The organism is Comamonas sp. CAH-2, from assembly GCF_009668305.1.
GTDB lineage: Bacteria > Pseudomonadota > Gammaproteobacteria > Burkholderiales > Burkholderiaceae_C > Comamonas > Comamonas aquatica.
Genome location: NZ_VSWF01000017.1, coordinates 1 through 57015 on the forward strand (window position 1 = coordinate 1; position 57015 = coordinate 57015).

A 57015-nucleotide genomic window follows, 5' to 3' on the forward strand; every position below is an offset into this window, starting at 1 on the left:
CCCTGGCGGCGCCCCCCGTCACGCCCCCCGGCGCCAGCACAGGCGGTGCGGGCTTTGGTGCGGTAGCGGCCGCCCAGGGCTTGTCGCCACCGGCCAGCACCGACACGCCGGCGACCCCAGCGCCGCCGACGACCACAGCCACCACAGCCACCACAGCCACCAGCAGTGTCACGGCACCGGCCCGTGCCGCCCAGGTGGCACCGGTGGTGGCCGCCGTGCAGGCGGCCCTGGCCCAGACCGTCAACCTGTCACCCCAGGCGCAGCTGGCCGTCAAGCTCGATGCCTTCCACCAGCTGGTGGCCAATCTGGTCACCCAGATTCCGGCGGGCAGCGCCACCCTGCCCGGCAACTGGCCGGCCGCTGGCGTCAGCCCACAGCTGCAGGCCTTCGTGACCGCCCTGCTGCAGAACGCCACCGCCGGCCAGCCGCTGCCGCAGCAGCTGGTCAGCCTGCAGGCCTGGCCCACGGCCCTGGCCAATGCCGTGCTGCAACTGGCCGGGCAGGCCGCTGCGGCTGAGGGCGCACCGCCCGCCCTGGCCGCCCCCCCACAGGCCGCCCAGGCGGCTGCGACGGCCACGGCCGACATCCGCCTGCCCAGCCTGCAGAACTGGCTGGTGCAACAAGGGGTGGTGCAGGGCACAGATGGCGAACGCGCTTTCACGCTGTCGCTGCGCGTGCCGGTGGCCTGGGCCCAGGCCCAGGCGGCCCTGGGGGCCGCCTTGCCGCGAGCGGCCGAAGGCCCGGGCGCGGCCCCCACCGGGGCTGCGCTGCCCATCGCCTGGGCGGGGCCGTCCACCCCGGCAGGCGTGCCCAGCCTGGCGGGCCTGCTGCAGCTGCCGTTTGCCGGCAGCGTGCAGCAGCTGAGCAGCGGCAGCATGGGCCTGGTGATGCAGCCGCAGGTGCTGCCCGGCACACCGGCCGCGGCCGCCGCCCAGGCCATGCGCACCAGCGCCATCCTGCAGCTGGAGTTTCAGCCCCTGGCCCAGGCCGTGCAGAGCGCGCAGGCGGCCTCGGTCTATCTGCCCGCCCACCTGGTGCCGCAGGAGGTGCAGGCCATGCTGCAGAACAAGGCCACCGACCCCTGGCTGCTGATGGCCCAGGCGCAGGCCGAAGGCCAGGGCCGCAAGCAGCAGAAAAACGCCAACGAGCAATCGCTGTTCTGCAACCGCGCCGGCTGCCAGTACCAGGGCCGCGCCCTGTGCGCCCAGCCCTTTTGCGCCGAAATGAACTACCTGTGGTCCGTGGACCGCGCCCAGCGCCGCTGACTCAGGCGGGCGGGACTGCGTGGTGGCGCTGCACGGCGGCCATCAGTTCCTGCACATGGCTGGCCGGCGCCACGCCTTCGCGCACCAGCATGTAGCGCGGGCGCACCGCCCAGGCGTCGCTCAGCGCGATGCGGCACAGCTGGCCATCGGCAGTGCTGCGCAGGGCCGCGCTTTCTGGCACCACCGCCACGCCCACCCCGGCCGCGACCATGCGGCACATGGCATCGAAGTTCGACACCTGGATGCGCAGCTTGAGCGTCTGCCCCAGCTGCTGGGCGATCTGGCTCAGGAAGGTCTGCAGCGTGCTGCTGCGGTGCATGCCCACGAAGCGCTCGTGCAGCACCTCGGCAAAGGCCACTGCGGCCACGCCCTGCCAGCGCGCATCGTTGGGCGCCACCAGCACCAGGCGGTCGGTGCTGAAGTGCAGGCTGCGCAGGCCGTGCGTGTCGACCTCGCCGGCGATGATGCCCAGGTCCGCGCGGCCTTCGCGGATGTCGCTGGCGATCGCGGCATTCGGGCGCTCCTGCAGGTCCACGCTGATGTGCGGGTGCGCCATCAGGTAGGCGGCCAGGATGTCGGGCATGAACTCCGTCACCGCCGTGGTGTTGGCAAAGACCCGCACATGGCCGCGCAGGCCGGCGCCGTACTCCTGCAACTCGGACTGCAGCTGCTGGGCCTGCTGCAGCATGGCCCGGGCGTGGAACAGGAAGGCCTCGCCCGGCGGCGTCAGGCGCACGCCGCGAGCCTCTCGAATCAGCAAAGGCATGCCGACCTCTTCCTCCATCGCCTTGATGCGCGCGCTGGTGGCCGCCAGTGACAGGTGGAATTGCTCCGATGCCTTGGTGAGGCTGCCGCTTTTGGCCACCTGCAGGAACAGCTGAAAGTCTTTCAATTCAAGGCGCATGGTGATTCCGGGTTAGTACCAGGGCGCGCCTGGCTTTTGAAAAACCGAAGGCTTGCTCCCAAAAGCTGTGATTGTAGAAAGCCTGGCGGCGCCAGAAGATGGCGGCAACACCCCTGCTCCAGGCCACGTGCCTGATGGAGAGAACGCCGCATGAACCACGCTGTGACACCCCAGATCGACCCCACCCTGCTGGCCCATCTGCAATCCTGGCAAGGCAAGTCCGAGACCACGCCCGACACCGTCACCGCCGCGCCGCTGCGTGCGCTGTCGGCCACGCTGGACCGTGACGACCCCGCCCCCCACGCCGGCACGGCCGTGCCGCCCCTGTGGCACTGGCTGTACTTTCTGCCGCACGCCCGCCAAAGCGAGATCGGCACCGACGGCCACCCGCAACGCGGCGGCTTTCTGCCGCCCGTGCCCCTGCCACGCCGCATGTGGGCCGGCGGGCGCCTGCGCTGGAACACGGCCAACCCGCTGCAGGTCGGGCAGGCGGTGGAGCGCGTGTCCACCATCCGCTCGGTGACGCACAAGGCCGGGCGCTCGGGCGAGCTGCTGTTCGTGCTGGTGGAGCACCAGTTCCGCAACGCCCAGGGCGTGTCCCTGACGGAGGAGCACGACATCGTCTACCGCGCCGCCGCGCAGCCCGGGGATGCGGCCCCCGTGCCCGTGCGCCCGCCGCTGGACGGCCAGCCAAGCTGGTCGCGCGTGATCACGCCGGACGACGTGCTGCTGTTCCGCTACTCGGCGCTGACCTTCAACGGCCACCGCATCCACTACGACCGCAAGTACGTGACCGAGGTGGAAGGCTACCCCGGGCTGATCGTGCACGGCCCGCTGATCGCCACGCTGCTGATCGACCTGCTGCGCCGCAGCCTGCCCCAGGCCCAGGTGCAGAGCTTCGCCTTCAAGGCCGTGCGCCCCACCTTCGACCTGCACGCCTTCAGCGTGCATGGCAAGCCCTCGGCCGACGGCAAGACCATCGAGCTGTGGGCCCAGGACCACGAAGGCTGGCTGACCATGCAGGCCACCGCCACCCTGGCCTGACACATCGAAAACAGGAGCTGCCAGCGCTTTCCAAACAAGCGCTGCAGGCCCAAAACGCTTGAAACCGCCATGATCGAAAAAACCCTCTCCCACAACCACCACGAGATCCGCGACGCCATCCGCGACCTGTGCCAGGCCTTCCCCGACGAGTACTTCCGCCAGGTGGACGAGGCACGCGCCTACCCCGAGCAGTTCGTCCACGCACTGACCGAGGCCGGCTGGCTGGCCGCGCTGATCCCGCAGGAGTACGGCGGCTCCGGCCTGGGCCTGACCGAGGCCAGCGTGATCATGGAAGAGATCAACCGCTGTGGCGGCAACTCCGGCGCCTGCCACGGCCAGATGTACAACATGGGCACGCTGCTGCGCCACGGCTCCGAGGCGCAAAAGCAGAAGTACCTGCCCAAGATCGCCTCCGGCGCATGGCGCCTGCAGTCCATGGGCGTGACCGAACCCACCACCGGCACCGACACCACCAAGATCAAGACCAGCGCCGTGAAGAAGGGCGACCGCTACGTCATCAACGGCCAGAAGGTCTGGATCAGCCGCATCCAGCACAGCGACTTCATGATCCTGCTGGCGCGCACCACGCCGCTGGCCGAGGTGACCAAGAAGAGCGAAGGCATGTCCATCTTCATGGTCGACCTGCGCGAAGCGGAAAAGAAGGGCATGACCGTGCGCCCCATTCCCAACATGGTCAACCACGAGACCAACGAGCTGTTCTTCGAGGACCTGGAGATCCCCGCAGAGAACCTCATCGGCCAGGAGGGCCAAGGCTTCAAGTACATCCTCGACGGCCTGAATGCCGAGCGCACGCTGATCGCCGCCGAGTGCATCGGCGACGGCTACTGGTTCATGGACCGCGTGACCAACTACGTCAAGGACCGCAACGTGTTCGGCCGCCCGATTGGCCAGAACCAGGGCGTGCAGTTCCCCATCGCCGAGAGCTTCATCGAGCTGGAAGCCGCCAACCTGATGCGCTGGAAGGCCTGCGAGCTGTTCGACCGGCACGAAGCCATGGGCGCCCAGGCCAACATGGCCAAGTACCTGGCGGCCAAGGCCAGCTGGGAAGCGGCCAACGTCTGCCTGCAGTTCCACGGCGGCTTCGGCTTTGCCTGCGAATACGACGTGGAGCGCAAGTTCCGCGAGACGCGCCTGTACCAGGTGGCGCCGATCTCCACCAACCTGATCTATTCCTACGTGGCCGAGCACCTGTTGGGCCTGCCCCGTTCTTTCTGACATGAACACTCCCCTGAGTCGCTGCGCGCCTTCCCCCCGCTCTCGCATCGCCGTGCGCTGCGGGCAGGGGGACGACAGCCTCGCTGCGGGGCGGCCCTGGCTCGCTGTCTCTGAGCTGGGCCGTGCCGCCAGTAAATGCCATGGATAAACAAGATGACCAAGCAAGCCATCCGACCTCTTGACGGCATCACCGTCGTCTCTTTGGAACACGCGGTGGCAGCACCGTTTTGCACGCGCCAGCTGGCCGATTTGGGAGCGCGCGTCATCAAGGTGGAGCGGCCCGGCAGCGGCGACTTTGCGCGCGGCTATGACCAGCGGGTGCAGGGCCAGTCCTCGCACTTCACCTGGATCAACCGCAGCAAGGAAAGCCTGGCGCTGGACGTGAAGCGGCCCCAGGCCAAGCAGGCGCTGATGGAACTGCTGAAGACCGCCGACGTGCTGGTGCAGAACCTGGCGCCCGGCGCAGCTGCGCGCATGGGCCTGTCGTACGCGGCCTTGAAGGCGCACAACCCCAAGCTCATCGTCTGCGACATCAGCGGCTATGGCGCCGATGGCCCCTACCGCGACAAGAAAGCCTACGACCTGCTGATCCAGAGCGAGGCCGGGTTCCTGTCGGTCACCGGCACGCCGGAGACGCCCAGCAAATCCGGCATCTCGGTGGCCGATATCGCCGCGGGCATGTACGCCTACACCAACATCCTCTCGGCCCTGCTGCTACGCGGCAAGACGGGCGAGGGCAGCCACATCGACGTGTCCATGCTCGAAGCCATGGGTGAGTGGATGGGCTACCCGCTGTACTACGCCTACGACGGCGCGCCACCGCCGCCGCGCACCGGTGCCAGCCACGCCAGCATTTACCCCTACGGCCCCTTCGTCGCCGGGGACGGCAAGACCGTGATGCTGGGCCTGCAGAACGAGCGCGAATGGAAGGCCTTTTGCGACGCCGTGCTGCAGCAGCCCGCAGTGGCCACCGACGCCCGCTTTGACAGCAATGCCCAGCGCAACGCCCACCGCGAAGCCTTGCAGGCGCTGATCCTGCAGACCTTTGCCGCGCTGACGGCCGCGCAGGTGGTGGAGCGGCTGGAGGCCGCCGGCATTGCCAACGCCCGCGTCAACGACATGGCCGACCTGTGGCAGCACCCGCAGCTGCAGGCGCGCCAGCGCTGGCGCACCGTGGACACGCCCGCAGGCGAGGTGCCGGCCCTGCTGCCACCCGGCGTGAACAGCGCCTTCGACTACCGCATGGACCCGATTCCCGCCGTGGGCCAGCACAACGCCAGCATCCTGGCCGAGCTGGGCTGGAGCGCCGAGCAGATCGCCGCGCTGGCCGCCGCCTGATGCACCAAACATAGCAGTCAGCGCAAGCCCTGCCTGCACTGGAGACCTTATGAAGCAAGAAACTGCCATCCAGATCCATCCCCTGGCCACCTTTGCCGCCCAGCTGCGCTGGGACGATGTGCCCGAGCCTGTGCAGCGCAAGGCCGAGGACCTGTGGGTGGACTGGTTTGGCTCCGTGCTGGCCGGGCAGAACGCCCGCCCGGTGCACAGCATTGCGCGCTTTGCGCTGTCGCAGGGCCCGGCATCGGGGCCATGTGAAGTCATTGGCCAAAGCACCACGACCTCGCCCATGATGGCCGCGCTGGCCAATGCCGCCGCCACGCACGTGGCCGAGCAGGACGATGTGCACAACGGCTCGGTGTTCCACCCCGCGGCCGTGGTCTTCCCACCGGCGCTGGCCGTGGCCCAGAGCCTGGGCGCCAGCGGCGCGCAGCTGATGGCCGCCTGCGTGGCGGGCTATGAAGTCGGCATCCGCGTGGGCGAGTTCCTGGGGCGCAGCCACTACCGCATCTTCCACACCACGGCCACCGCCGGCACGCTGGCCGCGGCCGCCGCAGTCGGCCACCTGCTGGGCCTGACGCCGGCGCAGATGCAGCACGCCTTCGGCTCGGCCGGCACGCAGTCGGCGGGCTTGTGGGAGTTTCTGCGCACCGCCGCCGACAGCAAGCAGCTGCACACCGCGCACGCCGCCGCGGCCGGCCTGATGGCAGCCTACCTGGCCAAGGACGGCTTTACCGGCGCGCAGGACATCTTCACCGGGCCACAGGGCCTGGCCGCCGGCATGAGCACCGATGCCCATCCCGCGAGGCTGAGCGACGGCCTGGGCACACGCTGGGCCACGGCCGAGACCAGCTTCAAGTGGCATGCCTCCTGCCGCCACACCCACCCGGCCGCCGATGCGCTGCTGCAGGTGATGCAGCACAACCATTTGCAGCCCGCCGACCTTGCCCAGGTGACCTGCCATGTGCACCAGGGCGCCATCGACGTGCTGGGCCCCGTGGTGCAGCCCAGCACGGTGCACCAGAGCAAGTTCTCCATGGGCACCGTGCTGGCCCTGGCCGCGCGCTTTGGCCATGCGGGTTTGACCGAATTCGACAGCCACTTCCTGGCCCCGGACACTGTGGCGCTGCGCGAGAAGGTGCGGATGGTGCTGGACACCGAGGTGGACACCGCCTACCCGCAGCGCTGGATCGGCAAGGTCACGGTGCAGACCACCGATGGCCGCACGCTGCACGGCCGGGTGGACGAGCCCAAGGGCGACCCGGGCAACACCTTGAGCCGCCAGGAGATCACCGACAAGGCCTTGCGCCTGGCGGCCTATGGCAGCCAGGTGCCCGCCGAGCAGGCGCGCCAGGCCGTGGCCCGGCTGTGGCAGGTGGCCCTGTGGCCCCGTGTGCAGCGCCTGCTGGCCTGAGTAACCGTATGTGCATGCCAGTGGCGGGGGCCGCCGGCATGTGTTCCCCCCGGGCACAGAGGCGACACCGACAACGCCCGTCCCATGTTCAACCTAGGAGACCACCATGACCCACCCATCCACCTCTTCCTCGCGCCGCTGGGCACTGAAGGCCTGCGCCGCAGGGGCCGTGCTGGCCTGCAGTGTGGGCTCGGCCCTGGCCAACAACTGGCCCGACAAGCCCATCACCCTGGTGGTGCCCTACAGCGCCGGCGGTCCCACCGATGTGGTGGCCCGCCTGCTGGCCGTGCCCATGGGCCAGAGCCTGGGCCAGAGTGTGCTGGTGGAGAACACGGTGGGCGCCGGTGGCACCATCGCACCCACGCGCGTGGCCAAGTCCAAGAACGACGGCTACACCATCCTGATCCACCACATGGGCATGGCCACCGCGCCGGCGCTGTACAAGAAGCTGCCCTATGACCCGCTCAAGGACTTCGAGTACATCGGCCAGGTGCTGGACGTGCCCATGACGCTGCTGTCGCGCAAGGATTTCCCGGCCAACAACTTCCAGGAGCTGCAGGACTACGTCAAGAAGAACCAGGAAAAGGTGTCGCTGGCCAACGCCGGCATCGGTGCGGTGTCGCAGCTGTGCGGCATGCTGTTCATGCACCAGCTGGGCGTGAAGCTGACCACCATCCCGTACAAGGGCGCCGGCCCGGCCATGAACGACCTGATGGGCGGCCAGGTCGACCTGCTGTGCGACCAGACGACCCAGACTGTGCCCGTGATCAAGGATGGCAAGCGCGCCAAGGTGTTCGGCGTGACCACGTCCGAGCGCCTGTCTTCGCTGCCCGACATTCCGACCCTGAACGAGCAGGGCCTGAAGGGCTTTGACGTGAAGGTCTGGCACGGCATGTACGCCCCCAAGGGCACGCCCAACGAGGTGATCACCAAGATCAACCAGGCGCTGAATGTGGCCCTGAAGGACGCGACCGTGAAGGCCCGCATCGCGGACCTGAGCTCCGACCTGGTCTCGCCCGATAAGGCCACGCCGGAAGGCCTGCGCAAGCACCTGGAGGCCGAAGTGGCGCGCTGGGGCAAGGTGATCCGTGAAACCGGGGTCACGGCCGAGTAAGCCCCCGACAGGCGTGCGGCGGCCGGTGGCGGCCCCGCGCGCCGCCCACCTGGAGACTCCCCCCATGATTGACCACCTGGACCACCTGGTGCTGACGACCACCGACGAGGCCGCGTGCACGCACTTTTACTGCACCGTGCTCGGCATGCAGCTGGAAGTGTTCGGCGCGGGCCGCAAGGCCTTCGTCTTTGGCGCGCAGAAGATCAACCTGCACATCGCCGGCCGCGAGTTCGAACCCAAGGCCCAGCACCCCACGCCCGGCGCCCTGGACCTGTGCCTGATCACGCGGCTGCCGATGGACCAGGTCCAGGCCCGGCTGGCCGCGCATGGGGTGGCGGTCGAATGCGGCCCCGTGGCCCGCACCGGCGCGCAAGGCCCCATCACCTCGGTCTATGTGCGCGACCCCGACCAGAACCTGATCGAGCTTTCCCAATACCCGTGACCCCGTCGACCATGTCCCCCCTGCTGCGCAATGCCTGCTCTTTCCTCTTCGTTCCGGCCAGCCAGCCCGAGCGCCTGGCCAAAGCTCTGGCCAGCGGCGCCGACCTGGTGATTGCCGACTGGGAGGACGCCGTGGCCCCGGGCGCCAAGGCGGACGCCCGCCGCACGCTGGAGGCGGCCGTGCAGGCCCTGCCGGCCACGCAGCGCGCCCGGCTGCTGGTGCGCATCAACGCCACCGGCACGGCCTGGTTCACGGCGGACGTGCAGGCCCTGGCACGCCTGGTGCAGCTGGGCATGGCCGGCGCCGTGGTGCCCAAGGCCGACCACCCCGCCACCTTGCAGCAGCTGGCCCAGGTGGCCGGCCCCCACTGCGCCCTGGTGCCGCTGATCGAAAGCGTGGCCGGCCTGGATGCCGTGGATGCCCTGGCCCAGGTGCCGCAGGTGGTGCGCCTGGCGTTTGGCCACCTGGATTTCCAGGTCGATGCCGGCATGCAGTGCGGCCCCGACGAAAACGAGCTGCTGCCCACCCGCATGGCCCTGGTCATGGCCAGCCGCCGCGCGGCCCTGGCCGCACCGATTGACGGTGTGACCGTCGACACGCGCGATCCGGCCCGCACCGCCGCCGACAGCCAGCGGGCCTTGCGCATGGGCTTTGGCGGCAAGCTGTGCATCCACCCCGCGCAACTGGCAACCGTCCACCAAGTATTTGCCCCGAGCGCCGCCGCCGTGGCCCAGGCCCAGGCCGTCGTGCAGGCCATGGCCGACGCTGCCGGGGGCGTCTGCACGGTCGCCGGCAAGATGGTCGATGCCCCGGTGCTGCAGCTGGCGCAGCGCACGCTGCAGCGGCATGCCTGGGCACAGCAGCGCACGACCCCCACGGCATGAAAAAAAGCGGCCAGACGGCCGCTTTGTTGAGGGGTGCGCGCAGCGCACGATCAGGGGTACAGACCGCGCATTTCGCGGGCGTGCAGGATGCGCTTGCACGCCACGATGAAGGTGGCCGTGCGCAGGCTGACCTTGTTCTCCTGGGCCACCTGCCAGATGGAGGCAAAGGCCTCCTGCATGATGCGCACCAGGCGGGCGTTGATCTCGTCCTCGCTCCAGAAGAAGCTGGAGAAGTCCTGCACCCACTCGAAGTAGCTCACCGTCACGCCGCCAGCGTTGGCGATCACGTCGGGCAGCACCAGCACACCCTTGTCGTTCAGGATGTCGTCGGCCTCGGGGGTGGTCGGGCCGTTGGCGCCCTCGATCACCAGCTTGGCCTGGATGCGGTGGGCGTTGTCCTTAGTGATCTGGCCTTCCAGTGCGGCCGGAATCAGGATGTCGCAGCCCACGCCCCAGAAGTCGTCGTTCGCCATGGATTCGGCACCGGCGAAGCCGCCGACACCTCCCTGGGTGCGCACGTGCTCCAGCAAGGCCGCCACGTCCAGGCCGCTGGCGTTGTAGATGGTGCCCGTGTGGTCCTGCACCGCCACCACCTTGGCGCCCGCATCGGCAAACAGCTTGCCGGCGGTGCCGCCCACATTGCCGAAGCCCTGGACCGCCACGCGCGCCCCTTCCACGGGCAGGCCGGTCAGCTTGGCCGCTTCCACGCCCACGGTGAACACGCCGCGGCCCGTGGCCTCGACACGGCCCAGCGAACCGCCCAGGTCCACGGGCTTGCCCGTGACCACGCCGGTGGCGGTGGCGCCGGTGTTCATGGAGTAGGTGTCCATCATCCAGGCCATGATCTGGCCATTGGTGTTCACGTCCGGTGCGGGGATGTCCTTGGAGGGGCCGATCAGCAGGCCGATCTCGCTGGTGTAGCGGCGCGTCAGGCGCTCCAGCTCACCCTTGGACAGCTTGCGCGGATCGACGCGGATGCCGCCCTTGGCGCCGCCGTAGGGCACGTTCACGGCCGCGTTCTTCACCGACATCCAGGCCGACAGGGCCATCACTTCGGACAGCGTCACGTCCTGGTGGAAACGCACGCCGCCCTTGCCGGGGCCGCGGCTGAGGTTGTGCTGCACGCGGTAGCCCTCAAAGTGGGCGATCGAGCCGTCATCCATTTCGATCGGCACATCCACGATCAGGATGCGCTTGGGGCGCTTGAGCGTCTCCACCCAGCGAGCCAGCGATCCCAGATAGGGCGTCACGCGGTCCACCTGCTTCAGGTAAGTGCCCCAGGGGCCGACGTCGTCGGGGTTCAGGTAGGAGGGCAGCGCGTGCTGCATCAATTGCGCGGAATGGTCATGGACTGGCATGGAAACAACCTTTGAGAAATGGTGCGACAGACGCACAGCAAAAAGCAGCCAAGGCTCGCTTTTTTTTCAGCGTACGCACGGCCCTTCTTGCTGTCCAAAGCCTCTTGTTTGTCAATCTATGCATTTAATGCATATAGATGCTTTTCCACTCAAAAATCATCAACTCAGCATCAACGCCAAATTATCTACCTGCAATTGTGAAATGCCTACCTGCGATATTTTTTGCGGGCCACCGCCGCCCGGCGCAGGCACCAATCCCGCGTTTGCGGCAAGGGAATCCGCCTGCGCTGTGCGGGATCCTGCGCGCCCCCGCGCCACGCCGCGCCAGCTTTTGCCATGATGCCGAACCATGTCGACCGATTCCCCCCAAGATTGCACCACGGGCTTTTGTGCCCAGGGCCCGTCCCCCTTTGCCAACCAGCCGCCACTGGGCCTGAACCTGCTGGCCAAGGATGACCCCGAGGACATCCTGCCCGACTGGCCCCAGGTGGCGCCCGAGCTGCCTGCAGACGCCTATGCGATTGCCGACGCCCTGTGGTGGTCGCGCAAGCTGGGCGAGCGCTCGGCGCGCGCCGAGGACATGGCCTTCATGCTGCAGGATGCGGACGCAGCCCGCGCCGTGCAGCGCGCCCTGGCGCGCACCTGGCGCTGGTGGCCCGAGGGCAGCGTGCCCCGCTACTGGAAGTCGGGCGCCCCGCAGCGCAGTGCGCACCTGGTCCATGCGCCCCTGCCCGAGCCGGGCGTGCATGTCGGCGTGGACGTGGCCCCCGCACCGGGCACGGTGTTCAGCCTGCGCGGGGTGGAGGGCGAGATCGCCCTGCGCCTCGGCCAGGACGTGAGCGCCGTCGACGCGGCCGCACTCACCCCGGACACGGCCGCCGCCCTGGTGGATGCCTGCGCCGTGGCGATTGAATGGGTGGACAGCCGCTGGCGCGAAGGCCTGCAGGCACCGGCGCTGACGCTGCTGGCCGACGGCCAGTGCCACGGCGGCCTGGCCCTGGGGCCCTGGCAGGACTTTGCGCCCCTGCGCCAGCACGACTGGATGCGGCAGACCTGCACGCTGCAGATCAACGAGGGGCCGGCCCAGGCGTTCACCGGCACACACAGCCTGCAGGACCCCACCTGGCTGCTGGCCGGCTGGCTGCAGCACGTGACCCAGCACTACGGCACGGTGCCGGCCGGCACCGTGGTCACCACCGGCACCTGGACCGGTTGCCCCGCCGTGCAGGCCGGCGACCGGGTGCAACTGCAGTTTGAGGGCCTGGGCGCTGTGGCCTGGCAGTTCTAAACGCCGGTCTCTCAGCACTTTCATAGCATCCAGCGCTGGCTGGACGCGCGCTAGAGACCGATTCGACGTCATAAGGCATGGGCCACCATGCCGGGGGGCGGCCCGGATCCCCAAACAGGCCGGCAGCCGTCCAGCGAAAGACCAGGCGGCCGAGCCCCTCTGGCCCCCCCTCCCCGCCCAGTGCGGCGGGCGGCGCTCACTGGGGCAAGGCCAGCGACGACCGGTGGCGCTGGGCGAACGCGGCAAAGGCCTGCGGCTCCAGCGGCCGGCTGTACCAGTAACCCTGCATCTCGTCGCAGCCATAGGCCTGCAACAGCTGTGCCTGCTCGGCGGTTTCCACGCCTTCGGCGATGGTGCGCAGGCCCAGGCTCTGGGCCATGCGGATGATGGCCGTGACGATGGCCTGGTCGCTGCCCTGCTCCGCCAGGTCGCGCACGAAGGACTGGTCGATCTTCAGCTTGTCGATGGCATAGCGCTTCAGGTAGCTCATCGAGGAATAGCCGGTGCCGAAGTCGTCCAGCGCCACGCGGAAGCCTGCGGCATGCAGCTTGCGGATGGTGATCTCGGCCTGCTCGGGCTGCTTCAGCGCCACGGCCTCGGTCAGCTCCATCTCGATGCGCTGCGGCGCCACCCCGACCCGCTGCAGCGTGGCCAGCACCTCCTCCACGAACTGCGGGCGGCCGAACTGCGCCGCCGACACGTTGACCGCCACCACCAGCTCCGGCAGTCCCTGGGCGTCCCAGGCGCGCAGCTGCAGCGCCGCATGTTCCAGCACCCACAGATCGATGGCCACGATGGTGCCGCTCTGCTCGGCGATCGGGATGAATTCCGCCGGCGAGACCAGCCCCCACTGCGGATGGCGCCAGCGCAGCAAGGCCTCGGCCCCGGTCAGGGCGCCGCTGTCCAGTGCGCACTGCGGCTGGAAGACCAGGAACAGCTCGCCGTGCGCGGTGGCGTGCTTGAGGCCCGAGGCCAGCTCAAGCGAGCGGCGCGTGTGCGCCTGCATCTCGGGCGCGAAAAAGCGCAGCGTGTTGCCCCCGTCCTGCTTGGCGCGGTACATCGCCACCTCGGCCGCCGAGGCCAGGGTGCCCGCCGTCTGGGCATCGTCCGGGAATACCGCCACGCCGGCCGAGGCGCTGGTCATCAGCGTATGCCCCTGCAGGCGCACCGCCGTCTGCAGCAGGGTCAGCGCGGCCTGCACCATCAGCGCCACGGCCGCCTGGTCCGCGCGGGGCACGATGGCCACATACACGTCGCTGGAATAGCGCGCCAGTGGCACCTGCGTGCCCAGGCTGTGGCGCAGGCGGTTGGCCTGCTCCACCAGCAGCTCGTCGCCGGCCGCGTGGCCCAGGCTTTCGTTGATCAGCTTGAACTGGTCCAGGTTGAACCACAGCAGCGACAACCGCTCGTGCTGGGCCGTGCTGCGTTCGATGGCCTGGGCCAGCTGTTCCTCGAACGACTTCTTGTTGCTCAGCCCGGTCAGGGTGTCGAAGTTCGACAGCGCGCGGATGCGTTCCTCGGCCTCGCGGCGCCGGCTGATGTCCTCCTTGTGCGCCACGTAGTGCGTCACCTGGCCGAAGGCGTCGCGGATGGGGTAGAGCGAGGCGCTCTCGGTGTAGGTCTGGCCGTTCTTGCGGCGGTTGATCAGCTCGCCCTGCCAGGACTGGCCCTGGGGCAGCTTGTGCCACATCTCGGCATAGGTGCTGCGCGGCGTCAGCCCGGACTGCAGCAAGCGCGGGTTGCGGCCCAGCACCTCCTCGGCGCTGTAGCCGCTGACCTCGGTGAAGGCGCGGTTGACATACAGGATGCTGGCCTGGGTGTCGGTCATCATCACCGGCGAGGGGCTCTGGTCCAGCGCCTCGGACAGGCGGTGGATGATGGCCTCCTGGCGCCGCTGCATGATGCGCTGCCAGATGGTGTCGGCCAGGGCCTGCAGGGTCTGCACGTCCTGTTCGCTGTAGCCCTCGGGCTTGTTGCCCACCGCCAGCAGCATGCGCACCCGCCCGCCCTCCACCACCGGCAGGCAGGCACAGCGCTGCACCAGGGTGGTGTCGCCGCACTGGCAGGGCCACACCACGGCGCGGCGCTGGCGCAGCACCTCCTGCCAGGGCAGGGCCTGGGCCAGGGCCTGCTGGTCCAGGCCCTGCGGGATCAACGCCATGGCCAGGTCCGTCCCCTGCTCATCGGGCCGCGCAAACAGCAGCAGCGCCACGGGGCTGTGGCTCAGGCGCCGGGCATGCTCCACGCCGCGGCGCAGAAAATCGCTTTCCAGCTCGTAGCCATCGTGGTGCTGCAGGTCCAGCAAGGCGGCATTTAGAAAGGACTCGGCCATCAGGTGCTGCTCGTTGTGCACGGCATCCGTGACATCGCGCGACAGCACCAGGTAGGTGGATGGTTGCCCGGGGGGCGCCGCCTTCTTGGCCACGGCCAGCTCGAAGTAGCGCAGCCCGTCGGCCTGGGACAGGCAGATGCGCTGGCCGCGGGCCACGCCCTGGGACTCGGCCTGCTCCAGCGCCGCCAGGCAGGTGGCCGCGGCCTCGGGCGGCAGGACCTCGGTCACAGACCTGCCCAGCAGTTGCTGGTTCGAGGCCGCCAGCCGGTCGGGATCGTTGGCATGCACCTCCAGGTACACCCCGCTGCGGTCCATTTCGAACAGCAGGTCGGGCAGGGTTTCCAGCGTGGCGCGCTGGCGCGCTTCGGCCTGCTGCAGCCCCAGATAGGGCTGGCGCACGGTTTCGACGAACAGCCCGCGGTACAGGAAACCGTAGGCGATGATCTTGTACAGGTGCCCCGCCAGGTTGTAGACATCGGTCACGTTGGCGTACAGCGTGAAGAAGTACTCGCCAATCCCCAGGATGAACGCCGCCAGCGCCAGGTAGATGCGCCCGGGCTCGCGCGTGCCCTGGGCCACGAAGCCCAGCCCCGCCACGAGGTAGGCCAGCATCAGCGCATATTCCAGCTGGATCTTGAGGGGCGTCAGCCCGCTGCCGGGCACGAAGGTGCGCGGAATGATCTGTGGATGGACCAGCAGCAGGTAGTGCACAGCCCCGACGATGCCGCCCATGGCCAGCAGGCTGAGGTAACGCCCCCGCCGGTCCAGCCAGCCACTCCAGCCCTGGGGCCACAGCGCCGCCCACAGCAGCGCCGCTGCGGCCATGGCCCGCGCCGCCAGCCAGAAGTTGATGGCCTTTTCCGGGCCGCTGGGGGTGATGAAGTCCGGCATGCCGGCGTACGACAGGGCGTGCGACAGATCCAGCAGCGCCACGCCCAGCAGGCCGATGCCCAGCACCAGGGCGCGGCCGTTGAGGCGGTATTTCTGCGTGACCCAGGCAATGCTGAAGACCATGGCCGCCACGGCGATCGACAGCATCTCCATGATGGTGTGCAGCGGCAGGTAGCTGGCCAATCCGCGCGCCGCATCGGGCGCCGGCAGGATTCGCACCAGCAGCAGCCCGGCCAGCAGGGCCAACAGCCAGTACGCCGATTCGCGAAGCTCCCGGTGGTGGGTCATGGATGCAACTTCCTTCAGACATGCAGAAATGCCCCATGACGGTGCATCACGGGAATCTGAGCGGATTGTTGCATTCACTTACCCATTTGCGGCACGGCAAGATGCGTGCCACCGCGTGGTGATTCGAATTCACCACAGCGGCAGGGCGCATCAAAAAGCAGAGCGCCCTGCGCCCGCGCAGCCAGCGCGAACGGTCAATTTGACCTGCAATCGCCCGGCAAGGGCGCGGCAGGCCGTGGTGCGCGCCTCAGGCGTTGGCGGGGTAGAACAGCTTGCGGCCCTGGTCGGCCGACACGGCCTTGGCGATGGCACCAATGTGGTCGGGCGTGGTGCCGCAGCAGCCGCCCACAATGTTGACCAGGCCTTCGGCCGCGAACTCGTGCACCAGGCGGCTGGTCACGTCGGGCGTTTCGTCGAAGCCGGTGTCGCTCATGGGGTTGGGCAGGCCGGCATTCGGGTAGCAGCTGATGAAGGTGTCGGGCGCGGCCTTGGCCAGCTCCTGGATGTAGGGGCGCATCAGCGTCGCACCCAAGGCGCAGTTCAGGCCCACCGACAGCGGGTTGCTGTGGCGCACGCTGTGCCAGAAAGCGGTCACGGTCTGGCCCGACAGGATGCGGCCCGAGGCATCGGTCACGGTGCCGCTGATCATGATGGGCAGCAGCTCGCCCGTGGCTTCGAACGCTTCCTCGACGGCGAACAGCGCGGCCTTGGCGTTGAGCGTGTCAAAGATGGTCTCGACCAGGATCACGTCCGCGCCGCCTTCGATCAGCGCCACGGTCTGCTCGAAATAGGCCTTGCGCAAGGTCTCGAAGTCCACGTTGCGCGCACCGGGGTCATTCACATCGGGGCTGATGGACGCCGTCTTGGGCGTGGGGCCCAGGGCGCCGGCCACATAGCACTTGCGGCCGTTGACGCTGTACTTGTCGCAGGCGGCGCGCGCCAGCTGGGCGCTGCGCAGGTTCATCTCGCGCGCCAGATCGGCCATGTGGTAGTCCTCCTGCGCCACGGTGGTCGCGCCGAAGGTGTTGGTCTCGATCAGGTCGGCCCCGGCGGCCAGGTACTTTTCGTGGATGTCGCGGATCACATCGGGGCGGGTCAGCGACAGCAGCTCGTTGTTGCCCTTGACGTCGTACGGGAAGTCCACAAACCGCTGGCCGGCACCGTCGGCACCCGCATAGCCTTCGCCCCGGTACTGGGCCTCGCCCAGCTTGAAGCGTTGGATCATGGTGCCCATCGCGCCATCGAGGATGGCAATACGCTGTTGCAGCAAGGCGGGCAGTTCTTGGGCGCGGGTGTAGTGGGGCAGGCTCATGGGGCCCGATTGTAGGAAGCTGTGCATGCCCTGCGCCGCTGCCCGTGGATTCCCGGCCCCCGCATCTGGCGCACGCCCTCCCAGCCGATGGCGCAGCTCAGCCGCGGTAGGGGCGCTGCGCCATGCGGAAGGTCAGGTTCCAGCGCTCGGCCCCCAGCAGATGGTGCTGGCCCGCCGGCAGCGGCCGCACCCCGTGAAAGACCATGCGCGAGGCCCCGCCCCAGACCAGCACATCACCATGCTCCAGCCGCAGGCTGCGCACCGGGTCGCTGCGCTGCAGGCCGCCCCAGACAAAGCTGCAGGGCAGGCCCAGCGACACCGAGACGATGGGCGCGGTCTTGTCGCGCTCATCGGCATCGTGGTGCAGGCCCATCTTGGCGCCCACGGCATAACAATTGATCAGGCAGACATCCGGATCAAAGCCCGGATAGCCCGCTTGCGCAGCCAGCGCCTGGGCCTGTTGCTGCAAAAAAGTGGGCATGGCCGGCCACGGGCGGCCGCTCAGCGGGTCACTGCGCGTGTAGCCATAGCCCTGGTGCCCGGCGGCGGCCCAGCCCCATTCGCCGCAGTTGCTGGTGCGCACCGACATGGGCCGCCCGCCGGCCGTGAACGCGGCCTGCAGGGGCTGCTGCGCCAGCACCTGCTGCACGGCCGCGATCCAGGCCGCGTCCTGGCGTGCGGCCCAACCGCGCAGTAACACCGCGCCCTCGGCCAGCGGCTGGGCGGGCTGGGGCTCGGTGTCGAACAGCGGCAGGCTCATGCACTCATGCGCGGGCGAAGTCCAGCGCCGCCTGCAGCAGGCGCTGCAGCGTGGGCTGGATGCGCGCGGCGCGCTCGGGCAGGAAGTCGAACGGCATCTGCTCCTGCATGTAGCTGCACTGCGTCATCTCCAGCTGCACGGCATGGATGCCTTGCGCCGGTGCGCCGTAGTGGCGCGTGATGTGGCCGCCCTTGAAGCGGCCGTTGAGCACGGCCGTGTGGCCGGGCGCCGTCTGCGCGATCTGCAGCAGCTGCTGGGCCAGGCCCGCATCGCAGCTGGCCCCGTCGGCCGTGCCCAGGTTCAGGTCGGGCAGCTGGCCCTCGAAGAAGCGCGGCAGCACCGAGCGGATGCTGTGCGCATCCCACAGCACGACCCGGCGGTGCACGCGCTGCAGGCGGTCCAGCTCGGCGCGCAGCTGGTCGTGGTAGGGCTGCCAGTACAGGCGCTTGCGGCGCTCGATCTCGGCCGCATCGGGCGCCTGCGCCGCCGACGCATACAAGGCGGTACTGGCGAAGCTGTCGACCGGGCACAGGCCGGTCACGCTCTGGCCGGGGTAGAGGCTGGCGCCATCGGGCGCGCGGTTGAGGTCGATCACATAGCGCGAATGCGTGGCCACCAGGAGGGAGGCCCCCAGGGCCTGGGCGCAGGCGTACAGCTGGGGCATGTGCCAGTCGGTGTCGTGCACCTCGCGGGCCTCGGGCGTCAGCCGGGCGGCGATGTCGGCGGGCAGATGGGTGCCGGCATGCGGCATGGAAATCAGCAGCGGCGCCGTGCCTGGATGAAAAACAAAGGGCGAAGGTTCTTGGGACATACGCAATCAGCTATCAAAAAACATGCCATGGCCCCGGCGCCGCACAGCGCCGCGGGCCCGGGCCATCAGAACACCTTGCCGGGGTTCATCAACCCCAGCGGGTCCAGCGCGGCCTTGATGGCACGCATGGCGGCCAGTTCCTGGGGCGTGCGGCTCAGGGCCAGGAAGGGCTTCTTGTGCAGGCCGATGCCGTGCTCGGCGGACACGCTGCCGTGGAAGGCGCCCACCACGCGGTACAGCTCGGCCTCGACCGCCTCGCACGCGCCGCCCACCGTGGCGCCGTCGGTGGAGACGTGCAGGTTGCCGTCGCCCACATGGCCAAAGAACAGCGTGTGGTGGCCGGGCCAGCGCGCGTCAAACGCAGCCTGGATGGCGGCGGCGAAGCGCCCGATCTCGGCCTGCGGCAGGCTGACGTCGAAGTTCACCGGCGGGTGCATCTGGGTGTTCAGCTCGGCCGGGGCTTCGCGCAGCTTCCACAGCGACTTGGCCTGGGTCTGCGACTGGGCGATCACGGCATCCGCCACCTCGCCGGCCTCCATGGCGTCGCCCAGGGCGGCTTCCACGGCCTCGCGCAGGCTGGCCTCGTCCTTGCCGTCGACGTCGATCAGCGCCAGCAGCGGGTGGCGTTCCGCCAGCGGGGCCTGCAGCTGCTGCCACTGCACGGAGGCCTGCACGAAGTTGTCCCACATCAGCTCGAACGCAGCCACGCTATTGCCAAAGCGGCCCTGCATGCGCTGCAGCACGGCCAGCGCCTGGTCAAAACCCGGCAGGGCCACCAGGGCCGTGGCCTTGGCCTGTGGCAGCGGGCGCAGGCGCAACAGCACGCGGGTGATCACGCCCAGCGTGCCCTCGGCGCCGATGAAGAACTGCTTGAGGTCGTAGCCCGTGTTGTTCTTGAGCATGGGCCGCAGCATGGGCAGCACCGTGCCGTCGGCCAGCACCACTTCCAGGCCCAGCACCTGCTCGCGCATCATGCCGTGCTGCAGCACGCCATTGCCGCCGGCATTGGTGGCCACGTTGCCACCGATCTGGCAGCTGCCGCGCGCGCCCAGGTCCACGCCGAACGCCAGGCCCGCATCCACGGCGGCTTCCTGCACGGCCTGCAGCGTGGCCCCGGCCTGCACCGTCATGGTGGCGGAGCGGGCGTCGATGGCTTCGATCGCCGGCATGCGCTCCAGCGACAGCGCCACGCAGTCGGCGCTGGGCACGGCGGCGCCGGCCAGGCCGGTCAGGCCGCCCTGGGGCACCACGGGCACGCGGTGCTGGTGGCACAGGCGCAGGGTGGCGCTGACGTCTTCAGTGCTACGGGGGCGGACCAGGGCCAGCGGTGCGACGGGGGGCGTGCCGCTCCAGTCGGTGTGGTAGCGCGCGGGCACGGCATCGCCGGACAAGACCGCTTCGGCACCCAGGGTTTGGCGCAAGGCCTGCAGAAATTCTTGGGGGGACATGACTCAACCTTTCACAGCCCGCATTGTGCGGCGGCCAGCCATCCAGCGCCGGCAGCACCCGCCATCGCCAACCGGCAAGGCGGCGCTTGCATCATTCCTTGCACACATATAGTGATGCACCAAATGCATAGATTTACCGCATTCATGGATGGCATTTTTATGACGGCTCCCTAGAATGGCCGCCTGCTGCTGCAAAAAGCAGCAACCGGACCGTCAGAAAACGGTTGTGCCAGCCTCCGCCACGGGGCCTGGCATAACCGCTTTTAAACATCCTGGAGACTTCTGATGAACGCCCCCGCCCCCCAAGCCCTGCAAGTGCAGGCCCCGGCCTATGTGAAGAACCCCAAGCTGATCGCCTGGGTCAGCGAAATGGTGGCCCTGTGCAAGCCCGCCAAGGTGCACTGGTGCGATGGCTCGCAGGCCGAGTACGACGCACTGTGCGAGCAACTGGTTCAGGCGGGCACCTTCAAGAAGCTCAACCCCGCCAAGCGCCCCGGCAGCTACCTGGCCTGGTCCGATCCATCGGACGTGGCTCGCGTGGAAGACCGCACCTACATCTGTTCTGAAAAGAAGGAAGACGCCGGCCCGACCAACAACTGGATGGCCCCGGCCGAGATGCGCGCCACGCTGAACCCGCTGTTTGACGGTTGCATGGCCGGCCGCACCATGTACGTGGTGCCCTTCTCCATGGGCCCCCTGGGTTCGCCCATCGCCCACATCGGCATCGAGCTGTCCGACAGCGCCTATGTGGCCGTGAACATGAAGATCATGACCCGCATGGGCCAGGCCGTGTACGACGTGATCGGCACCGATGGCGAGTTCGTGCCCTGCGTGCACACCGTGGGCGCCCCGCTGAAGGACGGCGAGAAGGACAGCACCAGTTGGCCCTGCAACCCCACGACCAAGTACATCGTGCACTACCCCGAAACGCGCGAAATCTGGTCCTACGGCTCGGGCTACGGCGGCAACGCCCTGCTGGGCAAGAAGTGCTTTGCGCTGCGCATCGCCTCCACCATGGGCCGCGACCAGGGCTGGCTGGCCGAGCACATGCTGATCCTGGGCGTGACCAACCCCGAAGGCCAGAAGTACCACGTGGCCGCGGCCTTCCCCTCGGCCTGCGGCAAGACCAACTTCTCGATGCTGGTGCCCCCCGCCGGCTTCGCCGGCTGGAAGGTCACCACGATTGGTGACGACATCGCCTGGATCAAGCCCCAGGCCGACGGCAGCCTGCGCGCCATCAACCCCGAGGCGGGCTACTTCGGCGTGGCACCCGGCACCAACCTGCTGACCAACCCCAACTGCATGCGCAGCCTGGACAAGAACGTCATCTTCACCAACGTGGCGCTGACCGACGATGGCGACGTGTGGTGGGAAGGCCTGGAAAAGGACCAGGGCAAGCTGCCCGACCACCTGATCGACTGGAAGGGCCAGGACTGGACCCCCGCCATCGCCAAGGAAACCGGCGCCAAGGCCGCCCACCCCAACGCCCGCTTCACCGTGGCCGCGACCAACAACCCCGCGCTGGACGAAGCCTGGGATGACCCCAAGGGCGTGAAGATCGACGCCATCATCTTCGGCGGCCGCCGCTCCACCACCGTGCCCCTGGTGACCGAAGCCCGCAACTGGACCGAAGGCGTCTACATGGCTGCCACCATGGGTTCGGAAACCACCGCCGCCGCCTTTGGCGCCCAGGGCGTGGTGCGCCGCGACCCCTTCGCCATGCTGCCGTTCGCCGGCTACAACATGAGCGACTACTTCGCCCACTGGCTGAAGCTGGGCGCCCAGATCGAAGCGCAAGGCGCCGCCCTGCCCAAGATCTTCACCACCAACTGGTTCCGCAAGGACGCCGACGGCAAGTTCGTCTGGCCCGGCTACGGTGAAAACATGCGCGTGCTGAAGTGGATGATCGACCGCATCGAAGGCCAGGCGCAGGGCCAGGACACCGCCTTCGGCGTGGCGCCCCAGTACGGCGAGATCAACTGGACCGGCCTGAACTTCAGCGCTGAGCAGTTCGCCACCGTCACCGGCATCGACAAGGCCGCCTGGAACGAAGAGCTGAAGCTGCACACCGCCCACTTCGAACAGCTGGCCCAGGGCCTGCCCCAGGCCCTGCTGGACACCAAGGCCGCACTGGAAGCCCGTCTGTCCGCTTAAAAAGTGAGCTGCCTGCGCTGGTGTTTGAAGACGTTCAGACACCCAGCGCTGCCAAAAGCAAAAGGAGCATGCGCTGCATGCTCCTTTTTTTATGCGCCCACAAAAAAGCCGCTGACGGCGCAGCGGCGGTTTTGGGGGTGGGCCTGCAGGGGCCGGGGCGCCTTAGCGCTGGCCGGCGGTCGCCGACATGGCGCGCGACAGGTCGGCCATCACGCGGGCATCCTGTAGGGCCATGTTCCACGTCAGCTCATCGGCGCGCACGGCGCGGCGCGCGGCCTTCCAGGCCTTCCACTGCTGTGCAGCGATGGAGATCAGCCAAGGGAACAGGGCTTGGGGAGCCTGGCGGGGAGTGGGATGGGCGATGGTCGAGGTGGTCATGGTCAGGGCCTAAAACGTGCGCCTGGGTGGGGACTTGTGGTCCATCGGTCAGTGCACAGCCGCAATACTAGGGTTATCCCTAAAACCCTTCAAATTTATATTTTGAATCATCATCATTCACCACAGTGATGATTAAATCTTCCGCCATGACGCCCCACGACTTTCGCCTGCTGGACCTGAACTTGCTGCGCGTGTTCGATGCCGTCATGGCCGAAGGCAGCCTGACGCGCGCCGCCGACAAGTTAGCGCTCACACAACCTGCTGTCAGCAACGCCATGCGCCGCCTGCGCGACGCCCTGGGCGATGAGCTGCTGGTGCGCCGCGGCCACGGCGTGCAGCCCACGCCGCGCGCCCAGGCGCTGTGGCCCGTGGTGCGCGAGGCCCTGGACAACCTGCAGCACAGCCTGGCGCCGCAGCGCTTCGACCCGGCCAGCGCCACCACCACCCTGGTGCTGGCCATGGCCGATGCCACGGCCAGCACCCTGATCCCCAACCTGGTCGGCATCCTGGAGCGCGAGGCCCCACAGCTGGCCATCCGCATCGTGCCGCTGACCACCCGCGACCCGCGCGGCCTGCTGGATGCCGAGACCGCCGACATGGCCGTGGGCTACTTCCCCGCCGTGCTGGCCGACCTGACCGCCCGCGCCCAGGCCGGCACCCTGGTGGCGCACGAGCACCGGCGCCTCTACGACGGCGAATACGTGGCCGTGATGCGCAAGGACCACCCCCTGGCCTGGATGCCGTTGACGCTGGAGCACTACTGCGCCGCCCGCCACCTGCTGGTCAGCTTTTCCGGCCGCGCCTACGGTTTCATCGACGAGGCCTTGGCCGCCCTGGGCCGCGAGCGGCAGATCGTGATGACCGTGAACCAGTACACCACGGCCGCCCGGGTGGTGGCCCAGTCCGACCTGGTGACCGTGCTGCCGCGCCACTTCGTACCCATCACCGGGCTTGCGGCGCAGCTGCAGGTGCACCCGCTACCGCTGGAAGTGCCCGCCGTGCATGTCGATGCGCTGTGGCACAAGCGTGGCCCGCACCGCCCTGCCTACGACTGGCTGCTGCAGGCGCTGAACCGCGCCGCCCTCAAAGCCTTCAGCCCCTGAACACCCTGCGTCCCGCCGATGCCGGACAATGGCCGCCGAGCACCTTCCTGTCGCCATGAACCTGCAACTGCTGTCCGACCTCCACCTCGAAGTTCACCCCCACTTTCAGCCCACCCCGGCCGCCGATGCCCAGGTGCTGGTGCTGGCCGGCGACATCGGCTCCTACCAGGCCGGCAGCCTGCTGCAGGGCGAATATTTCGGGCTGGAGCGCTTTTCGCCCCTGCCGCAGTTCGCCGGCTGGCCCTGCCCGGTGGTGTTCGTGCCCGGCAACCACGAGTACGACGCCCAGGACTGGGACGCGGCCCACGACCGCCTGCGCCGCGTCTGCGATGCGCTGGGCCTCATCTGGCTGGAACGCGCCACCACGGTGCTGGACGGCGTGCGCTTTGTCGGCACCACGCTGTGGACCGACTACGACGCCATCGCCCTGCTGGACGATCAGGTGCAGGCCGGCGACGTCGGCCGCCTGCTGAAGCTGCGCGAGAAGTCCTTCCGCGCCGCCAACTTCTACCTCAGCAAAACCGGTGGCACCCGCCACGGCCAGCCTTTCCTGGCCGAGCCCATGCGCGCCCAGGCGCTGGAATGCCAGGCCTGGCTGCGCAACGCGCTGCAGCAACCCTGCGAAGGCCCCACCGTGGTCGTGACCCACTTCGCCCCCAGCCTGCGCAGCAGCGACCCGCGCTACGGCCTGGTGCCCGGCACGGCCGGCTTTTGCAATACGCTGGACGAGCTGCTGCCCCAAGCCCAGCTGTGGCTGCACGGCCACCTGCACGCCCCCAGCGACTACACCGCCCAGGGCCACCATGCCGATGGTCGCCCCTGGCAGTGCCGCGTGGTGGCCAACCCGCTGGGCTATGCGCGCAAGGGCGAGCAGGCGCATTTCCAGCCCGGCCGCTGCATCCGCTTATGATTTCTGGGCTTTCCAGCTGCGTCGCCCCAAAAACATGACGTAAGTCAAGACAACATTGGCGCCAGTGATTACGCTGTCCCTTGTCCTTTTGGAGATATTTGCCATGAAAATCCTGCTCGCTGTCGACGGAAGCCCCTTCACCAAGAAAATGCTGGCCTACCTGGCTGCGCACGAAGAGCTGATCACCGCAGGCCGCCATGAATACACCGCCCTGACCGTCCAGCCGTCCCTGCCTCCCCGCGCCCGCGCGGCCCTGAGCAAGGAGATGGTGGATGAGTACTACGCGGAAGAATCGGCCAAGGTGCTGGACCCCGTCACCAAGTTCCTGGCGCAAAGCGGCATCGCCGTGCACACCCGTGCCGAAATCGGCCCCGCAGGCACCACGATTGCCAAGATCGCCGAGGACGAGAAGTTCGACCTGATCATCATGGGCACCCACGGCCACGGCTCGCTGGGCAAGCTGGTGATGGGCTCGGTCTCCACCCAGGTGCTGGCCAACTGCTCCGTGCCCGTGATGCTGATCCGCTGATCCAGCGCACGCACACTGCAAAAAGGGCTGCCACTGGCAGCCCTTTTTTGTGGGTGAAATATTTCGCTGGCGGTCTCAGCCGGCCGCCTGCAGCGGCAGGCGCAGCACGAAGCTGGCGCCGGGGCGGCCATCGCGGCGGTCCTCGCAACGCACGCTGCCACCATGGCGCTGCGCAATGCTGCGCACCAGGGACAAGCCCAGGCCCACGCCCCCCGAGCGCTCGCTGGCCCCGGGCAGGCGGTAGAACTTTTCAAAGATGCGCTCGCGCTGCGCCGGCGGCACACCGGGGCCGATGTCCTCGACCCGGATCACGGCCATCGCCCCCTCGCGCGACAGCGTCAGGCTGACCTCGCCATGGCTGTAGCGGCGGGCATTCTCCAGCAGGTTGCGCAGGGCGCGGCGCACCAGCTTGGCAATCGCCGGCACCTCCAGGCCCTCGGTGGCCTCCACGTCCAGGTCGGCGTCCACGCGCGCGCATTCCTCGGCGGCCAGCCCGATCAGGTCCACCGCCTCGGTGCTGCCCACGTCCACCTCGGGCGACTCCAGCCGGCTGGCCAGCAGGATCTCGTCCACCAGCTGGTCCAGCTCGGCGATGTTGCGCTGGATCTCGGCCTTGGCCGCCGCCACCGAGGCGCTGTCGCCGCCCATCAGCTCCAGCCCCATGCGGATGCGCGCCAGCGGAGAGCGCAGCTCGTGCGAGGCATTCGCCAGCAGCGATTTGTGCGACTGCACCAGGGCCTCGATGCGGCCGGCCGCGGCATTGAACTGGCGCGCCAGGTCGGCCACCTCGTCGCGCCCCTCGGTGGGCACGCGCACGCTCAGGTCGCCTTCGCCGAAACGCTGCACGCCGCGCTGCAGGTTCTCCAACCGCTTGAGCAGGCGCCGGATGATGGGGAACACGCCCACCACCACCACCAGGCCGATCAGGCCCAGCAGCCACAGGAAGCCAAACGGCGGCCGCAGCCAGAAGGCCCAGTCCTGGCCGCCATGCCCTGGGGGCGGGCGGCCACCCCCGGCGCGTTCGCGCGGATTGCCGCCACCAGGCTGGGCCCGCGGGGCCATCTCCAGATGGTAGGTCTGACCGTCCGTGCCCTCGATGTTGAACACCACGCCGTCCGCGCCGGGGCGGCGGATGCGCTCGAACGGGCCCTGCAGCAGGATCTGCCCCTGCCCGTCCCGGATCACCAGTTCGCGCGCGTTGTTGGTCTGCTGGGCGTTGTTACTGGCGTTGTATTCCTCCGCCACGCGCCAGGCCCAGCCGACCACCAGGGTCAGCACGGCCACGCCGCCCACCACCGCCAGCCAGATGCGCAGGTACAGCCGTTGGGAAAAGACCTTGAACATGCGCGCCTCAGTCCTGCTGCTTGGCGAAGACATAGCCCACGCCGCGCACCGTCAGGATGCGCTTGGGGGCCTTGGGGTCGGCCTCGATGGCCGCGCGGATGCGGCCCATGTGCACGTCGATGGAGCGGTCGAAGGCCTCCAGCTCGCGGCCACGCACGGCCTCCATGATCTGGTCGCGCGTCAGCACGCGGCCAGCGCGCTCGGCCAGCGCCACCAGCAGGTCGAACTGGTAGCTGGTCAATTCCGCCGGCTGTCCGGCCACGGTCACGGTGCGGGCATCCCGGTCGATCTCCAGGCTGCCGAAACGCAGGGCCGGTGTGCTGCGCACCGCGCTGGCGGCGGGCGCATCGTCACCGCGGCGGCGCAGGATGGCGCGGATGCGCGCCAGCAGCTCGCGCGGCTCGAAGGGTTTGGGCAGGTAGTCGTCGGCACCGATCTCCAGGCCGATCACGCGGTCCATGGGGTCGCCCTTGGCCGTCAGCATCAGCACCGGCACCTTGGCGGCAGGCCCCTGCATGGCGCGCAGGCGGCGGCAGACTTCCAGCCCGTCCATGTCGGGCAGCATCAGGTCCAGGATGACGAGGTCCGGCAGCGCCCCCGCACCCTGCAGTTGGGCCAGGCCGCTGGTGGCATCGGCACAGTGTTGCACCGACAGGCTGTTCTGGCCCAGATAGGCGCTGACCATGTCGGCCAGGCGCACATCGTCCTCGATCATCAACAGGTTGTGTGTGCTCATGCCCGCCAGTGTAGGGGGCCTGTTTGTCTGTCACGTAAAGCCCGGGTAAAGCGCAGGCCGCCCAGGCGGCGCAGCGCAGCGGCCGGCCTGTGTGGGCCGAACCGCCAGCTCAAAGCCATAGCAGTCTGCGCAGGCGCATCAAGCATTGGCGGTCATTTTGATGCGTGAGGCCAAGGCCACCAGCAGCAGCACCGGCAGGCCCAGGCAGGCCGTGCCGACGAAGAACGTCACATAGCCATGGACGTCGACAAACGCGCCCGAAAAGCCGGCCAGCCACTTGGGCGCCAGCATCATCATGGAGCTGAACAACGCGTACTGCGTGGCCGAGTACTGCACGTTCGTCAGGCTGGACAGGTAGGCGATGAACGCCGCCGAGGCGATGCCACCGGCGAGGTTGTCGGCGCTGACCACCAGGGTCAGGCCGGTCAGGTCGTGGCCGCGCGTGCTCAGCCAGGCGAACAGCAGGTTGCTGGCGGCCGACAGCACGGCCCCCAGCATCAGCACGCGCATCACGCCGATGCGCATGGATATCACCCCGCCGATGAAGGCGCCCACCAGGGTCATGATGACGCCGAAGACCTTGCTGACCGTGGCCACCTCGCCCTCGCTGTAGCCCATGTCGACGTAGAAGGGGTTGGCCATGATGCCCATCACCACGTCGCTGATGCGGTAGATGCCGATCAGCGCCAGGATCAGGATGGCCTGCCAGCCGTAGCGGCGCACGAAATCAACAAACGGCGCCACCAGCGCCTCGCGCAGCCACTCGGTCAGGTTGCGCGCCGGGGTCTGCGCACGGCCCGCGGGCTCCGGCGACAGCAGCACGGTGCACACGCCGACCAGCATGCTGGCGGCCATCACGCCATAGGCCAGCTGCCAGGCGCCATGCACATAGGTGGTGGTGCCCTGCAGGGCCGCCGCCACCAGCCACAGCGCCCCGGCGCCGGCCCAGATCATGGCCAGCCGGTAGCCCGTCTGGTAGGTGGCCGCCAGCGCGGCCTGGCGCTCGGCGTTGGCCGATTCGATGCGGAAGGCATCCAGCGCAATGTCCTGCGTGGCCGAACCGAAGGCCACGGCCAGGGCGCACCAGACCATGCGGTTCAGGTCCTGCTGCGGATCGGTGAAGGCCATGCCCAGCAGCCCGCCGATGATCAGGCCCTGCGCCAGCAGCAGCCAGCTGCGCCGGCGCCCCAGCCAGCCGTGCAGCACCGGCAGCGGCAGGCGGTCCACCAGCGGCGACCAGACCCACTTGAAGGCATAGGCCAGGCCGACCCAGCTCATGTAGCCGATGGTGGAGCGGTCGATCCCGGCCTTGCGCAACCAAAATGAGAGCGTTCCCAGCACCAGCAGCAAGGGTAAACCGGCCGAAAAGCCCAACGCCAGCATGCGCAGGCTGGCGGGTTCGGCATAGACCTTGAGGGTGTCCGCCCAGGAGCGGCGGGGCGAAGCGGAAGCGGGGGCAGCAGGGCGAGAAGCGTCGGGCATGGTGTGGGCAACAAGCGTTGTGCCATTATCACCAGCGCCACCCCCTTCGCCCGCCACCATGTTGACGCCCTCACTGCCTGTTACCCTGGATTGCAGCCTGCGCCACTACGGCGGGGAGCATCCTGCGCACGCACACGCCACGCATGCCCAGCTGCTGTACGCGCTGTCGGGCCGCATGGAGCTGGAGGTGGACGGCCACAGCGCCTATGTCGACACGATCACCGGCCTGTGGATCCCGGCCGGCACGCGCCACGCCTACCTGGCGCCGCCCGGGGCGCAGATGCTGGTGATGGACGTGGTGGCCCCGCCCTGCACTGCGCTGGACAAGCTGCGACGCTTTCAGGTGCCGCGCGCGGCCAGTTGCCCGCCCCAGGCCCTGGCCGCGACCGAGCGCCTGCAGCTGCTGCTGGACGCCCCCACACTGCTGCCGCGCCGCGGCGTGGATGTGCAGGCCCTGGAGGCACACATCCGCCGCGCACTGCACACCCCCTGGCCCACGGCCCGCATGGCGGCGTGCTGCCACCTCAGCCCGCAGCGCTTCCACGCCCGCTGGCTGGAGTTGACCGGCCGCACGCCGCAGCAATGGCTGCGCCAGCTGCGCCTGGACCAGGCCGAGCACCTGCTGGCGCGCGGCCGCAGCCTGGAGGCCAGCGCTGCGGACTGCGGCTACGCCAGCGCCAGCGCCCTGGCCTATGCCCTGCGGCGCGACCGGGGCACCGGCGCGCGCGCCCTGCGCCGGCGCTGACCCGGCGCGCGCAGAATGCGCGTTGCTCGACATTTGCCGGCGCCGCCGCTGGCAGCATCGCCCCCCATGCAGTCCTCGAATTCTTCCGCCCACGGCATCCTGCTGGTGCTGGGTGCCGCCATGCTCTGGGGCACCACCGGCACCGCCCAGAGCTTCGCCCCGACCGACCTCTCCCCCTACTGGGTGGGCGCCCTGCGCCTGGTGGTGGCCGGCGCCTTCTTCGTCGCCCTGTGCGGGCTGGTGGGGCGCAGCGACCCGGCCCGCCGCCCGCTGGACCTGCCGCGCCTGCTGGTCTGCGCGCTGTGCATGGCCACCTACAACCTGACGTTCTTTGCCGGGCTGCAGCGCACCGGCGTGGGCTTTGGCACGGCCGTGGCCCTGGGCTCCAGCCCGATCTGGGCCGGCCTGCTGCAGGCGGTGCTGCTGCGGCGCTGGCCCGCGGGCCTGTGGTGGCTGGGCACGACCATCGGCGTGGTCGGCGGCTTTGTCATGGGGCTGGGCAAGCCCGGGGACTGGCAGGTCTCCTGGCTGGGCATCGGCCTGTGCCTGCTGGCTGGCCTGACCTATGGGGCCTATGCCGTGCTGAGCCAGACCCTGGTGCGCCAGGCCGGCGTGGCACGCGTCAATGCCTGGGTCTTTGGCAGCGCAGCCCTGCTGTCCCTGCCGCTGGCGGCAGTGCTGGGCGGTGAGCCCCAGCTCAGCCCCCGCGGGCTGGGCGTGGTGCTGTACCTGGGCCTGGTGGCCACCGGCGTCGCCTACCTGCTGTTTTCCAGCGGCCTGCGCACCGTGTCGGCCGCGACCAGCGTGGCCCTGAGCAAGTTCGAACCCATCACCGCCTTCGTGCTGTCCATCCTGATCGTGGGCGAGGCGCCCACCTGGCTGGCCGTGGCCGGCCTGGCCCTGGTGCTGTGCGGCCTGTGGCTGGTGGTGCACAGCGAAATGCGCCAAGACCGACACGGCTGAGGGCGCAGACGCTTCTACACTTGGGGCGGATTGAGGATGGACACCCCCTATGCACCCTGCACTGCCCCCCCACACCCCTTTTGATGACCACCCCGCCGGCTGCTGGTGCGGCCAGGATGGCGCCTGCGCCCCGGCCGGCACACCGCGCAGCCTGTGGCAGGCGCGCCGGGCCTTTCTGCTGCTGGGCGGCGCGGCCACGGCCAGTGCGACGCTGCCAGCCTGGGCCCAGGTGGATGTGGGGGCATCCTCGCGCCTGCGCCACCTGGTGCCGGCCGAAGAGCTGGAGCAGGCGGCCGAGCAGGAATACGCCAAGCTGCTGCAGGAGGCCCGCAGCCAGGGCAAGCTGGTGCCCGCCGGTGATGCGCAGACCCAGCGCCTGCAACGCATTGCCCAGGCCCTGATCCCGCACACCGCCGCGTGGAACGAGCGCGCCCGGCAGTGGCAGTGGTCGGTGGCCCTGATCCGCAGCAACGACATCAACGCTTTCTGCATGCCAGGCGGCAAGATCGCCTTCTTCACCGGCATCATCGACAAGCTGCGCCTGAGCGACGACGAGATCGCCATGGTCATGGGCCACGAGATGGCCCACGCCCTGCGCGAGCACTCGCGCGAACAGCTGGCCAAGAACACCGCCACCAGCCTGGGTATTTCCCTGGGGGCCCAGCTGCTGGGCCTGGGCGATGTGGGCAACTACGCGGCCCGCCTGGGCGGCCAATTGCTGAGCCTGCGCTTCAGCCGCAACGATGAAAGCGATGCCGACCTGGTCGGCCTGGAGATCGCCGCGCGCGCGGGCTACAACCCGAACGCTGCCGTCAGCCTGTGGGAAAAAATGGGCAATGCCACGGGCAGCAACGCCAATGGCCTGGCCTTTCTGTCCACCCACCCCAGCGGCCCCGAGCGCATCCGCGAGCTGCAGCGCAACGTGCCGCGGGTCACCGGCCTGTACGAGGCCGCCCGCCGCCGCTGAGCGCGACGCCCCCATCCAGAACAAAAAGGCCCGCATCTGCGGGCCTTTTCGTGGGGGGTGTCTGCGGGCGCGGCCGCAGGGGCTGCGCTCAGCGCTGCAGGGACTGCAGCCCGTCGGCAATCGTGCCGGCCAGCAGCGCCGCGCTAGCGCGCAGGGCCTCGGTCTCCTGGGCATTCAAACCGGGCAGGAACGGGGTCGAGGCCCCGCGCGCGCCGATCAGGTGGGGCAGGGACACGCAGGTGTCGCGCACGCCCAGCAACTCGGGCATGCAGGTGGACACGGCGAACACCGACTGTTCGTCGGCGACGATGGCCTTCACCAGCCGCGCAATGCAGCCACCGATGCCGAAGTTGGACACGCCCTTGCCGGCCTTGATGCGGTAGGCCGAGGTGCGCACGTCCTCGGCAATCCGCGCCTGCATGGCGGCGTCGATGGGCCGGCCCAGCTGGGCGGCAAACTCCGTCACCGGCATGCCCGCGATCTGGGCGCTGCTCCAGTGCGGCACGGACGAATCCCCGTGCTCGCCCAGCACATAGGCGTGGACGGACTGCGAGGCCACGCCCAGGTAGTCGGCCAGCCGGTCGCGGAAGCGGATGGAGTCCAGCGAGCAACCGGTGCCAATCGCGCGGCCCGGCGGCAGGCCGTAGCGGTGCACGGCGATGGCGGGCATCACGTCCACCGGGTTGGTGGCGAACAGCAGCACGGCGTCGGGCGCCACCTTCAGGACCTGGTCGATGATGGTGTCCGTCATCTTCAGGTTCTGCTGCAGCAGCTCCAGCCGCGTCTGGCCGGGCTTGAGGCTGGCGCCGGCGGTGATGACCACCACCGAGGCCCCGGCCAGGTCGGCGTAGTCGCCTTCGCTGACGCGGGCGGCCGTGCCAAAGGCGGCGGCATGGCCGATGTCGGCCGCCTCACCGGCGGCGCGGGCCTCGTTCTGGTCGACCAGCACGATCTGGCTGATGCCCGGCGTGGCCGACAGCAGGTAGCCGGCGGCCGCACCGACCTGGCCGGCGCCGATGATGCCAATGCGTGCCCCCATTTACAGCACCCCCATGGCGGGCCACAGGGTGGCGGACAGCAGCAGGATCAGGCCCAGGCCGGCCAGCGTGACCACGATGCCGACCTTGGCGAACTGCGCGGTGTTGAAGGCATTGGTGCCGTAGCACAGCATGTTCTGCGGCGCGTTGGTGGGCAGGATGAAGCCGAAGGAGACCACGAAGCTCTGGATCATGACGATGCCAAACGCGGTTTCGGGGCTCACGGGCAGGGTCTGCGTGAAGGCGATCATGATGGGGATCAGCGTGCTGGCCAGGCCGGTGGCCGAGGCAAAGCCCAGGTGCAGCACGATGCTGAACACCGACAGCGCGGCAATCACGCCCACCACGGGCAGGGCCGACAGGCCCATCTGGCCCAGCGTCTGCTGCGCCAGCCAGCCGGCGGCGCCGGTCTTGGACAGCAGGTTGCCCAGCGAGATGGAGGCGGCGAACAGCACGATCGTGCCCCAGGGCACCAGCTTTTCGGCCTGCGACCAGTGCATCACCCCGATCTTGGGCATCAGCAGCAGGGCAATGCCGATCTGGGTGGTGGTGGTGGTGTCAAACGGGTGCAGCATGCCCTCGGTGGACCACATCACCAGCAACAGTGCCGCCACGGCCATCAGGCGCTTTTCGGAACCGCTGACCGGGCCCAGCTCGGCCAGTTGCTGGCGCAGCTTGGCGGTCATGTCCTCGCCGGCGGGCACCTGGGGACGCAGGATCCACATCGCGGCAAAGAACAGCACCACGCACATGCCGATGGTGAACGGCAGGGCCGTGATGAACCACTGGCCCCAGGTGATGTTGTGGCCAAAGGCCTGCTGCATGAAGTTCAGGCTGATGATGTTCTGCGCCGCGCCGGTCTTGATCGCCATGTTGAAGATGGAGCAGGCACTGGCGGTGACGATCATCAGGGTGGCACCCAGCGAGCTGTTCACGGCCAGACCCAGGGCGGCGGTGATGCCGATCATGATCGGAATCACGGCGCCCACGCGGGCCGTGGCCGAGGGGATGAACAGGGCCAGCACGAAGCCGACGATCATCGCGCCCAGCACCAGGCGGGCTGGCGAGACGCCGATCTTGCTCATGACGATCAGCGCAATCCGCTTGTCCAGGCCGGTGTGCTTGAGCGCCACGGCCAGGAACAGCGCGGCCGCCACCAGCAGCACGGCGGTCGACGAGAAGCCGCTGAGCATGGTGGTCAGCGCGGCCGAGGAATTCATCACCTTGCCACCTTCGGTCAGCGAGGTGCCCATCAGCCCCAGCACGGCGGCGCCGGTCAGGATCACCGCGCTGTTGGCGGGCGAGACGCATTCGCTGATCCACAGCACCACGACCAGCACCAGCAGGCCCAGGGCCACCTGGCCCGAGGCGCTGAGGCCGGCCGGCTGCGGCAGGGCCAGCACGATGCCGTACAGCACCAGGGCCAGCAGCAGGAAGGCGAGTTTTTTATTGGAATCGGGTTCCGGTCTGGAGGTGATGGGACCGGTTTCGGGTGCGGGCGTAGACGCCATAGGAACTCCTCGCAAGCAATGCATCGTTACGTGATGCAACCATGCTAGTTCTTGCAGGGAGACTTAGGTATTAACCCGTATGCGTTCTGCGCGAGATTTGATCCGCGTCAAGAATTTCACGGGCCCGCACCTGCTCGCGGACGCCCGCGCACCGCCGACCGGCACGGGCCCTGCCGCACTGGCGAGCGCGAGAAAACATCAGAAAAGTGAGCTTTCTGCGCAAACAGGATGAGCGCCAGCGCTGGTTTTCATTCCAACTTCGGTACACCTTAGTAGCTGCGCAGCACGGCGCGCAGCAGCCACCCGGCCCCCGCCAGCAGCAGGCGCAACCCGCAGAACACGGCGCCCAGCACCGCCGCGTGGCGCAGGGACTGCGGCCAGTCCATGACCCACGGCTGCCCCTGCCACGCGGCCCAGCCGGCCGCCAGGGCGGGCACGACCAGCAGACCGATCACCGCGGCCACAACCAGCAACCGCAAGCAATGGCGCGCCGTGGCGCCCATCAGGTGTTGCCGACGTAGGGGTTGGTCTGGCGTTCACGCCCGAAGCTGCTTTCCGGGCCGTGGCCGGGGATGAACACGGTCTGATCGCCCATGGGCCACAGACGCTGGACGATGGAGTCGATCAGCTGCTGGTGGTTGCCCTGGGGAAAGTCGGTGCGACCGATGCTGCCGGCAAACAGCACGTCGCCGACGAAGCAGCGCTCGGCCTGCGGGGCGTGGAAGACCACGTGGCCCGGCGTGTGGCCCGGGCAGTGGCGCACCTGCAGCACCTCCTGGCCGATGGCCACGGTGTCGCCGTCGTGCAGCCAGCGCGTGGGCTCGAACGGTTCGGCCGGGGGAAAGCCGAACATGGCGCCCTGCTGGGGCAGGCCGGCGATCCAGAAGCGGTCGCCCTCGTGCGGGCCGATGATGTCCAGCTGGCGCTTGCGCGCCAGTTCGGCCACGGCGCCGGCATGGTCGATGTGGGCGTGCGTCAGCCAGATGGCCTTGAGCTGCAGGCCCAGGCGCTCCAGCTCCCACTCGATGACGTCGATGTCGCCACCGGGGTCGATCACCGCCGCCTCCAGCGTCTGGTCGCACCAGACCAGGGAGCAGTTTTGCTGGAAGGCGGTGACAGGAATCGTGTGGTACTGGAACATGGCGGTCTGTGCAAAGTGGCTGCTGCGATTGTGCCCAAGCCCGGGCCGGAAAAAAGCCGGGCGCCGGGCTGCAGGCCCACCTTCTGTGAGGTGCGCCGCTCAGCTGCCCAGCTTGAGCACGCCGCGCATGATGAAGGAGTGGCCCGGGAAGGAGCAGAAGTAGGTGTACTCGGTGCCGGCCTTGAGCTTGGCGACGTCCAGGTTCACCGAGGTGGTCTCGCCGCCGCCGATCATCTTGGTGAACGCCAGCACGCGCGCATCGCCGGGCTTGACGTACTCGTTGGCCGCGCCGGCCTTCAGGCCATCGGCGGCCGCGGCGTTGGTGTCGGCCGTGGTGGCCAGCACGATGTTGTGGCCCATGGTGGACTTGGACATCTTGCCGGTGTGCTTCAAGGTCATGGTGAAGCTGGTGCAGGACTTGGGCACTTCCACGCTCTTGATGTTGAACTGCATCTGGTCATTGCCTTCGATGGTGACGGCGCAGTCGGCCGCCAGGACCGGGGTGGCAAGGCTTCCAAGGGCCAGCAGGGCAACAGTCGTGCAGATTTTTTTCACGCAAACATCCTTTGCATCAAGGGGGAGGAAAGATGGCGCAACGCCGGCGGCGCTGCTTCTGTCGGCATTCTGAAAGCAATCCCGGACAAAATCCGCCTTGTTCGGCGTACGTGCCACAACGCGGGGGCGGTTTGCTGCGCCTCCTTTGACCCCTATCAAACCGCAGGGCGCTCCCCAGCCCCTGTCTGCTGCATTTGCAGAAGCTGGTGGCGCTGGCTCCATCAACGTTTCAGGCATTTGCATATCTGAAAACCTTATTTATCAAACGCAGGCAGCTATCAAAAAATACAACCCCTGTGCCGCAGGTGACGCCCACCCGCGCCGCGGGCGGCCAGGCCGGCTAGCATCGGCACGCACATTAGCCCCACCCACACAGCGCTCTATCAGAGTTTGCATAATCTCCCACCTACTTAGATCAACGCTGTCGTGAATATCCCCTCTCTTGCGGCACCGCCCGACGCGGCCGCTTTCACCGAACGAGATTTCCGCAACGCCCTGGGCCAGTTCGCCACGGGCGTGACGGTGGTGACGACGGCGGATGACCAGGGCCGACCCGTGGGCATGACGGTGAGCTCCTTCAACTCGGTGTCGCTGCAACCCGCCCTGGTGCTATGGAGCCTGGGCTGCCACGCCGGCAGCTACCCGGTGTTTGCGCAGTGCACGCACTACGCCATCCACGTACTGGCCGCGCACGACAAACCGCTGGCGCTGCAGTTTTCCCAGCGCGGGGTGGACCGCTTTGCCGGCATCGCCTGGCAGCCCAACGCCCAGGGCGTGCCCGTGCTGGAGGGGGCTCTGGCCACCTTCGAATGCCGCGCGCGCAGCCAGTACCGCGAAGGCGACCACCTGATCCTGGTCGGCGAGGTGCTGGCCTGCCGCCACGCAGCCCACGCCACGCCGCTGCTGTACCACCGCGGCCGCATGCAGGACTGAGCGGCCCTTCACCATCTCCATCAAAAAACCGCAGCACCCGTGACCGGGCCTGCGGTTTTTTGCTGGGCTGGAAGCGGCGGGTCAGCGCACGGCTTCGGGCAGCTCGATCTTCACTTCCAGCACTTCCAGGTTGTCCTGGCGCTCCAGCTGGACCTTGATGTCCTCGGGGTTGATGGAGACGTACTTGGACACCACGGCCATCAGCTCGCGCTGCAGCGCGGGCAGGTAGTCGGGCTGCCCGCTGCCACCGCCCACGCGTTCGCGGGCCAGGATGATCTGCAGGCGTTCCTTGGCGACGGAGGCAGACTTTTTCTTCTCCCCCAGCAACATAGAAATGATGGACATGGCTGCTTACCTCCCGCCAAAGATGCGCTTAAAAAATCCGGGCTTTTGCGCATCGGTGAAGCGCATGGGACGCTCCTCGCCCAGAAAACGCGCCACCACGTCCTTGTAGGCTTCCGACACGTCCGAGCCGTCCATGTGCACGGCGGGCACGCCCTGGTTGGAAGCCTGCAGCACGGTCTCCGATTCCGGAATCACGCCGATCAGCGGGATGCGCAAGATGTCTTCGATGTCCTGGATGGACAGCATCTGCCCATCTTCGACACGGTTGGGGTTGTAGCGCGTGATCAGCAGGTGCTCCTTCACGCCCTCGCCACTGACCGCCTTTTCGGTCTTGGAGCTGAGCATGCCCAGGATGCGGTCCGAGTCGCGCACCGAGGAGACCTCGGGGTTGGTCACCACCAGCGCCTCGTCGGCGTAGTGCATGGCCATCAGCGCGCCGCTTTCGATGCCGGCGGGCGAGTCGCAGATGATGAACTCAAAGCCCATGCCCGCCAGATCGTCCAGCACCTTCTTCACGCCGTCCTGCGTCAGCGCTTCCTTGTCGCGGGTCTGCGACGCGGCCAGCACGAACAGGTTGTCGCACTGCTTGTCCTTGATCAGGGCCTGGTTCAGGTTGGCCTCGCCATGGATCACGTTGATCAGGTCATAGACCACGCGGCGCTCGCAGCCCATGATCAGGTCGAGGTTGCGCAGGCCGACGTCAAAGTCGATCACCGCCGTCTTGTGCCCCGACAGGGCCAAGCCGGACGCAAAACTTGCACTCGTGGTGGTCTTGCCTACGCCACCTTTACCAGAGGTCACTACGACGATTTTGGCCATGTTCAAAGGGTTCCTTCGCGAAGAATCTTGTTCGGATAATGTTCAATCGGCTTGCCGGATGGCACTCATGCTAAACGCATTGGCTCGATCACCAGCTTTTCACCCTCTAATCGGGCTTGGGCCGGCTTGCCGGCGATATCCTGGGGCAGGTCGGTCTCCAGCGCCCGGTAGTTGCCGGCGATCGACAGCAGCTGCGGCTCCATGCAGGTGCTGAAGATGCGGGCCTCGGTGTTGCCGCGCGCCCCCGCCACGGCGCGCCCCCGCAAGGGCGCATAGACGTGGACATTGCCGTCGGCGATGACTTCGGCGCCGTAGCTGACCACGGCCATGACCACCAGGTCGGTGCCGCGCGCATAGACCTGCTGGCCCGAGCGCAGCGGCTTGTCCACGATCAGCGCGTTCGGCGCGGGCGCCGGCACTTCGCGCACCACCTCGACCTCCACCGGCACCTCGCGGATGACTTCCACCTCGCGCACCTCCACCGCCGTGGGCTTGGCACGCGCCGGCTGGGCGTCCGGGGCCGGCATCAGGCCTGCCGCATGGGCGGCCGCCATCTGCGCGGGCGAGCCGCCGCAGACCGCCACCGGCAGGGTGCGGTGGCGCTTGAGCGCCTTGATCAGCTTGGGAAAGTCGATGTCCTCGGTGCTGTCGCGCACATGCTGCAAGTCGATCAGCACCGGGTCGTTGTCAAAGAAATCGGGGTCGTCCGCCAGGCGCTGCGCCAGGTCCCGGGTCAGGACGGCCACTTCGGTGTCCCGCAGCGCCACGGCCATCACGGGCAACTGGGCACTTTTGAGGTCAAAGCTGGAACGGGCGGTGCCCTGCGAGTCAACGGCCATGATGGGGAGTGCGGTTAGGGGAAGGGGCGCGAACTCAAAACGCGCCAAGTGTACCCCGCCAGCCTGTGCCCAGACCGTGCCCCCGGGGGCACGGCCAGGCCGCGGCGGGGCAGCCGGCGTCTCAGACCGCGGCGCTGGCGGGCGCTTGCTTGCGCTGCGCGTAGCGCACAAACCAGTCCAGGCTGCCCGGATTGGCCATGGTGTCCGGGTTCACCACCTTGGCCAGGGGCTGGCCCAGCAGCAGCTTCTTGATCGGCAACTCCTGCTTCTTGCCGGTCAGGGTGCGCGGGATCTCGGCCACCTGCAGGATCTCGTCGGGCACGAAACGCGGCGACAGCGCCTGGCGGATGGCCGCGGCGATCCGGGTCTGCAGCGCGTCGTCCAGCACCAGGCCAGCGCGCAGCACCACGAACATGGGCATGAAGCTCTCGCGCCCCAGGTACTCCAGGTCCACCACCAGGCTGTCCAGCACCTCGGGCAGGGCCTCGACGGCGCTGTAGATCTCGCTGGTGCCCATGCGCAGGCCGTGGCGGTTGATGGTGGCATCGCTGCGGCCATAGATGGTGCAGCCGCCGTGCGGCGAGACCTTGAGCCAGTCGCCGTGCCGCCAGACGCCGCCCATCGTGGCCGGGCCATCGCCGCCGCCGGGCTGGCGGCCGTGGCCGGCGGGGTACATGTCGAAGTAGCTGCCCAGGTAGCGCTGGTTGCCGCTGTCCCCCCAGAAGTACAGCGGCATGGACGGAATCGGCTGGGTGCAGACCAGCTCGCCCACAGCGTCGGTCACGGGCTCGCCGGCCTCATTCCAGGCCTCCACCGCCGCGCCCAGCATGCGGCACTGCATCTCGCCCGTGTACTGCGGCAGCTCGCGGTTGCCGCCGATGAAGGCGCCGCAGAAGTCGGTGCCGCCGGACAGGTTGTTCCACCAGATGTCCGGCGTGCCCAGGCGCGCGAACTGCTGCGTGCCCCAGGCCTGCACATCGGGCGCCAGGGGTGAGCCGGTGCTGCCCAGGCCGGTGATGCGCGACAGGTCCCCGCACTGGGCCAGGTCCAGGCCGGCCTTCATGCAGTTGGCATAGAAGGCCGCACCCGCACCAAAGCTGGTGACGCGGTGGCGCGCCGCAAAGCGCCACAGCACGCCCCAGTCCGGCTGGTCCTTGCTGCCGCCGGGGCTGCCGTCGAAGATCACGCAGGTGGTGCCGCCCAGCAGGCCGGCGACCTGGGAGTTCCACATCACCCAGCCAGTGGAGCTGTACCAGTGGAAGCGCTCGCCCCAGCTCTCGGGGTCGTAGCTGCAGCCCACGTCGTTGTGCAGGGCCTTCATGGCCAGGGCCACCAGCATGATGCCGCCGTGCCCGTGAACGATGGGCTTGGGCAAGCCGGTGGTGCCGCTGGAGTAGACGATCCACAGCGGGTGGTCGAACGGCAGCCACAGCGGGGCAAACGCCTGCACCGCGGCATCGTCGCGCGCCAGCACCGCATCCCAGCTGCTGCTGTCGGCCACCGGCTGGGTGGCATGCGGCGTGCGCAGCACCAGCAGGTGCTGCACGCTGGGCAACTGGGCGCGCAGCTCGCTGGCGATCTGGCCCCGGTCCATGGACTTGCCGGCGTAGTGCACGCCGTCCACGGCGATCAGCACCTTGGGCGCGATCTGCTTGAAGCGGTCCAGCACGGCCGCCGTGCCCATGTCGGGGGCGCACACGCTCCACACGCCGCCCACGCTGGCCACGGCCAGGAAGGCGACGATGGCCTGCGGGATGTTGGGCAGGTAGGCGGCCACGCGGTCGCCGGGCTGCACGCCCTGGGCCTGCAGGTGCAGCGCCAGCGCGGCCACCTGGCGGCGCAGTTCGGGCCAGGACAGCTCGGTCACCTGGCCCTGCTCGTTGTCGGCCACCACGGCCGGCATGCCGGCTGCGTGCGCGGCCTCCACATGGCGCAGCACCTGCTGGGCATAGTTCACCTGCGCGCCGGGAAACCATTGCGCCCCGGGCATCACGTTGCGCCCCAGGGCCGCGCTGTGCGGCGTGGGCGACTGCACCGCAAAGTAGTCCCACACGCTCTGCCAGAAGGCGTCCAGGTCCGTGACCGACCAGCGCCACAGCGCGTCATAGCAGTCGAAGTGCAGGCCGCGGTGCTGGGCCAGCCAGTGCTGGTAGCGGCGGATCTGGGGCGTGCGCGACACGGCGGCGGAAGGCGTTGATGTAAGCATGCGGTCAGCGTAGCGAGCGCCCCCCGGTCCCGCCATGCCAGCAGCCCGGATTGACAAACGGCGGGCGACGACCGTTGGTCAGCCCGCCGCAGAAGCCGCACCCACCCCATGCTATTGACGCAGTACAAGCCCGGGCCGCCCCAAACCGACGCACAATGGACGCTGCCCTTTGCCGGGGCACGCCCCAGACCGGGTCACAATTGGCCTACTTTCACCGTGATAGCACCCATGTCCATGCACACCGATGTCCTCATCGTCGGCGCAGGCCCTGCCGGCCTGTCGCTCGCCATCTCCCTGGCCCACGCAGGCTTGCAGGCCACGGTGCTGGAACTGCAGGGCGAATCCCAGCTGGCCCAGCCCGCTCCCGACGGTCGCGAGATCGCCCTGACCCACCCCAGCGTGCAGACCCTGCAGCGCCTGGGCACCTGGGCGCGGCTGGCCGACCACGAGATCGGCAGCATCCGCGAGGCCATCGTGCACGACGGCCCGGTGGGCCAGCGCTCCACCCTGGACATCGTGGCTGCCGGCAGCGGCACCGACTACCTGGGCCGCATCGTGCCCAACCACGCGCTGCGCCGCACCGCCTGGGAGGTCGCCAGCAGCACCGAAGGGGTGCGCATCATCACCGGCGCGCGCGTGACCCAGGTGCGCACCACGCCCACCCACGCCGAGGTGCACTACACCACCGAGGACCAGGGCGTGCGCGTCGACGCCGAGCCGCTGCAGGCCCCGCTGGTCGTGGCTGCGGACAGCCGCTATTCGGCCGTGCGCCGCATGCTGGGCGTGGGCGCACAGATGACCGACTTCGGCCGCAGCGTCATCGTCTGCCGCCTGAGCCACACCCAGCCGCACGAGGACAAGGCGCACGAGTGCTTCGGCTACGACCGCACCCTGGCCATCCTGCCCGTGCAGCCCGACCCCGCCACCGGCGAGCTGCTGTGCTCGGCCGTGGTGACCACCGATTCCGCCGACGCGCAGCAGCTGATGCAGCTGTCGCCCCAGGAGTTCGCCGCCCACGTGCAGCACCACTTCCAAAGCCGCCTGGGCGACATGCAACTGGTGGGCGAGCGCCACATCTACCCGCTGGTGGCCACCTATGCCCACCGCTTCAGCGGCGACCGCTGGGCCCTGCTGGGCGATGCCGCCGTCGGCATGCACCCGGTGACGGCGCACGGCTTCAACCTGGGCCTGTCCGGCGTGGAACGCCTGACGGCCGCCATCGTCTCCGCACGCGGCGCGGGCCAGGACTGGGGCCAGGCCGGCGTGCTGGCCAGCTATGCCCAGGGCCACCACCGCCATGCCTGGCCCATCTTCCAGGGCACGAACACGGTGGTGAAGCTGTTCACCGACGCGCGCCCCATGCCGCGCCTGGTGCGCCAGGCGGTGATCCAGGCCTCGCGCCGCATCCCGCCAATCAAGGCGGCCATCGTGGCCCAGCTCACCGGGCGCAGCCCCTGGACCCTGCTGGCCGATCAGCTGCGGCGGCCACCGTTTTTTCCGCGCAACAGCCGCTGACCGGCTGCCACTCAAAAACATGAGTGGCTTGCGCTGATGCTGGGCGGGTTTCGTGCCAAAAACACCTTGAAACCCAGCCACAACGCGCGCCAACAGCTCCTAAAAATAATGCCTTGCGCCGAGCGCCCTGGCACGCCGTCTGCTTGACCCCGGCAGACAGGCGCGCAGGGCTGCCTGGCGCGGGCATGTCGTGCGTGCAGGAAAGCCTCTAACATCGCGCCAGCAATTTTTACGGAGCAATACCAATGGGAATGTTTTCCTGGACTGAAAAGTCCCCCGCCGTGCTGCAGAACGGCGGCGTGATCGGCCCCGACGAGCGTCTGCCCTGGGCGCAGACCGGTCTGATGGGCATCCAGCACGTGATCGCCATGTTCGGCTCGACGGTGCTGGCCCCCATCCTGATGGGCTTTGACCCCAACGTCGCGGTGCTGATGAGCGGCATCGGCACGCTGATCTTCTTCCTCATCACCGGCGGCCGCGTGCCCAGCTACCTGGGCTCGTCCTTCGCCTTCATCGGCGTGGTGATCGCCGCCACGGCGTATGCGGGCCAGGGCGCCAACGCCAACATCGGCCTGGCCCTGGGCGGCATCATCGCCTGCGGCCTGGTCTACACCCTGGTGGGCGTGATCGTGCACCTGGTGGGCACCGGCTGGATCGAGCGCTTCATGCCCCCGGTGGTGACCGGCGCCGTGGTGGCCGTGATCGGCCTGAACCTGGCGGCCATCCCCGTCAAGAACATGGCGGCCAACAACTTCGAGGCCTGGATGCAGGCCGTGACCTTCGTGTCCGTGGCCCTGGTGGCCGTGTTCACCAAGGGCATGCTGCAGCGCCTGCTGATCCTGATCGGCCTGATCATCGCCAGCATCGTCTACGCCGTGCTGACCAACGGCCTGGGCCTGGGCAAGCCCGTGGACCTGGCCGGTGTGGCCAACGCCGCCTGGTTCGGCCTGCCCACCTTCCACGCCCCGGTGTTCAGTGCCAACGCCATGCTGCTGATCGTGCCCGTGGTCATCATCCTGGTGGCCGAGAACCTGGGCCACATCAAGGCCGTGACCGCCATGACCGGCAAGAACCTGGACCAGTACATGGGCCGGGCCTTCATCGGTGACGGCGTCGCCACCATGGTCTCCGGCGCGGCCGGCGGCACCGGCGTGACCACCTATGCCGAGAACATCGGCGTTATGGCCGCCACGCGCATCTACTCCACCGCCGTGTTCCTGCTGGCCGCCGTGCTGGCCGTGCTGCTGGGCTTCTCGCCCAAGTTCGGCGCCCTGATCCAGGCCATCCCCCTGCCCGTGATGGGCGGTGTGTCCATCGTGGTGTTCGGCCTGATCGCGATTGCCGGCGCCAAGATCTGGGTCGACAACAAGGTGGACTTCTCCGACACCAAGAACCTGATCGTCGCCGCCATCACCCTGATCCTGGGCACGGGCGAATTCACGCTGAAGTTCGGCGAGTTCGCACTGGGCGGCATCGGGACCGCCACCTTCGGCGCCATCCTGCTGTACGCCCTGCTGGACCGCGCCCGCAAGTCCTGAGGCCGGGGCGGCCCGCCCGCCCTGCATCCCCTGCACCGGTCTGCCCCTGGCAGACCGGTTTTTTTATGCCGATGCTGCACCGCAGCAACCGATAGGTGTTTACCCTAACCTTCATTGTGCGTGCGCACACTCTCCTGGAAACTCAATAAAAACAAGGTACTAGTCGCAGCTTTGGCAAAGCGGGCCACGCTGCAACCAAGGGTTAACACTGATACCATCGACGCCGGAGATTCGGGCCCACGGAGATGTACGCAGGCCAAGAAGCCGGACACCCCCGCAGGCGATCCGGCCCGGACGCACGGCGCCCCCTGCACACCTCTGTCGCCCTCGAAAAGCCGCCTGCCCAGGCGGCTTGTTTTTGCAAAGTTGGAGAAACCTCGATGAGCCTGGCAGAGCGCGTGCGCTACCCCCAATTCCACAACCGCATCATGACGGCCGAGGCCGCCGCGGCCCTGATTCCGCACGGCGTGAACGTCGGCATGAGCGGCTTCACCGGGGCGGGCTACCCCAAGGCCCTGCCCCAGGCGATTGCGGCCCGAGCCAAGGCCGAGCATGCCGCCGGCAAGCCCTACAAGATCAACGTCTGGACCGGTGCGTCCACCGCCAGCGAATGCGACGGCGTGATGGCCGAAGCCCACGCCCTGGGCCAGCGCCTGCCCTTCAACACCGATCCGACCGCGCGCAAGGCCATCAACAGCGGCGAGATCGACTTCATCGACATGCATCTGTCCCACGTGGCGCAGCATGCCTGGTTCGGCTTCCTGGGCCACATGCACGTGGCCGTGGTGGAAGTGCTGGGCGTGACCGCCGACGGCCTGCTGATCCCGTCGACCGCCGTGGGCAACAACAAGACCTGGCTGGAGATCGCCGACCAGGTGATCCTGGAGGTCAACACCAAGCCTCCGGCCAAGATGGAAGGCATGCACGACATCTACTACGGGACCGCCATCCCGCCGCGCCGCATGCCCATCAACATGACGCATGCCGACCAGCGCATCGGTGACCAGTACCTCAAGGTCGACCCCAACAAGGTCATCGCCGTGGTGGAAACCAACAAGGGCGACCGCGACAACGTGTTTGCCGCGCCCGACGCCAACTCCAACACGATTGCCGCCTCCATCATCGACTTCCTCGCGCACGAGATGCAGATGGGCCGCCTGCCCAAGGAGATGCTGCCCATCCAGTCGGGCGTGGGCAATGTGGCCAATGCCGTGCTGGCAGGCCTGCTGCATGGTCCTTTCGAGAACCTGCTGGGCTTTACCGAAGTGCTGCAGGACGGCATGCTGGACCTGCTGCGTGCGGGCAAGATGAGCAAGGCCTCGGCCACGTCCATTTCGCTGTCTGCCGCGGCCTACAAGGACTTCGAGGACCACATCGACTTCTACCGCGAGCGCATCATCCTGCGCCCGCAGGAAATCTCCAACCACCCCGAGCTGGTGCGCCGCCTGGGCATCATCGCCATGAACTCGATGATCGAGGCCGACATCTACGGCAACATCAACTCCACCCACGTCATGGGCACGGGCATGATGAACGGCATCGGCGGTTCGGGCGACTTCGCGCGCAACGGCTACCTGTCCTTCTTCGTCACGCCCTCGGTGGCCAAGGACGGCAAGATCAGCTGCATCGTGCCCATGTGCTCGCACGTGGACCACACCGAGCACGACACCCAGATCATCGTCACCGAACAAGGCCTGGCCGACCTTCGCGGCCTGTCGCCCAAGCAGCGTGCGCGCGTGATCATCGACAAATGCGCGCACCCGGATTACCGCGACCAGCTCAACGACTACTTTGACCGCGCCCGCGCCCAGGGGGCCCAGCACACGCCGCACCTGCTGACCGAGGCGCTGAGCTGGCACCAGCGCTTCATGGACACCGGCGACATGCGCGTCTGAGCCACGCCGCGCCCACAAAAAAACCAGCTGCCGTGCAGCTGGTTTTTTTTAGGAATGTGCCCCGCTGAAAAGCGCTTTTCAGCCTAGGCCATGGTGACCGCAATGAAGGCCAGCAGGAACATCATGGCCGCGCCCACCAGGGGCAGGACCACGGGAATCACGGGCACCACCGCTTCGACCGCATCTTCGGGCGGCTGGGGCGTGGCGGGATCATGGGACTCGTGCATGGGCGCAACCTCCTCACTGCAAAGCGTTGAACAAGGGCCGTCGCCGTCCAGGCGACCGGCACCGGTCCATTCTAGGCAGCCGGCCCGGTGCGCGCGCACTGGCTAACCCTGAGGCCGCGCCGCGCTGAAAAGGTCTTTACAACCGCACGGCCTCCATGCCGGCCGCGCGCAGCGCCTGCAGCACCTGCTCCACATGCGCCTGGTTGCGCGTCTGCAGCACCAGGTCGATGTCCACGTTCTGCGCCGCCAGCAGGGTGAAGGCGCGCTGGTGGTGCACCTCCTCGATGTTGGCGCCGGCCTCGGCCACGGTGGCGGTGATCTGCGCCAGCACGCCGGGCACATCGCGCGCGCTGACGCGGATGCGCGCCAGCCGCCCCGAGCGAGCCATGCCCCGTTCGATGATGGCCGCCAGCAGCAGCGGGTCGATGTTGCCACCCGACAGGATCAGGCCGATCTTGCGGCCCTTGAACTGCGCGCCATGGCGCAGCAGGGCCGCCAGGCCGGCGGCGCCCGCGCCTTCGACCAGGGTCTTCTCGATCTCCAGCAGCATCAGCACGGCCTGCTCGATGTCGCCCTCGTCCACCAGCAGCAGCTCATCGACCAGCTCGCGCACCACCTCGCGCGTGATGGCGCCGGCCGTCGCCACGGCAATGCCTTCGGCGATGGTGGAACTGCCCATGGGCAAGTTCTGGCCTTGCACGGCATTGACCATGGACGGGAAGCGCTGCGTCTGCACCCCGACCACGCGGATGTCGGGCTTGAGCGCCTTGGCCGCCGTGGCCACCCCGGCGATCAGGCCGCCGCCGCCCACGGACACCACCAGGGTGTCCAGGTCGGGCTGCTCGGCCAGCATCTCCAGCGCCAGCGTGCCCTGGCCGGCGGCCACGCCTTCGTCGTCGAAGGGGTGCACAAAGGTCAGGTTCTGCGCATCGGCCAGCGCATAGGCGTGCTGGCGCGCGGCCTCCAGCGTGTCGCCGTGCAGCACCACCTCGGCGCCAAAGCCGCGCGTGCGCTCCACCTTCACGCCGGGCGTGAAGCGCGGCATGACGATCACCGCCCGCACCCCCATGCGCTGGGCGTGGTAGGCCAGGCCCTGGGCGTGGTTGCCCGCGCTCATGGCGATCACGCCGCGCGCCTTTTCCTCGGCGGTCAGCAACTGCAGGCGGTTGCAGGCGCCACGCTCCTTGAACGAGGCCGTGAACTGCAGGTTCTCGAACTTCAGGAACACCTGGGCACCGACGATGTGCGAAAGCGTTTGCGACTCCACGCAGGGCGTGCGCAGGATGTGGTCGCGCAGGCGGGTGGATGCGGCTTGGATATCGGAATAGGTCAGCATGGTCTGCACATTCTGGCGCAAGCCCCGGCGGCATGGCGGCGCGGGGCGGGCAAAAAACTTTTCAGATTCAGGAGCATTTGGCGCGCGCATGGACTGCACTTCAGGCATGAAACTGCTTGAAAGACAGACTGCACGCGCGCCAGCTGCTGCATTCTTTTCAGTACGGCAGCGCGCGCTGCAGGATGGCGGCGCTGTCCAACCCCTGGACCGGGCTGGCGCCCAGCACCCCGCCGCTGGCGCAAGGACCGCAGCGCGTGGCGATGAAGGCATCGGCCACCGCCGCCGGGGCATGGCGGCGCAGCAGGCAGGCCTGTGCCACCAGCACCAGTTGCTGCACCCAGTGGCGCGCCTGGGCCTCCATCGCGTCGGGCGCCTGGCGCAGGGCCCGCTGCAGCCCCTGCGCCAGCGCATGCACGGCCGCGTGCAGCGGGGCATCGCCGGCCGCCTGCTGCTGCAGGTCGTGCAGCAGCAGCGCGGCGGCCTCCGGCTCGCGCGCCAGGGCGCGCAGCACGTCCAGGCACATGATGTTGCCCGCGCCCTCCCAGATCGAATTCACCGGTGCTTCGCGCAGCAGGCGCGGCATGACGCTGGTCTCCACATAGCCGTTGCCGCCCAGCACCTCCATGGCCTCGGCCACGCAGGGGATGGCCCGCTTGCAGACCCAGAACTTGGCCGCCGGCGTCAGGATGCGCTTCCACGCGCGCTCCAGCGGCTGGGCGTCATGCTCAAACGCCTGGGCCAGGCGCATGCCCAGCGTCATCGCGGCCTCGCTCTCCAGCGCCAGATCGACCAGCACGCTGCGCATCAGCCCGTGCGTGGCCAGGGACTGGCCGAACGCCTGGCGCTGACGTGCATAGGCCAGGGCCTGCACGGTGGCCGTGCGCAGCATGGCGGCACTGCCCAGCACGCAGTTCAGCCGCGTCTGGGACGCCATCTCGAGGATGGTGGGAATGCCGCGCCCGACTTCGCCGATCAGCAGGCCCCAGGCATCCTGGAATTCCACCTCGCTGCTGGCATTGCTGCGGTTGCCCAGCTTGTCCTTGAGCTGCAGGATGCGGATGGCGTTGCGCGTGCCGTCAGGCCGCCAGCGCGGCACCCAGAAGCAGCCGATGCCGTCGTCCGGCGCCACGCGCGCCACCACCAGGTGGGCGTCGCTGGTCGGTGCCGAGAAGAACCACTTGTGCCCGCGCAACCGGTAGGCCCCACCACGCCCGCCGGTGCCCAGGGGCGTGGCCGTGGTGGTGTTGGCGCGCACGTCCGAGCCGCCCTGCTTTTCCGTCATACCCATGCCCACCCACAGCGCCGTCTTCTCGGCCAGCGGCACATCGCGCGGGTCGTGGCTGCGGCTGAACAGCCCGGCCTGCACCTGGGCCCACAGCGCCGGTTCCCGGCGCAGCAGCGGGATGGCGGCCGTGGTCATGGTGGCCGGGCACAGCGTGCCCTGCTCCACCTGGCCGTGCAGGTAAAAGCCAGCGGCCCAGGCACTGAAGCGGCCGGGCTGCGCGGTGTCGAACGGCAGGCCGACCAGGCCCTGCTGCCGGTACAGCGCCAGCAGCCCATGCCAGGCCGGGTGGAAGTCCACGCGCTCGTCCAGCCGACCGCGCGCATCGAAGCGCTGCAACTGCGGGCCGTGGCGGTTGGCCTGCTCCGCCAGCGCCCAGGTGGCCGGCTGGCCCAGGCTCTGGGCATAGGCATCCAGCTGGGGCCACCAGGCCTGCGCCCCGGCGCGGCGCAGGGCGTCCTGCAGCGCCGGGTCGGACTGCAGCAGGTGGTAGTCGCGCAATTCATCCACCTGGTTGTGGATGTCGTGGGTGTCCCAAAGGTGCATGGCCGCTCCCGCGCTGTGGAGCGACCAGTCTAGAAGCTGCAAGCCCGGCGCAGCACCGGGTGAACACCAGCCCCGTGCCGGCGCCCTTCTTCAGCGGCTGGCGCCCACCACGCGCAGCACTTCCTGGCCGTAGGCTTCGAGCTTTTTCGCCCCGATGCCGCTGATGCCCTGCAGGGCTTCCAGCGTCTGCGGGTTGCGCTCGGCAATGCCGGCCAGCGTGGCGTCGTTGAAGATGACGTAGGCCGGCAGGTCGTGGGACTTGGCCACTTCCGAGCGCCAGGCCTTGAGGTTGATGAAGCGCGCCTGCGCATCCGGCCCCAGGTGCATGGCCGCCGCGCTGGTGGTGGCCCCGCGCTTGCCGCCGCGGCTGCGCGTGGCGGCCACGGATTCGCGCAGCAGCACCTGCACATCGCCGCGCAGCACGGCGCGCGACTGCGGCGTCAGCGTCAGCGTGTCGAAGACATGGCCGCTGTTCTCGCTGGTCACCTTGTGCAGGCCCAGGGCCCCCGTGGCCAGCAGCTGACGCATCACGCCGCGCAGCTGCTGCTCGGAATAGTCCTTGCCGATGCCGAAGGTGGAGATCTTGTCGTGCAGGAACTGCGTGACCTTGTCCGTCACCTTGCCGCGCAGCACGTCCATGATGTGGCCGGCGCCAAAGGTCAGCTGGCTCATCTCGTGCACGCGGAAGATGGTGGACAGCAGCTTGCGCGCGGCGTCCGTGCCGTCCCAGATGGCGGGCGGGTGCAGGCAGTTGTCGCAGTTGCCGCAGGGTTCGGACGCTTCCCCGAAGTACTGCAGCAAGCGCACGCGGCGGCAGTCCGTGGCCTCGGCCAGCGTCAGCAGGGCATCGAGCTTGCCGCGCAGCACGGCCTTGAAAGCCTCTTCGGCCCCGCCCTCGTCGATCATGCGGCGCTGGTTGACCACGTCCGAGATGCCATACGCCATCCAGGCCTGGGCCGGCAGCCCGTCGCGCCCGGCGCGGCCGGTTTCCTGGTAGTAGCCCTCGATGTTCTTGGGCATGTCGACGTGGGCCACAAAGCGCACATCGGGCTTGTCGATGCCCATGCCGAAGGCGATGGTCGCCACCATGACGATGCCCTCTTCGCGCAGGAAGCGGTTTTGGTGCAGCTGGCGCATCTCGGACGGCAGGCCCGCGTGGTAGGGCAGCGACTGGATGCCGTTGTCCTGCAGGGTCTGCGCCAGCTCTTCCACGCGGCGGCGCGACTGGCAGTAGACGACGCCGGCCTCGCCCTCGTGCTCGTGCTTGATGAAGCGCATCAGCTGGTGCGTGACGTCCTTCTTCTCGACGATGGTGTAGCGGATGTTGGGCCGGTCGAAACTGCTGACGAACTGGCGCGCGCCCTCCAGGTGCAGGCGCTCGACGATGTCGGCCCGCGTCAGCGCATCGGCCGTGGCCGTCAGCGCGATGCGCGGCACGCCGGCATAGCGTTCGTGCAGCACCGACAGCGCGCGGTATTCGGGCCGGAAATCGTGGCCCCACTGGCTCACGCAATGCGCTTCGTCGATGGCGAACAGGCCCAGCTGGCCCTGGGCGAACAGGTCGTCCAGCAGGCCCAGAAAGCGCGGCGTGACCAGGCGCTCGGGGGCCACGTACAGCAGGTTCAGCTTGCCGCACTGCAGCTGCCACTCGACCTCCTGGGCCTGGGCGTAGTCCAGCGAAGAATTCAGGTAGGCGGCCTCAACCCCGGCTTCGTGCAGCGCCCCGACCTGGTCGTGCATCAACGCGATCAGCGGCGAGACCACGATGGCCACACCGTGGCCCTGCTGCTGGCGCACGATGGCCGGGATCTGGTAGCACAGGCTCTTGCCGCCGCCCGTGGGCATCAGCACCAGGGCATCGCCCCCGTCCGTCACATGTTCCACGATGGCCTGCTGCGGCCCGCGAAAGGCGGCATAGCCAAAGATATCGTGCAAGACAGTGTGAACGGCGGACACTAGACAATCCCAACAGGCGGTGAAACAAAACGGCGGCCAGGCAGGGGCCGACCGCGTATTGTGCGCTGCACGACGCCCCGGCGGCGGCGCGCCTGGCTTTGACCTTCATCCACCCGCCGTGCGCTTTGGGGTCTTGACTGACAGCCTGGTGATGGGACTGTTCCGAACAATGGAGCATCGGGATTGCACCCTTTGCGGAGGTCTGTATGACACACATTCGACACTGGCTGGCCCTGGCATGCCTGGCGGGCTGCGCCCCCTTGCTGGCACAAACCACCTCCAGCTACCAAACCCCGACGATGTACCTGCAGGCCGGCGCTGGCGAGGACAGCAGCCAGGCCCTGGTGCTGGGCGTCACGCTGCCGTGGAAATCCTGGTCTTGGCCGCTTGGCGGGGGGCTGGTCCGCGGTCACTGGGACCTGTATGCCGGCGCTTGGTCCGGGCGGGACCTGGCCCAGGACCGTTTCCACACGGCCGTCATCGGCGCCGGGCCCAGCCTGCGCTGGCGCGGGCAGCAAGGAGCGTCGCCATGGTTCCTTGAGGCGGGCACCGGCCTCATGGTGTCCCACAAACACTTCTACGCCAGCGATGAGCGCATGGCCACGCGCTGGAACTTTGCCTCCCACATCGGGCTGGGCATGAACTGGGGCCCGCGCCAGGAGCACGAACTCTCGCTGCGCCTGCAGCACGCCTCCAACGCCAGCGCCAAAAAACCCAATCCGGGGGTCAATTTCCTGCTGCTGCGCTATGCCCACGCGTTCTGAGCACAGCCCGGCAGGTCCACGGCGGCGGGCTGTCTCGCCTAGCCAACAGCACCGCCTTCCGCAACGCCGCATCATGCGGCGTTGTCTATTTGCAAGGATGTGAACATGGCCCTCTGGCTCAAACCCGCGATTCTGGAAGAGATCAACGCCCGCAGTGCCGACACCGCCGTGGCCCACCTGGGCATCGAGATCACCGAGGTCGGCGACGACTACCTGGTCGGCCGCGTGCCGGTGGACCACCGCACCAAGCAGCCTTTCGGGCTACTGCACGGCGGCGTCAGCGTGGTGCTGGCCGAAACCCTGGGCTCCATCGCCGCCTTCCATGCCAGCCCCGAGGGCCACCTGGCCGTGGGCCTGGACATCAACGCCAACCACCTGCGCTCTGTGCGCAGCGGCTGGGTGACTGGTACGGCACGGCCCGTGCACATCGGCAGGACCACCCAGGTCTGGCAGATCGACATGGTGGACGAGCGCGGCCAGATGAACTGCGTCTCGCGCATCACCATGGCCATCCTGCCGCCCAAGGACTAAGGCCGGGCCCGATCCTGCGGGCCCCTGCGCCCGTGCAGACCACTGCCCCGCCCGCCGCAGTGCTCCGTGCTCAATGCACGCCAACCGTCTCGGGGGCGTAGGCGCGCTGCACCAGGGCCTGGGCCAGCACCCAGGCGGGATCGACCAGCACCGCCCCCTGCGCCTGCGGGGCCTGCGGCAGAGCCAGCGGAATTTCCGTGCAGCCCATGATGACCGGCACGTCCCCGTGCCGCTGCAGCATCTGCCCCAGCACCACGCCCAAACGCTGCTCGGCCAGGGCCATGTGGCCGCTCTTCACGCCCTGGTAGATGCCCTCCATGAGCTGGGCCACGCCCTGGGCATCGGGTACCAGGGGCTGGACCCCACAGGTACGCAGGGCCAAGTCGTACAGCCCCGTCTGGTAAGTGCCCGCCGTGGCCAGCACGATGGCCTGGCGCGCCCCCAGGGCCTGCACGTGGCGCGCGGTCTCCTGCGCAATGTGCAGGATGTGCAGCTGCGGAAACAGCGCCTGCAGCTGGGCATGCCAGACATGGGCCGTGTTGCAGGCCATGGCGATGCTGGCCACACCCAGCGCGGCCAGCCGCCCCACGCCCTGCTGCATGTGCAGGGCCGGCCCCGTCGGCGCCTGCGGATCGCCCAGCAACGCCTGGGAGCGGTCCGGAATCGGCATCTGCACCAGCCAGTGCTCCGGAAAGGCTTGGTCGCGGACTTCCTGGCCCTGCGCCCGCAGGTGGCTGCTGCAGGCCTGCACGAAGAGGCGCACGAAGTCGGCGCCCGCCGCCGGCCCCATGCCCCCCAAAATCCCCACCGCGCGCGGTGGGCTCCATCCCCCGGCAGTCATGGTCAGAACGCAGCCTTGTCGCTCAAGTCGCTCAGGTTCTGCTTGAGCTGCGTCGACATCGGCAGGCCCAGCGCGGCATTCACCGGCGGGATGGGCTGCATGAACCACTTGTCGTACAGCTGCGTGAACTGGCCGGACTTCATCAGATGGCCGATCACGCCATCCACCAGCGCCTTGAACTTGGGGTCGTCCTTGCGCACCATGCAGGCATAGGGCTCGACCTGCAGGGCCTGGCCCACCACCTCGTAGTCGGCGGGGCTGCGCGAGTTGGAGATCAGGCCGAACAGCAGGATGTCATCCATGCCGAAGGCCGCCGCGCGGTCGTTCTGCACCAGCAGGAAGGCGTCGGCGTGGTCCTTGGGCGTGACCATCTCCAGCTCCCACTTCTGCTCGGCATTCGCCTTGCGCAGCACCTGCAGGTTGGTGGTGCCGGCGGTCACGGCCACGGTCTTGCCCTTCAGGTCGGCATAGTCCTTGATGCCGGCACTCTTCTTCACCAGCAGGCGGGTGCCGGTGTAGAAATGGTTGATCGCGAAATCCACGTCCTTGGCGCGCGTGGTGTTGTTGGTGGTGGAGCCGCACTCCAGGTCGACCGTGCCGTTCATCAGCAGGGGAATGCGGTTCTGCGAGGTCACCGCCTGCCAGTTCACCTTCAGGTCGCTCTTGCCCGTGGCTTTCTTGACGGCCTCGACCACGGCGTTGCTGATGTCCACCGCCATGCCCACCGGCTTGCCCTTGTCCAGGTAGCTGAACGGCACGGAGGATTCCCGGTAGGCCATGGTGATCTGGCCGCTTTGTGCCACCTTGGCCAGGGTGTCGGCGTGTGCGCCGGCAACAGCGGCCAGACCCAGGCTGGCGCAGAGCAATGTGGAGCGAAGTTTCATGCTGTTCCTCTCAAGTGGCGGAAGTGGCTGCGAATGTGCAGGGCCAGTGTAGGAACGCGCTGCCGCCTTGTGCGATGCCAATCGACGGTAAACCCATGCCGGATATTTATGCTTTCCTCAGGGTTTCCCCAAGACAGGGCGGACTGTGTGTCGCGGCGGTGCAGACCGCCCGTTTGCGGGCATCCGGTCACTGCAGGCACGCCGCACACCCATAACCTGGGCGCATACCCCAGAAACAAAACGCCATGGCCGCACTCCCGCCCCCGCCCCTACAGTCGGGACCACAGGGAGAACAAGACATGCATGTGTGTATCGTGGGTGCGGGCATTGTGGGTTTGACGACGGCGTACGCCCTGCAGCAGGCGGGCTACCAGGTCACGGTGCTGGAGCGTGCGGCGCAGCCGGCCATGGGCGCCAGCGGCGGCAATGGCGCACAGCTGAGCTATTCGTACGTGCAGCCCCTGGCCGACCCGGGCATCTGGGCCAGCCTGCCCAAGCTGCTGCTGGACCCCGATTCGCCGCTGCGCTTTCGCCTGCAGGCCGACCCGCGGCAGTGGGCCTGGGGCCTGCAGTTCCTGGGCGCCTGCAACCGCCGCACCTCGGCCGCCAGCACCCAGGCCTTGCTGCAGCTGGCCACCGAAAGCCGCCTCGCCTTCGAGGCGCTGCAGGCGCGCGAGCAACTGGACTGCGACCACGCCACGCCCGGCAAGCTGGTGCTCTACCCGACCCAGGCCAGCCTGGATGCCGCGGCGCGCCAGGTGGCGCTGCAGGCCCGCCTGGGCGGGGCCGCGCAGCACCTCGTCAGCGCCGCCGAGGCAGCACGCATCGAGCCCGCCCTGCACCACTACGCCGCGCACATCGCCGGGGCGGTGCACACGCCCAGCGAGAGCGTGGTCGATGCGCGCGCGCTGTGCGAGCAGCTGGCCCGCGTGCTGCAGGCGCGCGGCGCGCAGCTGCGCTGGAACACCGAGGTGCTGTCACTGGCGCGCACGCACGACCGCATCACCGCCGTGCACACCGCGCAGGGGCCGCTGCAGGCCGACCACGTGGTGCTGGCCAGCGGCTGGGAAAGCGCCGAGCAGGCGCGCCGCGTGGGCGTGCGCATTCCGGTCTACCCGCTGAAGGGCTACAGCATCACGCTGGATGCCTCGGCCCAGCCCGAGGCCGCGCCCCGCGTCAGCGTGACCGACACGTGCCGCAAGGTGGTGTTTGCACGCCTGGGTGATCGCCTGCGCGTGGCCGGCATGGTGGAGATCGTGGGGGCCAACACCGCCGTGCACCCGGCCCGCATCCGCAGCCTGCAGCAGTCCACGCAGGCCGTGCTGCCGCAGCTGCGCCACGGCGACGCGGTGCAGCCCTGGACCGGCATGCGCCCGGCCACGCCCACGGGCCTGCCCCTCACCGGCCGCGCCGCCAGCGGGCCACGCAACCTGTGGCTGCAGACCGGCCACGGCGCCCTGGGGCTGACGCTGTCCTTCGGCTCGGCCCAGCGCCTGGTGGCCGCACTGGCCCAGGCCTGAGGGCCGGTCCTAGAGCAGCTCGCGCAGGGCCTTGCGCATCTCCTGCGTCATGGCGCGGGCCAGCACCGAGCTGGGCCGCTGCGCCAGGTGTAAGGCGTTCACGCTGACGGTGATGCGCGGCAGCAGGGGCAGCACGTGCACCTTGCGCTTATCGGCCGCCGAGGCCGTGCAACCGTCCACGATGGCAATCCCCAGCCCGTACTCCGCCATCGACAGGGCGGCGTGGTAGGTCTGCACCGTGACCACGGGCGACAGGCCCACGCCGTGTTCGCGGCAGGCCTGGTTGATGCGCATGCCCAGCGGGTCGCGGGCGTCCAGCGCCACCACCGGCAGGTCGGCCAGGTCCTGCAGCGCCATGCCCGCCGGCTTGATGCGCGAAGGCGGCAGCAGGCCCTTGGGCACGATGCAGTGCATGTCCACCTCGGCCAGGGATTCGCGCTCCAGCGCGTGCTGGCCGGCGGAGCTGATGACGAAGCCGACATCGGCCTCCTGCAGCAGCAGGCCGGACACCACCTGGGGCGTGTGCAGGGCCTGCACCGTGACCTGGACCTGGGGGTATCTCTGGCGGAAACCCGCGACGGCATGCGGCAGCACCTCGCGGCTGAGGGCGAACACCGTCAACACCTGCAGGCGGTCGGTGACGGCGCCGTGGCGCAGGCCCGCAGCCAGGCGCTGCACCTCGTCCAGCTGCTCGTACAGCTTCTCGACATGCGGGAACAGGGCCATGGCCTCGTTGGTCGGCGTCAGCCGCCCGCGGGCGCGCTCGAACAGGGCGAAGCCCAGCTGCAGCTCGGCGTGCTGCAGGGTGCGGCTGACGGCGGGCTGGGTGACGTTGATCAGCCGCGCGGCCGCGCTGACGCTGCCCGTCTGCATGACGGCATTGAACACCTCGATGTGACGTAAACGCATGCCCGGGCTCCTTGTTGCGGCCCTGTGATTCTGGTCGATCTGCCGCCCGCGCAGGGCCGCGCAACAAATCACAGAGCACCCGGCGCTTGTTTGGATTGGCTTTCAAGGCTTTTCAGCACCCAAAAGCGCGCACCAGCAGCGCCAGCCGCTCACTTTTTAAAACCAGCGATCAGGCGCCATCGTCCTGCATCTGCGCCAGGCGCTCGCTCTTCCAGTACACATCGTCGCCGCCGTCCACGCGGTTGAGCACGCGCGCCAGCACGAACAGCAGGTCCGACAGGCGGTTCAGGTACTGGCGCGGCGCAGCGCGCATGGCCTCCTGCTCCTGCAGGGCCACCACATGGCGTTCGGCGCGGCGCGCCACGGTGCGGCAGACATGGGCCTGCGACGCGGCGCGCGTGCCGGCCGGCAGGATGAACTCCAGCAGCCGCGGCAGCTGCGCGTT

At 68.6% G+C, this 57015-nt stretch carries 51 protein-coding genes (1 of these 51 only partly in view); 23 read left to right on the top strand and 28 right to left on the bottom strand.

Going from position 1 to position 57015, the window contains the following annotated elements; translation table 11 throughout:
• On the top strand, positions 1-1265 hold a 1265-nt coding region (locus FYM52_RS18655; protein ID WP_162524700.1), incomplete at its 5' end, for a hypothetical protein.
• Position 1266: 1 nt separating this feature from the next.
• On the opposite strand, the gene FYM52_RS10870 is transcribed toward FYM52_RS18655, so the two are convergent.
• Complete coding sequence (locus tag FYM52_RS10870) at positions 1267-2169, bottom strand: LysR family transcriptional regulator (protein WP_154164111.1); 903 nt, start codon at positions 2167-2169, stop codon at positions 1267-1269.
• Positions 2170-2319: 150 nt separating this feature from the next.
• Here FYM52_RS10870 and FYM52_RS10875 point away from each other — a divergent pair, with 150 nt between their 5' ends.
• The 7 genes from FYM52_RS10875 to FYM52_RS10905 all read left to right on the top strand — a co-directional run bounded on the left by FYM52_RS10875 (position 2320) and on the right by FYM52_RS10905 (position 9641).
• Positions 2320-3213, top strand: a complete 894-nt coding sequence (locus FYM52_RS10875; RefSeq protein WP_154164112.1) for a MaoC family dehydratase N-terminal domain-containing protein — start codon at positions 2320-2322, stop codon at positions 3211-3213.
• Between the two features lie 69 nt (positions 3214-3282).
• Complete coding sequence (locus FYM52_RS10880; protein ID WP_154164113.1) at positions 3283-4449, top strand: acyl-CoA dehydrogenase family protein; 1167 nt, start codon at positions 3283-3285, stop codon at positions 4447-4449.
• A 153-nt stretch (positions 4450-4602) separates the two neighbouring features.
• The gene (locus FYM52_RS10885) at positions 4603-5787 is read left to right on the top strand and encodes a CaiB/BaiF CoA-transferase family protein (RefSeq protein ID WP_154164114.1); all 1185 of its coding nucleotides are present in this window, start codon (positions 4603-4605) and stop codon (positions 5785-5787) included.
• A gap of 49 nt (positions 5788-5836) precedes the next feature.
• The gene (locus tag FYM52_RS10890; protein ID WP_154164115.1) at positions 5837-7201 is read left to right on the top strand and encodes an MmgE/PrpD family protein; all 1365 of its coding nucleotides are present in this window, start codon (positions 5837-5839) and stop codon (positions 7199-7201) included.
• Between the two features lie 106 nt (positions 7202-7307).
• On the top strand, positions 7308-8315 hold the full coding sequence (locus FYM52_RS10895; protein WP_154164116.1) for a tripartite tricarboxylate transporter substrate binding protein BugD: 1008 nt from the start codon (positions 7308-7310) through the stop codon (positions 8313-8315).
• Between the two features lie 64 nt (positions 8316-8379).
• Positions 8380-8757: a VOC family protein gene (locus FYM52_RS10900; protein ID WP_042411975.1), complete on the top strand. Its 378-nt coding sequence runs from the start codon at positions 8380-8382 to the stop codon at positions 8755-8757.
• 11 nt (positions 8758-8768) lie between these two features.
• Positions 8769-9641 (top strand): CoA ester lyase, encoded by an 873-nt coding sequence (locus tag FYM52_RS10905; protein ID WP_154164117.1) that lies wholly within the window; start codon positions 8769-8771, stop codon positions 9639-9641.
• A 50-nt stretch (positions 9642-9691) separates the two neighbouring features.
• On the opposite strand, the gene FYM52_RS10910 is transcribed toward FYM52_RS10905, so the two are convergent.
• Positions 9692-10999 (bottom strand): Glu/Leu/Phe/Val dehydrogenase, encoded by a 1308-nt coding sequence (locus FYM52_RS10910; RefSeq protein WP_051519304.1) that lies wholly within the window; start codon positions 10997-10999, stop codon positions 9692-9694.
• A 349-nt stretch (positions 11000-11348) separates the two neighbouring features.
• Here FYM52_RS10910 and FYM52_RS10915 point away from each other — a divergent pair, with 349 nt between their 5' ends.
• Positions 11349-12287 (top strand): fumarylacetoacetate hydrolase family protein, encoded by a 939-nt coding sequence (locus FYM52_RS10915; protein ID WP_154164118.1) that lies wholly within the window; start codon positions 11349-11351, stop codon positions 12285-12287.
• 196 nt (positions 12288-12483) lie between these two features.
• On the opposite strand, the gene FYM52_RS10920 is transcribed toward FYM52_RS10915, so the two are convergent.
• The 5 genes from FYM52_RS10920 to FYM52_RS10940 form a co-directional block, all read right to left on the bottom strand.
• On the bottom strand, positions 12484-15798 hold the full coding sequence (locus tag FYM52_RS10920; protein ID WP_154164119.1) for an EAL domain-containing protein: 3315 nt from the start codon (positions 15796-15798) through the stop codon (positions 12484-12486).
• 247 nt (positions 15799-16045) lie between these two features.
• Entirely contained in the window at positions 16046-17110 is a 1065-nt protein-coding gene (locus FYM52_RS10925) for a homocysteine S-methyltransferase family protein (protein WP_154164120.1), read from the bottom strand.
• Between the two features lie 97 nt (positions 17111-17207).
• Entirely contained in the window at positions 17208-17870 is a 663-nt protein-coding gene (gene alkB / locus FYM52_RS10930) for a DNA oxidative demethylase AlkB (protein ID WP_154164121.1), read from the bottom strand.
• A 4-nt stretch (positions 17871-17874) separates the two neighbouring features.
• Complete coding sequence (gene hutG / locus FYM52_RS10935; protein WP_154164122.1) at positions 17875-18681, bottom strand: N-formylglutamate deformylase; 807 nt, start codon at positions 18679-18681, stop codon at positions 17875-17877.
• A 65-nt stretch (positions 18682-18746) separates the two neighbouring features.
• A complete protein-coding gene (locus FYM52_RS10940; RefSeq protein WP_154164123.1) occupies positions 18747-20129 on the bottom strand; it encodes an FAD-binding oxidoreductase in 1383 nt (460 codons plus the stop codon).
• 285 nt (positions 20130-20414) lie between these two features.
• On the opposite strand from FYM52_RS10940, the gene FYM52_RS10945 reads away from it, so the two are divergent.
• Complete coding sequence (locus tag FYM52_RS10945; RefSeq protein WP_043378271.1) at positions 20415-22283, top strand: phosphoenolpyruvate carboxykinase (GTP); 1869 nt, start codon at positions 20415-20417, stop codon at positions 22281-22283.
• A 162-nt stretch (positions 22284-22445) separates the two neighbouring features.
• Here FYM52_RS10945 and FYM52_RS10950 read toward each other — a convergent pair whose 3' ends face one another.
• The gene (locus FYM52_RS10950; protein WP_043378273.1) at positions 22446-22661 is read right to left on the bottom strand and encodes a hypothetical protein; all 216 of its coding nucleotides are present in this window, start codon (positions 22659-22661) and stop codon (positions 22446-22448) included.
• A 146-nt stretch (positions 22662-22807) separates the two neighbouring features.
• Here FYM52_RS10950 and FYM52_RS10955 point away from each other — a divergent pair, with 146 nt between their 5' ends.
• The 3 genes from FYM52_RS10955 to FYM52_RS10965 all read left to right on the top strand — a co-directional run bounded on the left by FYM52_RS10955 (position 22808) and on the right by FYM52_RS10965 (position 25203).
• Positions 22808-23764, top strand: coding sequence for a LysR family transcriptional regulator (locus tag FYM52_RS10955; protein WP_042411995.1), 957 nt, complete (start codon positions 22808-22810; stop codon positions 23762-23764).
• Positions 23765-23819: 55 nt separating this feature from the next.
• Positions 23820-24674 carry a metallophosphoesterase gene (locus FYM52_RS10960; RefSeq protein ID WP_154164124.1) on the top strand — a complete coding sequence of 285 codons (855 nt, stop codon included), beginning with the start codon at positions 23820-23822 and terminating at the stop codon, positions 24672-24674.
• A gap of 103 nt (positions 24675-24777) precedes the next feature.
• Complete coding sequence (locus tag FYM52_RS10965) at positions 24778-25203, top strand: universal stress protein (RefSeq protein ID WP_154164125.1); 426 nt, start codon at positions 24778-24780, stop codon at positions 25201-25203.
• 75 nt (positions 25204-25278) lie between these two features.
• Here the strand turns inward: FYM52_RS10965 and FYM52_RS10970 are convergent, their stop codons facing one another.
• The 3 genes from FYM52_RS10970 to FYM52_RS10980 form a co-directional block, all read right to left on the bottom strand.
• On the bottom strand, positions 25279-26547 hold the full coding sequence (locus tag FYM52_RS10970) for an ATP-binding protein (protein WP_042412002.1): 1269 nt from the start codon (positions 26545-26547) through the stop codon (positions 25279-25281).
• A gap of 7 nt (positions 26548-26554) precedes the next feature.
• Complete coding sequence (locus FYM52_RS10975; RefSeq protein WP_043378282.1) at positions 26555-27283, bottom strand: response regulator; 729 nt, start codon at positions 27281-27283, stop codon at positions 26555-26557.
• A 138-nt stretch (positions 27284-27421) separates the two neighbouring features.
• The gene (locus FYM52_RS10980; protein ID WP_154164126.1) at positions 27422-28765 is read right to left on the bottom strand and encodes an MFS transporter; all 1344 of its coding nucleotides are present in this window, start codon (positions 28763-28765) and stop codon (positions 27422-27424) included.
• A gap of 58 nt (positions 28766-28823) precedes the next feature.
• On the opposite strand from FYM52_RS10980, the gene FYM52_RS10985 reads away from it, so the two are divergent.
• The 3 genes from FYM52_RS10985 to FYM52_RS10995 all read left to right on the top strand — a co-directional run bounded on the left by FYM52_RS10985 (position 28824) and on the right by FYM52_RS10995 (position 31440).
• The gene (locus FYM52_RS10985; RefSeq protein WP_154164127.1) at positions 28824-29510 is read left to right on the top strand and encodes an AraC family transcriptional regulator; all 687 of its coding nucleotides are present in this window, start codon (positions 28824-28826) and stop codon (positions 29508-29510) included.
• Positions 29511-29576: 66 nt separating this feature from the next.
• Positions 29577-30473, top strand: coding sequence for a DMT family transporter (locus tag FYM52_RS10990; protein ID WP_154164128.1), 897 nt, complete (start codon positions 29577-29579; stop codon positions 30471-30473).
• A gap of 49 nt (positions 30474-30522) precedes the next feature.
• Entirely contained in the window at positions 30523-31440 is a 918-nt protein-coding gene (locus FYM52_RS10995; RefSeq protein WP_154164129.1) for a M48 family metallopeptidase, read from the top strand.
• An 88-nt stretch (positions 31441-31528) separates the two neighbouring features.
• Here FYM52_RS10995 and FYM52_RS11000 read toward each other — a convergent pair whose 3' ends face one another.
• The 5 genes from FYM52_RS11000 to azu form a co-directional block, all read right to left on the bottom strand.
• A complete protein-coding gene (locus tag FYM52_RS11000; protein WP_045265742.1) occupies positions 31529-32479 on the bottom strand; it encodes a lactate dehydrogenase in 951 nt (316 codons plus the stop codon).
• Entirely contained in the window at positions 32480-33988 is a 1509-nt protein-coding gene (locus FYM52_RS11005) for a DASS family sodium-coupled anion symporter (RefSeq protein WP_042412010.1), read from the bottom strand.
• Positions 33989-34257: 269 nt separating this feature from the next.
• A complete protein-coding gene (locus FYM52_RS11010) occupies positions 34258-34467 on the bottom strand; it encodes a hypothetical protein (protein ID WP_154164130.1) in 210 nt (69 codons plus the stop codon).
• A gap of 23 nt (positions 34468-34490) precedes the next feature.
• Positions 34491-35129 (bottom strand): MBL fold metallo-hydrolase, encoded by a 639-nt coding sequence (locus tag FYM52_RS11015; RefSeq protein ID WP_043378294.1) that lies wholly within the window; start codon positions 35127-35129, stop codon positions 34491-34493.
• A gap of 99 nt (positions 35130-35228) precedes the next feature.
• Positions 35229-35684: an azurin gene (azu, locus tag FYM52_RS18900; RefSeq protein WP_162524701.1), complete on the bottom strand. Its 456-nt coding sequence runs from the start codon at positions 35682-35684 to the stop codon at positions 35229-35231.
• Positions 35685-36110: 426 nt separating this feature from the next.
• On the opposite strand from azu, the gene FYM52_RS11025 reads away from it, so the two are divergent.
• Positions 36111-36617, top strand: a complete 507-nt coding sequence (locus FYM52_RS11025; protein ID WP_279827166.1) for a flavin reductase family protein — start codon at positions 36111-36113, stop codon at positions 36615-36617.
• 81 nt (positions 36618-36698) lie between these two features.
• On the opposite strand, the gene minE is transcribed toward FYM52_RS11025, so the two are convergent.
• The 4 genes from minE to FYM52_RS11045 all read right to left on the bottom strand — a co-directional run bounded on the left by minE (position 36699) and on the right by FYM52_RS11045 (position 40826).
• On the bottom strand, positions 36699-36962 hold the full coding sequence (gene minE, locus FYM52_RS11030; RefSeq protein ID WP_042412016.1) for a cell division topological specificity factor MinE: 264 nt from the start codon (positions 36960-36962) through the stop codon (positions 36699-36701).
• A gap of 6 nt (positions 36963-36968) precedes the next feature.
• Complete coding sequence (minD, locus tag FYM52_RS11035; protein WP_154164154.1) at positions 36969-37781, bottom strand: septum site-determining protein MinD; 813 nt, start codon at positions 37779-37781, stop codon at positions 36969-36971.
• A gap of 65 nt (positions 37782-37846) precedes the next feature.
• Entirely contained in the window at positions 37847-38620 is a 774-nt protein-coding gene (gene minC, locus FYM52_RS11040; protein WP_154164131.1) for a septum site-determining protein MinC, read from the bottom strand.
• A 121-nt stretch (positions 38621-38741) separates the two neighbouring features.
• Entirely contained in the window at positions 38742-40826 is a 2085-nt protein-coding gene (locus FYM52_RS11045) for an acetoacetate--CoA ligase (RefSeq protein WP_154164132.1), read from the bottom strand.
• A 228-nt stretch (positions 40827-41054) separates the two neighbouring features.
• Here FYM52_RS11045 and ubiM point away from each other — a divergent pair, with 228 nt between their 5' ends.
• The 3 genes from ubiM (at position 41055) to FYM52_RS11060 (ending at position 45774) form a co-directional block, all read left to right on the top strand.
• Entirely contained in the window at positions 41055-42341 is a 1287-nt protein-coding gene (gene ubiM, locus FYM52_RS11050; protein ID WP_154164133.1) for a 5-demethoxyubiquinol-8 5-hydroxylase UbiM, read from the top strand.
• A 245-nt stretch (positions 42342-42586) separates the two neighbouring features.
• Complete coding sequence (locus FYM52_RS11055; protein WP_042412024.1) at positions 42587-43879, top strand: solute carrier family 23 protein; 1293 nt, start codon at positions 42587-42589, stop codon at positions 43877-43879.
• 380 nt (positions 43880-44259) lie between these two features.
• Entirely contained in the window at positions 44260-45774 is a 1515-nt protein-coding gene (locus FYM52_RS11060; RefSeq protein ID WP_154164134.1) for an acetyl-CoA hydrolase/transferase family protein, read from the top strand.
• An 83-nt stretch (positions 45775-45857) separates the two neighbouring features.
• On the opposite strand, the gene FYM52_RS18730 is transcribed toward FYM52_RS11060, so the two are convergent.
• From FYM52_RS18730 to recQ, 4 genes are all read right to left on the bottom strand, one after another.
• On the bottom strand, positions 45858-46001 hold the full coding sequence (locus tag FYM52_RS18730) for a hypothetical protein (protein ID WP_162858920.1): 144 nt from the start codon (positions 45999-46001) through the stop codon (positions 45858-45860).
• A 136-nt stretch (positions 46002-46137) separates the two neighbouring features.
• The gene (locus tag FYM52_RS11065) at positions 46138-47337 is read right to left on the bottom strand and encodes a threonine ammonia-lyase (protein ID WP_154164135.1); all 1200 of its coding nucleotides are present in this window, start codon (positions 47335-47337) and stop codon (positions 46138-46140) included.
• Between the two features lie 157 nt (positions 47338-47494).
• Positions 47495-49165, bottom strand: coding sequence for an acyl-CoA dehydrogenase family protein (locus FYM52_RS11070; protein WP_154164136.1), 1671 nt, complete (start codon positions 49163-49165; stop codon positions 47495-47497).
• A gap of 90 nt (positions 49166-49255) precedes the next feature.
• Positions 49256-51121 (bottom strand): DNA helicase RecQ, encoded by a 1866-nt coding sequence (gene recQ / locus FYM52_RS11075; RefSeq protein ID WP_162524702.1) that lies wholly within the window; start codon positions 51119-51121, stop codon positions 49256-49258.
• Positions 51122-51327: 206 nt separating this feature from the next.
• Here recQ and FYM52_RS11080 point away from each other — a divergent pair, with 206 nt between their 5' ends.
• Both FYM52_RS11080 and FYM52_RS11085 read left to right on the top strand, forming a co-directional pair.
• Positions 51328-51885 (top strand): acyloxyacyl hydrolase, encoded by a 558-nt coding sequence (locus FYM52_RS11080; RefSeq protein WP_154164138.1) that lies wholly within the window; start codon positions 51328-51330, stop codon positions 51883-51885.
• Positions 51886-51990: 105 nt separating this feature from the next.
• A complete protein-coding gene (locus FYM52_RS11085; RefSeq protein WP_042412031.1) occupies positions 51991-52416 on the top strand; it encodes a hotdog fold thioesterase in 426 nt (141 codons plus the stop codon).
• A gap of 70 nt (positions 52417-52486) precedes the next feature.
• Here the strand turns inward: FYM52_RS11085 and FYM52_RS11090 are convergent, their stop codons facing one another.
• Both FYM52_RS11090 and FYM52_RS11095 read right to left on the bottom strand, forming a co-directional pair.
• A complete protein-coding gene (locus FYM52_RS11090) occupies positions 52487-53257 on the bottom strand; it encodes an aspartate/glutamate racemase family protein (protein ID WP_154164139.1) in 771 nt (256 codons plus the stop codon).
• Between the two features lie 2 nt (positions 53258-53259).
• Positions 53260-54141: an amino acid ABC transporter substrate-binding protein gene (locus FYM52_RS11095; RefSeq protein ID WP_154164140.1), complete on the bottom strand. Its 882-nt coding sequence runs from the start codon at positions 54139-54141 to the stop codon at positions 53260-53262.
• A 299-nt stretch (positions 54142-54440) separates the two neighbouring features.
• On the opposite strand from FYM52_RS11095, the gene FYM52_RS11100 reads away from it, so the two are divergent.
• A complete protein-coding gene (locus FYM52_RS11100; RefSeq protein ID WP_154164141.1) occupies positions 54441-55661 on the top strand; it encodes a D-amino acid dehydrogenase in 1221 nt (406 codons plus the stop codon).
• 9 nt (positions 55662-55670) lie between these two features.
• On the opposite strand, the gene FYM52_RS11105 is transcribed toward FYM52_RS11100, so the two are convergent.
• On the bottom strand, positions 55671-56570 hold the full coding sequence (locus FYM52_RS11105; protein WP_154164142.1) for a LysR substrate-binding domain-containing protein: 900 nt from the start codon (positions 56568-56570) through the stop codon (positions 55671-55673).
• Between the two features lie 169 nt (positions 56571-56739).
• Positions 56740-57015: the 3' end of a cob(I)yrinic acid a,c-diamide adenosyltransferase gene (locus FYM52_RS11110; RefSeq protein ID WP_154164143.1), read on the bottom strand. Its footprint extends 297 nt past the window's final position; the window shows 276 of its 573 coding nt (coding positions 298-573); its start codon lies off the right edge, out of view; its stop codon occupies positions 56740-56742.

Excerpts from the sequence above, each read along its gene's own strand:
- FYM52_RS10940 (WP_154164123.1), bottom strand. The coding sequence starts at position 20,129 with ATGTCCCCCCAAGAATTTCTGCAGGCCTTGCGCCAAACCCTGGGTGCC.
- minC (WP_154164131.1), bottom strand. The coding sequence starts at position 38,620 with ATGGCCGTTGACTCGCAGGGCACCGCCCGTTCCAGCTTTGACCTCAAA.
- FYM52_RS10910 (WP_051519304.1), bottom strand. The coding sequence starts at position 10,999 with ATGCCAGTCCATGACCATTCCGCGCAATTGATGCAGCACGCGCTGCCC.
- FYM52_RS10915 (WP_154164118.1), top strand. The coding sequence starts at position 11,349 with ATGTCGACCGATTCCCCCCAAGATTGCACCACGGGCTTTTGTGCCCAG.
- FYM52_RS11045 (WP_154164132.1), bottom strand. The coding sequence starts at position 40,826 with ATGCTTACATCAACGCCTTCCGCCGCCGTGTCGCGCACGCCCCAGATC.
- FYM52_RS10905 (WP_154164117.1), top strand. The coding sequence starts at position 8,769 with ATGTCCCCCCTGCTGCGCAATGCCTGCTCTTTCCTCTTCGTTCCGGCC.
- FYM52_RS11085 (WP_042412031.1), top strand. The coding sequence starts at position 51,991 with ATGGCCCTCTGGCTCAAACCCGCGATTCTGGAAGAGATCAACGCCCGC.
- FYM52_RS11095 (WP_154164140.1), bottom strand. The coding sequence starts at position 54,141 with ATGAAACTTCGCTCCACATTGCTCTGCGCCAGCCTGGGTCTGGCCGCT.
- FYM52_RS10895 (WP_154164116.1), top strand. The coding sequence starts at position 7,308 with ATGACCCACCCATCCACCTCTTCCTCGCGCCGCTGGGCACTGAAGGCC.
- FYM52_RS10900 (WP_042411975.1), top strand. The coding sequence starts at position 8,380 with ATGATTGACCACCTGGACCACCTGGTGCTGACGACCACCGACGAGGCC.
- FYM52_RS10870 (WP_154164111.1), bottom strand. The coding sequence starts at position 2,169 with ATGCGCCTTGAATTGAAAGACTTTCAGCTGTTCCTGCAGGTGGCCAAA.
- FYM52_RS10985 (WP_154164127.1), top strand. The coding sequence starts at position 28,824 with ATGTTGACGCCCTCACTGCCTGTTACCCTGGATTGCAGCCTGCGCCAC.
- hutG (WP_154164122.1), bottom strand. The coding sequence starts at position 18,681 with ATGTCCCAAGAACCTTCGCCCTTTGTTTTTCATCCAGGCACGGCGCCG.
- FYM52_RS11090 (WP_154164139.1), bottom strand. The coding sequence starts at position 53,257 with ATGACTGCCGGGGGATGGAGCCCACCGCGCGCGGTGGGGATTTTGGGG.
- FYM52_RS18730 (WP_162858920.1), bottom strand. The coding sequence starts at position 46,001 with ATGCACGAGTCCCATGATCCCGCCACGCCCCAGCCGCCCGAAGATGCG.
- FYM52_RS11100 (WP_154164141.1), top strand. The coding sequence starts at position 54,441 with ATGCATGTGTGTATCGTGGGTGCGGGCATTGTGGGTTTGACGACGGCG.
- FYM52_RS10890 (WP_154164115.1), top strand. The coding sequence starts at position 5,837 with ATGAAGCAAGAAACTGCCATCCAGATCCATCCCCTGGCCACCTTTGCC.
- FYM52_RS11005 (WP_042412010.1), bottom strand. The coding sequence starts at position 33,988 with ATGGCGTCTACGCCCGCACCCGAAACCGGTCCCATCACCTCCAGACCG.
- minE (WP_042412016.1), bottom strand. The coding sequence starts at position 36,962 with ATGTCCATCATTTCTATGTTGCTGGGGGAGAAGAAAAAGTCTGCCTCC.
- FYM52_RS10875 (WP_154164112.1), top strand. The coding sequence starts at position 2,320 with ATGAACCACGCTGTGACACCCCAGATCGACCCCACCCTGCTGGCCCAT.
- FYM52_RS10950 (WP_043378273.1), bottom strand. The coding sequence starts at position 22,661 with ATGACCACCTCGACCATCGCCCATCCCACTCCCCGCCAGGCTCCCCAA.
- FYM52_RS10960 (WP_154164124.1), top strand. The coding sequence starts at position 23,820 with ATGAACCTGCAACTGCTGTCCGACCTCCACCTCGAAGTTCACCCCCAC.
- FYM52_RS10980 (WP_154164126.1), bottom strand. The coding sequence starts at position 28,765 with ATGCCCGACGCTTCTCGCCCTGCTGCCCCCGCTTCCGCTTCGCCCCGC.
- FYM52_RS10885 (WP_154164114.1), top strand. The coding sequence starts at position 4,603 with ATGACCAAGCAAGCCATCCGACCTCTTGACGGCATCACCGTCGTCTCT.
- minD (WP_154164154.1), bottom strand. The coding sequence starts at position 37,781 with ATGGCCAAAATCGTCGTAGTGACCTCTGGTAAAGGTGGCGTAGGCAAG.
- ubiM (WP_154164133.1), top strand. The coding sequence starts at position 41,055 with ATGTCCATGCACACCGATGTCCTCATCGTCGGCGCAGGCCCTGCCGGC.
- FYM52_RS10990 (WP_154164128.1), top strand. The coding sequence starts at position 29,577 with ATGCAGTCCTCGAATTCTTCCGCCCACGGCATCCTGCTGGTGCTGGGT.
- FYM52_RS11065 (WP_154164135.1), bottom strand. The coding sequence starts at position 47,337 with ATGCTGACCTATTCCGATATCCAAGCCGCATCCACCCGCCTGCGCGAC.
- FYM52_RS10995 (WP_154164129.1), top strand. The coding sequence starts at position 30,523 with ATGCACCCTGCACTGCCCCCCCACACCCCTTTTGATGACCACCCCGCC.
- FYM52_RS11015 (WP_043378294.1), bottom strand. The coding sequence starts at position 35,129 with ATGTTCCAGTACCACACGATTCCTGTCACCGCCTTCCAGCAAAACTGC.
- FYM52_RS10965 (WP_154164125.1), top strand. The coding sequence starts at position 24,778 with ATGAAAATCCTGCTCGCTGTCGACGGAAGCCCCTTCACCAAGAAAATG.
- alkB (WP_154164121.1), bottom strand. The coding sequence starts at position 17,870 with ATGAGCCTGCCGCTGTTCGACACCGAGCCCCAGCCCGCCCAGCCGCTG.
- FYM52_RS10970 (WP_042412002.1), bottom strand. The coding sequence starts at position 26,547 with ATGTTCAAGGTCTTTTCCCAACGGCTGTACCTGCGCATCTGGCTGGCG.
- FYM52_RS10945 (WP_043378271.1), top strand. The coding sequence starts at position 20,415 with ATGAACGCCCCCGCCCCCCAAGCCCTGCAAGTGCAGGCCCCGGCCTAT.
- FYM52_RS11055 (WP_042412024.1), top strand. The coding sequence starts at position 42,587 with ATGGGAATGTTTTCCTGGACTGAAAAGTCCCCCGCCGTGCTGCAGAAC.
- FYM52_RS10880 (WP_154164113.1), top strand. The coding sequence starts at position 3,283 with ATGATCGAAAAAACCCTCTCCCACAACCACCACGAGATCCGCGACGCC.
- FYM52_RS11105 (WP_154164142.1), bottom strand. The coding sequence starts at position 56,570 with ATGCGTTTACGTCACATCGAGGTGTTCAATGCCGTCATGCAGACGGGC.
- FYM52_RS11070 (WP_154164136.1), bottom strand. The coding sequence starts at position 49,165 with ATGCACCTTTGGGACACCCACGACATCCACAACCAGGTGGATGAATTG.
- FYM52_RS10955 (WP_042411995.1), top strand. The coding sequence starts at position 22,808 with ATGACGCCCCACGACTTTCGCCTGCTGGACCTGAACTTGCTGCGCGTG.
- FYM52_RS11000 (WP_045265742.1), bottom strand. The coding sequence starts at position 32,479 with ATGGGGGCACGCATTGGCATCATCGGCGCCGGCCAGGTCGGTGCGGCC.
- FYM52_RS10920 (WP_154164119.1), bottom strand. The coding sequence starts at position 15,798 with ATGACCCACCACCGGGAGCTTCGCGAATCGGCGTACTGGCTGTTGGCC.
- FYM52_RS11060 (WP_154164134.1), top strand. The coding sequence starts at position 44,260 with ATGAGCCTGGCAGAGCGCGTGCGCTACCCCCAATTCCACAACCGCATC.
- FYM52_RS11080 (WP_154164138.1), top strand. The coding sequence starts at position 51,328 with ATGACACACATTCGACACTGGCTGGCCCTGGCATGCCTGGCGGGCTGC.
- FYM52_RS10925 (WP_154164120.1), bottom strand. The coding sequence starts at position 17,110 with ATGAGCCTGCCCCACTACACCCGCGCCCAAGAACTGCCCGCCTTGCTG.
- FYM52_RS10975 (WP_043378282.1), bottom strand. The coding sequence starts at position 27,283 with ATGAGCACACACAACCTGTTGATGATCGAGGACGATGTGCGCCTGGCC.